The following is a 57,671-nucleotide window of genomic DNA, read 5'->3' as shown; positions in this document are numbered from 1 at the left end:
AATGCAAACATCAAATGTTGCGATATAACTTGGGATTTCTTCGTAATGTTTAACGCCAAGAAAATAAATGTTGTTAAGTTTCTTTAACCTTTTCATCCATCTTCCAACTTTCCCGTATCTCTCGCCGATAAAAATAAAATTATACTCCTTTCTTTCGCTTGCAATATATTCAACAAGTTCAAAATCAATTCTTTCAGAAATTACCCCAACATAGCCAATTCGTGGACTTTTAATTTTTAAAACATCTTCTGCTGGATAAATTCTTGAATTCAAATTTCTTTCAACTCCATTCGGAAGTATGTTAAGTTTCTGGCAAGAAATTGGATAATTTGTCTTAAAAAATTTCTTCACATTTTCATTCACACAAAAAATTAAATCCGCATTCACCGAAATCCATTCAAAAGATTTACACATAAAACTTTTTAAACTTTTAAACTCGGGATGAAAACAAAAATTATCCATCGCATCAAATACAAAAAACTTTGGCTTCACAGATTTGATAAAGTCATTTGCAAACGGATTAAATGAAACGACAATCGCATCTTCAATTCCAATTGTTTCAGTCACTTCAAAAAAATTATCAATGAATTTATCGCTTCCATAAACATCCGCATACCAAAGATATTTTGAAATCGCCTGTTTTAACCCGAACTCAAAAAATTCAAAGAGAAAAATTTTATCATTAATCTTTCGCAAACCCCGTCCAATTTTTTCTACTTGTTCTCCGTGAAATGTTAATTGAGAAAACTTCAAAAGAGTCCAGATAGACCTTGGTCTTTCAACGATGACAATTTTTTCGATTCTATCATCCCTCATAATGTGACGCATCAAGTGTTGATCTCTGCTTCTAAAACCAAATTTTTCGGCTTTTAAAAAATCATTGTATGGAATTATGACAAGGTCAATTTTTTTCATTTTCTGCGAAATTCAGTTTATAAACCATAACCTGATTCGTGGTAAGGCAATATAGATAAGGATTTTTATATGCGATGTCAAAAATGGTTTCTTCAAAAGAGAGCGAATAAATTAACAGACCGTCATAATTAAAAGCAAGGACATTATTTCCACTTGCGACAAAGATCAGGGAATCGGCGTATAAACCAGTTGCTTCTTTTGAGCCAGGGAGATCAAATTTTTTTAAGAAATTTCCGTAGTAATCAAAAATTAAAATTCTTCCTTCGTCAAGAACAACGATTTGATTTTGCGGGGATATTGAAATTTGAGCTGGATTTATCAATCTACCGCTTCCAGCTTCAATACCACCAAAAACTTTTTCAACGCGATTAAATTTGTTAATTTTTACACATCTAAAATTCTCGCCATCTAAAATAAACAACTCGCCAAATTTTGAAACAGCGACACTTCTTGGGAAACCGAAAATCTTTTCACCCGCAATTTCATTCCCAAGCGAAGCAACAAAATTTAAATTTTTATCAAATCGCTGTATTCTGTGATTGTTATAATCCGCAACATAAATTGCGATTCCACTTTCAGCGTCTACATCATATGGCTGGTCAAATTCAAGTTCACCCCAGCCATAACCCGTTACATCAAAAATTAACTTCCCATCAACTGTAAATTTTTTCACTGAATTATTACCCGTATCTGCAACATAAATCTCGCCAGCTGGACTTATTGAAATCCCACGAGGTCTATTAAGTTCCCCAAACCTTAAAACAAGTATCTTTTGCACTTGCGCCTGTGCAAAAAGTGTTAAGAGAAAAAAGTTAATCGCAAAAAATTTTTTCATCTCAAAACTTAATTTCAAATTTTATTTCCATTGGTAAAAGTTTAACCGAAAGATTTTCTCCAACATCAAAATTATACAAATGTGCATCAACATAAGCATCGGCTATATTGGCAAGATAAAGAACAAAAAGATAAATCCCGAACAAATCACGCTGATCCCTGTAAAAATCCCTTAATCTTTTATACCTGTAATCGCCACCTGAAATTTGAAGGCTTTGAACGAAAAGGTCGCGATAATATCTGTAATTTTTGTCATTTTGTTTAAACTCATAGATAAAATAACCAGCGAGCCCGTAAATAACTGGAATTTTCCAATATGACTCATTATAAAATTGTCCAAGCCCCGGAAGGAGTGCGCTTAAAACCATTGCTTTTGTCGGTGATTTTGACTTTTGGCTCTTTACACTTTTTAATGTATCAGCTTGAGAAAAAGCTGTTAATTTTATGACAAAAATGAGAATTAAAATTTTTGCCTTCATTTTTTCTCTTTTTTCACAGCAATTAAATCAATTTCTATCTTAACATCTCTCGGAAGCCGTGAAACCTCAACAGTTGTTCGCGCAGGTGGTGAATTTTTAAAATACTCTGAATAAACTTCGTTCATTGCTGAAAACTCGTTTAAATCTCTCATATAAACGGTCACCTTAACAACATCATCAAAAGTTGCTCCGGCAGATTCAAGAACTGCTTTTAAATTTTCAAGAACCTGCTTTGTTTGCTCTTTTATATCACCTTGAACGACTTGATTGGTTTTTGGATCAATTGGAATTTGACCAGCGGTAAAGATAAAATCGCCAGCAATGATCGCTTGACTATAAGGTCCAACTGGTTTTGGAGCTTTTTCAGTGTAAACAACTTTCCTTTCCATTTTTCCTCCCGATGTTATTGTGAAAAATAGTGCAGTTATTGAAATCAAAATTGGAATTAAAAATCTCATAAAACTTCACCTTGCGTGTTTTTCAATTATTTCAAAAAGTTCAATTAACCTTTCAAAATCATCATTTGAATAAAACTCAATAACTATCTCACCTTTGCTATTTCCCGTTTGACGAATTCTTACCTGCGTCCCGAAAATTCTTTTTAATTTTGATTCAATGTCTCTAACCCCGGGCGATGAATGAGTTTTTTTCTTTGGCTTTTCCTCCCCATCTTTACTTCTTAACAGATCTCGCACCGCCTTTTCAACCTTCCTTACAGACCAACCTTGTTTAACAATCTTATTCCAAATTTCAATTTGAAGTTTTCTGCTTGGAATGTTAATTAATGCACGAGCATGTCCCATTGTAATTTCTCCACGCTTTAAACTCTCTTGAATTTGCTCCGGGAGTTTCAGCAATCTTATAAAATTAGCAACCGTTGTCCTATCTTTGCCTATCTTTTTCGCAATTTCCTCCTGCGTATAGCCAAGTTCTTCAATCAATCTTTGATACGCCTTTGCAATTTCAATTGGATTTAATTTCTCACGCTGGATATTTTCAATCAGTGCAAGTTCAAGAAGTTCTTTCTCTGACTCAACTTCAATGATATATGCTGGGATATGAGTAAGCCCTGCTTCGGAAGAAGCTCTTACTCTTCTTTCTCCAGTTATAAGTTCATACATTCCGCCTGGCAATCTTCTGACGGTTATTGGTTGAATTACGCCTTTTTCAATTATTGATTGCTTTAACTCTTCAAGCGATGCTCTATCAAAATTTTCACGCGGTTGATATGGATTTGGTTTTATTTTTGATATTTCAATTTTTGCAATCACACCCACGGATTGACCATCATCAAATCTCAAATCTTTTGAGTCAATGCTTATCTCCTTCGTTGCAGATTTTGGTATAAGCGCATCAAGCCCTCTGCCCAATCTCTGCTTGCTCATGTTTGCCTCATTGTTTCTTGTTTTTTAACCTCTTCTAATTTATTTTGCCTTTCATTTCTCTTTATTATCTCCTCAGCAACCATCGCATAAGCAACCGCGCCAGATGATTTTGCGTCATAGAGCAGGATAGGTTTTCCGTGGCTTGGAGCTTCGCTTAATTTTATATTTCTCGGAATTTTTGCCTCAAAAACTCTATCCTCAAAATATCTTTTTATCTCATCCGCAACCTCATTTGACAATCTCAATCTAGCGTCATACATTGTCAATAAAACACCCTCAATATCAAGTTTTGGATTTAACCTTTCTTTGACTATTTTTATCGTGTTTAAAAGTTGTCCGAGCCCCTCAAGCGGAAGATACTCGCATTGAACAGGAATTAACACAGAATCAGCTGCAGTTAGAGCATTTAAAGTTAAAAGCCCAAGCGAAGGTGGACAATCAATAAGGATGTAATCATACTTATTTCGCACCCTTTCAATCGCCCTTAAAAGAATTTTCTCTCTACCGTGAAACTCAATCAATTCATATTCACTTCCGACAAGTTCAATTTTTGAAGGGACAAGTTCAAGAAATTTCAACTGTGGATCGGAAAAAGTTACGATCGCATCTTCAATTCTTATTTTGCCGAGCAAAACTTCATAAATTGTTTTATCATAATCTGGTTCAACCCCAAGTGAGCTTGTTGCGTTTGATTGAGGGTCAATGTCAATTAAAAGTGTTAACTTCTCAAAAGCAGCAAGATATGCTGAAACATTAACAGCAGTCGTCGTCTTTCCTACGCCTCCTTTTTGATTCGCGATCGCTATAACCTTTCCCATTGTAAAATGACCTTTACTTTTTCAACATTAGACATATCTAATCTAAAAATTTACAATCAAAGTTTCAACTTTTAAATTGCATCTTCACCTGTTTCTTCGGTTCTGACCCTTATAACTTCTTCAATTGGATAAATAAAAATTTTTCCATCGCCAACCTGTCCCGTCTTTGCGGATTTAATTATCGCATTCACAATTTTATCAACCATATTATCAGGGGCAACTATCTCTATTTTTATTTTCGGCAGGAAATCAACTTTATACTCCGCCCCACGATAAAGCTCGGTATGTCCCTTTTGTCTGCCGTAACCTTTAACCTCAGTTATGGTCATCCCGCGAACGCCAATTTCAGTTAATGCCTCACGAACTTCATCAAGTTTAAACGGTCTTATTATCGCTTCAATTTTTTTCATCTTACTTTGAATTTTTATCTTCTTAAAACATTTATTATCGCTGCAATTCCACCAGCTGCAAGACCTATATCTCTTAAAATTGCAAGTATATCTTTTATCACATCAATTGAACCACCTGGGACGACAACTGTATCACCCGGGAGAAGAATTGGACTTGGTTCACCATCTTCAATTATCTTTTCAACATTTACCTTTATCACCTTCTCAACTATCGTTGAATCTTCTCTTACATTGCGAATGATTTTAACATCTTTTAACTTTGCTTCTTTTAATGGACCTCCGCCATAGGAAATTAATTGAACAAGATCGGTTGAACTTGGGACTTCATATCTTCCGGGATTTCTGACAAATCCCCAAAGGTTAACAGTTATTGTAAGCTCACCTGTTTTTCCAACGAAATAATATGCGCTTGAGCCCCCACCTGTTATAATTCTCGTTCCGCCTTCAAAAAGTTGAGCAAATGCGGACGAAACAAACAAAAGCAAAATTAAAATTAATTTTCTCAACATAATTTTAGCTCACCTCCGTTATTTTATTTAACATAAAACACTCCCCAGTTTGATTTTGAACCAGCATTTTGACCGAATTGAACCCTATCAACTCTCCATTTATATTGACCGCCAGAAACAAGATTTTCTCTCGCTTTTGAATCAACATTAAAATTAACAGAAAATTCCCCAAAACTTCTATAACTGTAAATCCATATCAAACTATCTGTTTGAGAATTTTTAACTCTTATAACAAAATCTCCACCACCATTTGGATCATCCCATCTGAAAATAAGTGTATCTGCTCTTACCTGTGAATTATTTCCCGGGGAAATCAATCTTGGTTTCAAATAAAGCTCAAATGAAATCGTATCCGATGGCGCACCTTCAACATTATCACGATTGTACGCTCTGACAAAATAGAAATATCTTTTTCTAAATTCAACAGCCCTATCAATGAAAAATGTATCCGCAATTCCTGCTTTAGCCGAAACATCGTAATAAAATTGAAATTCAACTTTATCCGTCTTCATTTCACCACGATAAATTTTATAACCATTTGCATTTTGAACTTTTCCCCAGACGATTTTAATTCCATCAACCTCTGGAACTGCTCCACTTCCGAGATCAACTTCTGACAACGGATCAGGAACTGGATAAATTTTCACTTTTTCAGGCGCTGGCAAACTTTCACGATTTGGACTGCAAGAGAAAAGCAAAAGTAAAACTATGTAGAAAAATTTTTTCATATCCTCTTCAAAATTTTGTCAATTAACAAAGAAGCGCTTACTCTATGAACAGAGCCAAGTTGATGTGATAAAAACGCATAATCAACTATCACGAAATCAACATTTAACCCTGCACCAATTGTTAAATTTTCCGCATTTTTCCCGAAACGAACAAAGATCAAATTTTTATATCCGTATTCAATCCCATACATTCTATCTGTAAGATAAGAATTTTGACTTCCATATGCAAAAGTTATCTTCCCAGCAAGAAAATTAACAGGCAACGAATAAGCAAGTCCAAACATAAGTGTTGGTTCAATCAAATGTTCTCTTCTTGTGCTCCACGAAATTCTCGTTTTGCCTATGTCTTTCAATGCAAGCGAAATTGAAACATCGCCCATATCTTCTCTTTGAAGAAAATCGTCCATACTGAATCTGAACATGAATCCAGCATCAAAACCAAAACCAGTTGCTTTTTCAGTGCCAATTTTTTGATTTATCAACTTAAAATTCAACCCGACGGGAAAAGAAACGGGGACTTTATACCTTGACCAACCGAAATTTATATCAAACTTAAATTCTTTTGAAAAAGAAAAATAAAACGCATCTTCAACATCGCTAAAGAAATTTTCAACTGAATAGTTCTTAACAAGGTTTTCTCTATCAATTGGAGTTTCAATTTCTGTATAATCTGGCGTGATTGGGATGTTATCAACGCTTAACCTTACCCAGTTTAAAGCAAGCCCAACACCTTGAAAATTCTGTATATATCCGAGATGGAAAAAAGACGCAAGTGGATTTGTGATCCCACCAAATTGAGATGAATACATAAACGAGAGAATTCCACTTCCAGAGATAGCAACTCCTGCGGGATTGTAATAAAAAGATGAGCCATCGTTTGCAATAGCAATAAATGCCCCGCCCATTCCGAGCGATCTCGCACCGACAGGAATTCTCAAAAATTCACCAGCATATTTTGAATTATCAGAGTAAGCAAGCGAAAAAATTAACAGTGTAAAAATTATCTTTTTCATCTCAAATCCATTTTTATCTTATCCTTGCAATTTTTCCAGTGTAATTTTGTGTCTTTCCTTCTCTTTTCACGGAAAATTTATAAAAATAAACGCCATTTGCAACCTCATTTCCGTCTCTATCAGTTCCGTCCCACCAGATTTCGTGATAACCAATTGCAGTTGGAACACCCGTCCCGCCAAATTGAAAACCATAAATTTCTCTCGCTTCAGAAGATGGAAATTTAAAGTTTTGAATTAATCTACCCGAAACAGTATAAATTCTGAACTCAACTTCTTCAACTGGCGAACCAAGAATTTCATACGCAAAAAATGTCTTATCCGAAAATGGATTCGGGAAATTACCGTATATTTTAACCTCAAAGTTTGATTGAACTCTGAACGAAACCCCGACCTCATTAGACCAGTTTCCATTCACATCTCTTGCGGTAAAACTTGCCCAGTGTTCGCCATCAGATAATTTTGGCGTTAACTTAACAAATAAACTTCTTGGATTAGAAATTGTATCTGGCACAACGATCTCCGAATAAGCAACATCTTTCCCATCAATTTTAAATTTTAGCGAATTGCTGGAAACATCAACGCCCTCATCATCCTCAATCAAAACGCTGAAAGTTGGATTTGATGGAACGGATGCTCCGTCTCTGAAACTTTGACCTTCAACAGCGACCTCAATTCTTGGACTTCTACTATCATTTGAATAGCCAATGATATAAATCCCAGATTCATCAAGTTTCCCATAAAACCATTCGCCATTTACAGAGCCATTTTTAACTCTAAAAGTTCTCAACTTATCATCATAGATGTAAAGTTTTACTCTGTCCTTATTCAAACTTTGCTCCGAAAGATCAACTTTGACATAAATTTCAACTTCACCTGCATTTCCAAAAGCGTCATATTTTGCGACGAAAAATTTTGAATCGCCCACTACTTTTAATGGGCTTAAACTATTTTGAGACAGAGACAATTGCAAAGAAGCAGGATATTCAAAGCCAATTATTGAAGTTAATGGATTAACACGCTTCAACGATATATTTTCATTTATCAAGACGGAGTCAGAATTGAACTTAACAAAATTATAGACAAGTTCATTGTAAACAAGATTGTTTGAATAGTCAAAATCATCCCCAGATGATGCGTCGCTTTCTATAACTGCGTAAATTCTATGCAAGCCGATGTTTAGGTTCTTTTGAAGCGGAACTTCAACATTTGAGACGGAATTGGCACTTACAGAAAACCTTGACTCGCCGATTAAATTATCATCGCTTCTTAAATTATCGTAAATTTTCAAAATAAAATTGTTCGCATCAACATCACTTAAATTGTAAGCACGGATAGACACCTTTACGACGGAATCAGCAACGAATTTTAAATCTTGATTTTTGAGATAGATTGAACTTTGCAATTTGTTTAACTCTGGCGGAATAAGTGAAGGATCAGGCAATCCACCAATGATTAATTCTTTAAAATCGCCCAGATAAACTTTCCCACTGAAATAAGCAAGCATTTGAATTACATATCTTACACCAGCGACCGCAGGGATTTTCCTTGACGAAGCAAAAACATTTGATGAAACTGAAAAGCACTGCAAAGTATCACGACCGAGCAAGAAATCAAATCTCCCAAACTTGCTTTTATATCTTGAAATGACGAAAACTGCTGAATCGGGTCTGATAGCATTTGCAATTTCAACTCTACCATAAAATGTCAAACTATCACCAGATTTTGGATTTTCTGGTTGGACGAAATAATCTCCAATATAAGAACCCGCTGTTTTAAAAACGCTATAACCTGCTTCTGTTTTTTGACCATCATTGATAAAGATTTTAACAAATCCAGATGAAACGGATGGTCTAATTGAAAAACTTGCTCTTCCTGATTGAATGTTAAGTGTGAATTCCTGCTTTAAAACATGTGCGCTGTCGGTAATTGAAACGATTGCATTTGCAGATTGAATGCTTGATTGGATTTGAATTTTTAATGTATCCGATGATGAAATTAATTTTCTTTCGCTTTGAACTATGGTTTTTCCATCTGGAAATGGGAGTTTAACGGCGGGATCGCCGATGTAATTGTATTGAAAGACCATTGTCTTCGCCTGTGGCCAGAAGAAATAGTTTGAGTAATATCTTGCTTTGCCAAGCGTGATTATTTCTCCTATCGTTTTTGTTGGGTCAAACATATAAGGGAAAATGCTCAAAACCATAAAGTAATCATTTAAAATCCATCCAAGCCCGCTTGAAGCCAAAACTCCAATTGCACCTTTATCTTTTTCAATCAATAGATTAACACCAAGCGCTGTTTTCTGCGGATAATCAAAAGCGCCAGAAAAGCAAGTCATACTTGTAATGAACGGATACTTATCCTTGTTTGAAAATTTTGGTATGTCTTCATTTTTAAGCAAGCCATTGTCAGCCCAGATCGCTCCACCACCATGCCCAACGAAATTAATTAAAACTTGTCCATCATTTACAAAGTTTATAAGTTTTGATGTCCCACCCGAAAAAATTGAACCTGCGATGACATAAAGACGATTTATGTTAAGATATTTCGGCAAAACATTTAAAACAAGATAATCAGTTTGCGTCTCAAAATCTTTTCCTTCGCCAGCGATCATCAAAACATTTCTATTCCAGTTTTGTGGTTTTTGATTCCAGAACGAAATTATTTTATCAACCACATTTTTCAATTCTTCCCTATCTCTTACGGGCAATCTTCCAAGAAGGACATCGCCAAGATAATCTTCTCCATCAATGAATGTAAACCATGCATCAGCAGAAGTCGCACCATACCAGTAAGATTGATAAAACATCGTTGGGATTAAATCAAGATTTGGATAGCGACGACCGTCATAGACAGCGCCACCAGCCAAAAGAACATAGGTTGGGGACTTTGTCCAGTTGAAATATGCGTATCTCAAAAACTCTTTTACCGCATAAGGGCTTTTCACACCGAAATTAAATTCATCGTAAATATCGTCAACGCTTATGATCTTAACACTCAAACCTTTTGACTCGTAAAAATTTTTTAACTGATTCAATGGATGATTTTGATCGTTTGCGTCTTTTTGTTTATCGTAAAGCAATGGATGTGTGATTATGAGATAATCAAATGAATTTGATGGATTTTTCAAATTTGTTTTCAAATCTTTCGCAATGCTGTCGGGCTTTAACTTTGCGTTTTCACTTACTGCGATGAATTCAACATCTGGCGATAAAACATTTGCATAAAAAATTGCGTGATAATTTTCACCTATCTTTTCATCTTTTGATTTGACAACTTCAACATTTGAAATTTTTGATGTGCCGATTCTGTAAATGCTTATATTTGGATTTTTGAAGCCAAAAAGTTCAAATCTGAAATAACCGCTTGTGTATTCTGGCGGAATTTTAAATTTTATTTGATCTTTATCTGCTTGATAAAGTCGCCTGTATGTTATCTCAAACCAATTAACAGCGAAAATTGTATTTGCAACTTTCCCTTCGCTTGCGTTGAAGACACTTACTTTGTTAAGTCCATCTTTTAAAGTGCTATTTAAAACTGGATAACCCGAATCATCAGTTGAAGCAATGTTTATATTTTGACCGTTCCATTGTGTCGTTAAAATTCTTTGATTATTTACAAAAACATTTGCTATATGCTCGGGGTTTAAAGATGGAGTTGATGTTATCCCGTGAAATGCAATTTTCAATTTAACATTGTCCAAACTTAATTGATCGGGAGCGGGGATATAAACATCAAAATCAGTTTGCTGATTAGAACTTAACTCTGTCCAGAACCAATGATCCCGCACATCATAGATCAAATTCAAGTCAACATCTTTTAATCTTTCAAAAATTAAATCATTTTCAAAATGGATTTCAGAGTAAAATGAAGCGCCACGCAGGTCAATGTAATTTTCAAAAAATCTTGCTCCCGTCTCCTCCGCAAGACGCAACCCAGCGCCATCCCCAACTTCAAGAAAATAAACATTCACATCGGTAAATAAGTCATTATATAAATCAACTTTTCCACCTGCAAATTTATTTTTTCTTCTCTCTGCGTAAAACTCAATGTAATCGCCTTCGTTGAACACACCATCGCCACCTGCATAAACATAAACTGGAATTTCAACGCCGTTATTTTTAATTCTCAATCTTGACGCTTGAACCCCTTTGAGATCAATGCCTGCGTTTTTCAGGTCTTCATAAGTGATTTTATAAACGCCATCTTTTCGGACGAAGATTTTGTATTCAAACTCTTGCTGTGTTTGTTGAAAGTTAAAGTTTAAATTTATCTTGTTTATTTTCGGGGATGTGAAAATTTCATGCGAGTTAATTTTCGCAAATGAATTTGCAACGACATTTAATTTGATTTTTTTGACAATTCTCAACTTCTGTCCATCAACTTGAAACGGGAAAAAAAGCAAACTGAAAAGATCAATACCTCGCATCTTCCCGAGATAAACGAAATCAAAAATTTTCCCATCAGAAGTAAATTCTGGAACAAATTCAACTCCATCTGGAAGCGCTCTTTCTTTAATCTCAAAAAGTGGATAAGGTAAATCAACCTCATCAAAGTCATATTGAATAAGGTCAACTTTTGCATCAGCGGTTGACGAAATCAGAAAATTATAAAAAGGCAAAAAATTTGGAAGGAGCGAGATATTTTCAGCGTTGTTTAAAATGATAAGTGAATATTTTCGTCCGTTAAATTCAATTTCAGAAATTTTTGGTTCTTCAGCGACGATTTCAATTTCTTTTGTAAAGCCGTGATCAACTAAATTGAAGTAATCTTGTGCGTGCGAAATAGATAGAACGAGAAAGAAAAGGAGAAAAATTTTCAGTTTTATCATTCCTTTCCATTGCTATATTTTGCCGTGACAATGTTTATACTTTTTCCCGCTTCCACACGGGCATGGATCATTTCTGCCAACTTTTTGATCAATTCGCACAGGTTTTAACTTAACATCTGATTTAACCGCCGTTGCCACATCCGCTTCTGACGCAGAAACTCTCAAACCCATTCCGATTGATTCCTGATGAATAAGATTGAGTTGTTCTCTTCTCGGTCTTCGTGGTCTTCTTTCAACAACTTCTTCTGGCATAACTGGAAACATTCTGAACACTATGCTTAAAACTCCGCTTCTAATTCTTCTCATCATTTCCATAAACATTTCAAACGCTTCCGTCTTATATTCAACAAGTGGGTCTTTCTGTGCATATGCACGAAGATGAATCCCCTCTCTTAAATCATCCATCTCACGCAAATGTTCCTGCCATCTTTGATCTATGACCTGAAGCATCGCCATCTTTACAAGGGATAACATCAACTCTTCTCCAAGTTGTGCTTTCTTCTGATTGTAGAACTCAACCGCATCATTATAGATTTTTTCTTTCAATCCTTCTTTACCAAGTTTTTCAAATTCATCGGGCGTTAGCTTCAAATCAATCAAAAGAGTTCTCATCAATTCATCTTTTAATCCTTGATAATCAAGATTTGGATAAAACTTTTCAACGACATCTTCAACATAATCAGTTAACATATCAAGCAAATCATCTTCAAGTCGTTCGCCAAGAAGCGCATGCCTACGCAGACTATAAACAACTTCTCTTTGTTTATTCAAGACATCGTCATATTCAAGCAATCTTTTTCTTATTGCGAAGTTATTTTGTTCAACTTTTTTCTGGGCTCTTTCAACGCTTTTCGTTATCATCGGATGCTGGATTGGTTCACCTTCTTTATATCCAAGTCGCTGCATTATGTTTGCGATTCTCTCACTTCCAAATAATCTCAAAAGATCATCTTCAAGCGAAAGGAAAAATCTTGACGAACCAGGATCGCCCTGTCTTCCCGCACGACCTCTCAATTGAAGATCAATTCTTCTTGCTTCGTGTCTTTCAGTTCCGATAACATGAAGACCACCAAGTTCAGCCACACCTGGACCAAGTTTTATATCAGTTCCACGCCCTGCCATATTTGTTGCGATTGTGACCATCCCACGAAGTCCAGCATTTGCTACGATTTCAGCTTCTCTTTGATGATGCTTCGCATTCAAAACATTGTGTGGAATTCCACGACGCTTCAACATCCTGCTCAACAACTCTGAAACTTCAACGCTTGTAGTTCCAACAAGAACAGGTCTCCCAATTTTGTGCATTCTTTCAATTTCCTCAATAACTGCGTTATATTTTTCACGCTTGGTTCTGTAAATAACATCATCATAATCAATTCTTATACAAGGTTTATTCGTTGGAATTACAACAACATCAAGTTTATAAATTTCCCAGAACTCCTGCGCTTCGGTTGCAGCCGTTCCAGTCATCCCAGCAAGTTTTTTATACATCCTGAAATAATTTTGAATAGTTATCGTCGCAAGTGTTTGGGTATCCTGCTCCACCTTAACACCTTCCTTTGCCTCAATTGCCTGATGCAAACCCTCGGAATATCTTCTTCCAGGCAAAACTCTTCCTGTAAATTCATCAACAATCAAAACTTTTCCATCTTGAACAATATAATCAACATCTTTTTCAAACATTATGTAAGCCCTAAGAAGTTGCTGAATTGCGTGGACTTTATCACTTCGTTCGGAATAAAGTCGGTATAGTTCTTCTTTTTTCCGTTGTTTTTGAGCTGGCGTAAGGTATGGATCGTTTTCAATTATGCTTATCTCTGTTCCAAGATCGGGAAGAACGAAAAATTCTCTATCCTCTGGAGAAAGATTTGCAAGAAATTCGCGCCCTTTTTCAGTCAGATCAATTATATGATTTTTCTCATCAACGACGAAATATAAATCTTCATCAAGTTGGCGCATCTTAACACCTTGGTCTTTCAGGAACTCAAGCTCCGTATCAAGGACGAGTTTTTGATATTCAGGTTCGGCAAGGATTTTTCTTAATTTTTTATGTTTTGGTGCGCCTCTGCTTGCTTTGAGAAGTAAAACTCCTGCTTCTTCAAGTTTGCCCTCATTTAAAAGTTTTTCCGCTTCATCAACAATTTTGCTCACAAGATTAATTTGAGCAGTGACAAGTCGTTCAACTTTCGGCTTCATCCAGTCAAATTTATGCTCCGTCTCAGGAACAGGACCACTTATAATGAGAGGAGTTCTCGCTTCATCAATTAACACAGAGTCAACCTCATCAACAATTGCATAGTAATGCCCACGCTGAACTATATCGTTCGGGTCAATAGCCATATTATCGCGAAGATAATCAAAACCAAACTCATTATTTGTTCCGTAAGTTATATCGCAATTATACTGCGCTTTTCTTTGTTCCGTGTTCATCCAGTTTTGAATGCATCCAACCGTTAAGCCAAGAAATTCATAAATTTTCCCCATCCATTGACTATCTCTCAAAGCAAGATAATCGTTAACAGTGACGATATGAACACCTCTTCCTGTTAGAGCGTTAAGATACGCTGGCATTGTCGCAACAAGAGTTTTACCTTCGCCCGTTGCCATCTCAGCTATTTTCCCCTGATGAAGCACAATTGCACCCATCAACTGAACATCAAAAGGAATCATATCCCAAACGATTTTATGCCCCGTCACTTCCCAGCTTTTACCAACTAATCTTCTGCACGTCTCCTTGACGACAGCATACGCTTCTGGCAAAATTTCATCAAGAACTTTCTGCTCTTCCTTAAAGAGTTCTTTCTCAAGTTTTTCAATCTCATCATAAATTTCAAGGCGTTGCTCTCGTGTTAATTCCTTGTCTTCACGAACTCTTGTTTTTAACTCCTCTATCTTTTCTTCTATGCCTCTTGTTCTTTCTTTTATCCTTGCTTTGAACTCATCTGTTTTAGCCCTAAGCTCAGCGTCTGTGAGAGTGTTAAGCGTTGCGTAAATTTGATTTATATGATTAACAATAGGAATAAGGGCTTTCAAGTCCTTTTCGTTTTTCGTCGGAAAAAGTTTACGCAAAAGTTTTATAAGCATAATTTCATCGCGATAAAATTGTTTTAAAGATTTTTCAGGTAAAAATATAAAGATAATTGGGGTTATAATCAAGAAAAGAGGGAGCGGAGAGGGTGGGATTCGAACCCACGATCCCGGTTTTTGCCGGGATACACGCTCTCCAGGCGTGCGCCTTCAACCACTCGGCCACCTCTCCGATTTTAAATATAAAATTAACACCAGAAAAAATCAAAATTCTTAACTCTCACTCCTCAAACTTTCTCACCCTCGCAAAGTTTTTTATGCTTAGATTAAAATACACCTGATACATAAGACCTGTTAAATTTACATCGCCAAATTTTATTTTCTTCCTTTCTTCTTTATCTCCAACCTTTCGCAAATATGACCACTCATCTGTTCTTTGGCTAAATTGATAGAAAACCCTCGCCCCAATGTTTATGTCCGGGTTTATGACAAATTCAAACCCAGCTCCGGCAAATCCACCCCAGAACCAGTTTCTCGGGCTTAAAGCATATTTTACTGTATCTTGATTATTCTTCTTTTCAATTGAAAATTCAAAGTTTGAAAGGCTAACTCCCGTCTCAAAGTTAACCGCAAATCTTCTGAAATAAAATTTCTTCATCAATCCCCAGTTGAAAGATGCAAAAGTTGCAATTTTAACATCTTCTCCGAAAAATTTTGCATTAAGAGGTATCGCACCTATTCCCCCTCCAAGAGTCATCCAGAATTGTGGAATTGTAAGATCAAGCGTTGTGCTAAGGTTTACATTGATGTTAAATCTTCCAGTGATAGCAAATTTTCCAGAAGATTTTATGTAAAGAGTATCATTTGAAACACGTGGCTCATTTAGCTTGAAGACGCCACTTTGAATTTTAACACTTGTAAGCATTGCTCCTAAAAATATATCGCCAGGAAGTCGTGGTCTTTCTTCAACAAACATCCCTCTCTCAATTCTGTTTGAAAATATACCTCCAATTATAATTTGTGCACTACTTAACTCGTTCTTATTTCTGTTATCCCCAACTTTATTTACGCGAACAAACCCAACCCTTCTTGGCTTGACCTCACCACTTACATCTTCAACAAGTTCAAACACATCAAAACCTTCATCAATCCTAACTCCTTCACCTTTCCCAAGAGGAAAACTTATGCTGTTGAAACCAGCTTCAGCAACAGGTGCAGATAACTTAAAAAGATTTCTCACCGTCAACCCAAAATTATTGACAAGTCCTAACGAACAAACTTTAAATGCGGAATCCTCAGCTGCCGTGACATCATTGTCTTTTATCTCAACAAATGAAGATATATCTTCTTTTTGAACAACCGCATAAGCTGGTTTAACCGAATAAACATTGTTCTTAAAATTAACCTTGAAAAATGTCATACCGCCTTGCATTTGAACTTTTATCACGGGAATTTTAACTTGACGCTCCCCGTCTTTTGTTTTAAACTTTTTAATGAGCGTATCTTTTAACGCAATATATTTTTCAATGAAAGGCACAACAACATAACCTGAGTTCATAATCCTTTCAACTTTATCTGCTGAGACACCAAGCGACTTTGCTTTCGTTGCTATAAAACTATTTCTCTCCGCTTCGGTTAAAAGCGAAAGTGCTCTCATTTCTTTACTTATGTCAAGTATCTTAATGAGTTCGGGCGCAAGATAATTTTCAACATCATAATTAATTTCTTCAAGCGAGTTATAAATCTTTGAAGATACTTCATCAAATTTTGAAACCGTTTGTTCAGGTAAACTTTCCCAATAAAATCTTGGAAGATTGATTTGTCGTGAAATTAGATTTGCAAGATACTTTCTATTTTTATCCGATGGCTTTTTAACAACATTGCCAGAAACAAGGACAGTATTATCATAGTATGCAATGGCTTTTTTGAAATACTTATTATTTTCACCATCTGAACTTGAATTGTTAAAATAATTCGCATCTTCTGGTTTTTGTGCTACTTCTTCCGTTCCTATCCAAGCAAAACTTTTTTCAATTGCCAAAGTTTCAATCTTCTGAGCATGTGAGAAATTTAACATCAAAAGGGAAAGGAAGGTTAAAAATAAAATTGGAGTAAATCTTGATGTGTTAATTTTTCCGTCTTTCATTGCTCTTGGATGATATTAGTTTTTGGCTTACAAAAATATACCGAATTTCTGGATAAATAAGCAATAAATCCCCCCGAACTTAAAATAACTTCCACGAGATTAATTTTCTTTTCGTGTTCTGTGAAGAAGATTGCAGGTTATGGCTTGGGAGTTGCTTCTCCGACATTTTGAAGCTAATTAAATTTCTTTTTTAACCAATTTTTCTCCACAAACTGGGCAAAATTTTGCTGTCGGATAAATTATCAACTCCTCACACCTTGGACACCTGTCTATCATCTTTGCACCACAAACTATGCAATAAACTTGTCCAAGTGAAATGTGAGCGAAATTACCACATTCAGGACAAAGCATATATCTGTCTTTTAAAACTTTCGTCTTAACCGCAGATTTTATTTTTTGATTTCGCATTTGTCAAATTTTTAATTTTAAATCCCCCTGGGGCAAATCCCCCCAGGGAAAAAGAACAAAGAAAAAATCTGATAATTTTTCTTTGCAAAACCTGTGCCAGAGGGAAAACCTGCGAAATTTTGAAAATTTTAAAGGGTGAAAAACTAAAAGAGGGAACAGTCGTTCCCTGCAGTTAACAAAAAATTAACACTTTTTAAAGAAATTTGATTGTAAATCAAAAAGATTTTGAAAGGGAACAGTTGTTCCCTCAAAAAATGTGAAATTAACACTTTTTTGAAAAAATTGATTGAAAATTAAACAAATCCAAAAGGGAACAGTTGTTCCCTCAACCCTAAATCAATCCCATTGACTTCAAAACTTTCCTCAAACCCTTGACCGTAAGACCAGAAATCTCCGATGCAACCTTTAAATTCCCTCCAGAAATTTTAACCAACTTTGAAAAATAATCACGCTTGAAATTTTCTTCCGCCTCTCTATATGTCAAAAATCTCTCAACATCACCCCCTCCCTGAATCAATGTCTTAAACAAAGGCATATGTTCAAGCTTTATCTCATCAATATATGCAAAGTCAATGTCAACAGAGGCACGAATGAGATTTTCAAGCTCACGCACATTCCCTGGCCAATGATATGAAAGAAGGGCATTTTTAAGCTCATCAGAAATTTTTATATCCTTTATCACACCAAGCTCAAAAAGATACCTTTTGAAGAAATACTCAGCAAGCGGAATTATATCCTCACGCCTCTCACGAAGCGAAGGTATGTGAATGTGATGAACTTTTATGCGATAGAAAAAATCATCCCTCAACTTCCCCTCGCTTCTTAATTTATCCACATCTGCATTCGTTGCAAATATCAACCTAACATCAAGTTTTATCCTCTCATTGCTACCAAGTTTTGAAATTGTCTTGAACTGTAAAAAGTCAAGTATTTTTAATTGAACACGATGATCTATCTCCGCTATCTCGCTTATATAAAGAGTCCCTCCATCTGCAATTTGAAACTTTCCTATCTTATCAACCGCTCCAGTGAATGCACCCCTTGAAGTTCCAAAAAGTTCCGACTCAACAAGCTGTGGCTCAATCCCCGCAATGTTAACCTGAACAAAATTTTTATCACGCCTCTCACTTCTTCTGTGTATCTCATAAGCTATAAGGTCTTTGCCAGTGCCTGTCTCACCAGTTAAAAGAACATCAGCATTATTCCTAAGTGCCCTCTCTATCTCCATATTAACCAACTTCATCTTTTCACTTGCATAAATAAACGGATTCCTCCCCTTCTCAACCGACTCCCTCAAAACTTCAAGATTTATCTCAAGGTCTCTTACTTCAAGAAGTTTCTCAATCTTTGTCTTCAAAATCTCAAAATTGAAATCCTTCTGAACAAAATCATTTGCTCCAAGCTTCATAGCTTTAACCGCAAGCTCAACATTTGCATATTCTGTCACAATTATAACAGGCGTAAATCTGTTAATTTGTTTAATCTCATTCAAAACAGAAAGACCATCTAAATCTGGAAGTTTTATATCAAGAAGAACAACATGGATATTTTTCTCTCTGAAAATCTTTATCCCCTCTCGCCCACTCTTTGCTTTAAAAACATTGAAACTTTTTGATAAAATTTTCCCAGCATCCTCAAGGAAACCAATGTCGTCATCAATTATGAGAAGGTTTAAATCTTCAAGCATAAAGTTCAATTTTTAATTTTTACAACCGCTTTTCTTAATTTTAAAACGATATAAAATCCTCTCTCAACAGGCAAAATTTTCATCTCTCCCCCGTATTTTCTGACACACATCTTAACATATGAAAGACCGAAACCATGACCATATGGCTTTGTGCTAAAACCTCCTGAAATTATCCTATCAATTGAACCTGAATTAACTCCCAAACCATTGTCAACTATATGTATCTCAACATATCCATCAAAATTTAAAACCTCCACCTTAATCTCTGGACTCTCAACTCCTGAAACCGAATCAATTGAATTTTTTAAAATTATTGAAATAACCTCTGTAAAATCATCTCTCCCAAATATGACGGCATTCTCCCCATTTGACTTAAACTTTATAAAATCACACTTCAAAACCTTTAAAACATCCGAAATTGAACTTTCAACCTGTGTAATAAAGTTTGAAAAGACAATCTCACGAAGTTTGTTTATCTGTTCGTATAACCTTAAGATAAGTGAAGGGATTAAAATTTTCTCCCTGCTTAAATTATTCCCTAATCCCTTTTTCAAAAGGTTTGAAATTTCACTGTTAAGTTTTTCAACGACACCACGATCAAAATCAAGGGATAAAATCTCTGAAATATCGCTTATACTTTCAAGTTCTGGTTGAACAATTTCCTTGTATTCATTAAGAAGTTCAATCAACCTTCTTTCAAATTCAAGATCTGCGGAATCAAAATTTTTGATAAGAAGTGAAATTCTCGTCAAAATGCTTGACTTCTGAGCGCTGTGACCAAATTCTTCTATCCTTGCTATAAGCTCGCTGTATAAACCACCACGCAAAGATGCAATTTTTAACCTCCTTTTAAAATTAAAATGCAAAATAAATAAAACAAGAACCGAAAATGCAAAAGGTATGACATCGTTAAAAAGATAAATCCTCTCACCCGAAATCCAGTAATATGGCTGAAACGATATCTCAAAAGAAATTGAAATCAAAATTCGCAAAATAACATATGAATAAACAGGAAGAAAAATCAATCGCAAAATCCTTCCTCTATTTGTAATTTTCATCACAGATTCAAAGGCTCTATTCAGATAAAGATAAAAGTAAAGCAAAACAAGAATGATAAGAAAAGCGATTTTAAAAATCTCAATTTTAAATTCAAAACCATTTATCTCACGCTTAAAAAACTTAACAATATCAAATGCGATCGCCTTTAAACCATCAAACTCGTAAACTTGAACAAATTGCCCTGGCTTAACTTTAACTCTTTTGATAACCCTTTCACCATCTACAAGCGGAAATTCAACCTCAATTTCAAATTCATCACCCCCTAAAACATCACCAAGCCCGAAGTGAATTACCTTTGATTCACTACTTGCGTATCCGCTCCCTGAAACAACATATCTTGTCCCAATTAATTCACCATTTCTAAACAAACTAATTTTTGAATCTATACCATCTGAATTTGACCTTACACCTTTAACCCCAACCTTTATAAAATTTTTAATTTTTGAAACATCACAAGTTAAATTTTCAAGATAAAATGAAGTTCCGTTATTTTGTGAAACGAATATATCAAGATCACCATCCCCGTCAAAATCTGAACTAACACAACATGTGTTGTATCCATCTATCATCCCTCTTTCTAAAATGCGAATGTAATCTTCTGTCACATCTTCAAAAATTGGAATTCCATTCCTCAAACCAATGTTTCTGTAAAGTTTTATACCGCCAAGATAAACAATGAAAATGTCAATCCAACCATCGTTATCAAAATCCCCCGCCGTGCATCCATAAGTAAAAATTTGAGGTTCAAAAAGTCCCGACTCAACTGTGATATCCTTAAACCTTCCACTTCCATCATTTAGAAAAAGTTTATTTCCTTTACCACGATTTCCAAGAAACAAATCAAGGTCTCCATCATTGTCAAAGTCAGTAAAAATTGCCGAATTCGTCTTCATAAGTAAATCTCCACCAGTGCCACTTTCAAGTGTGAAATCAACAAAAGTTCCATCTCCCCTGTTTAAATACATCTTGTTTCCACCTGTCCAATTCCCAATGTAAAGATCAGGATAACCATCGCCGTTTATATCACCAAAAACAGCACATACAGTCCTACCATCAGATAAAAGAGCAGATTCAAGTGTCCTATCATAAAACATGTTGCCAGCATCACTTATAAAAAGACGATTGCTACCCTCAAATGATGTCATAAAAATATCTACCCAACCATCGCAATTTACATCTGAAATTGAAACATGTTCACTTCTTCTCATATCAACATCAAGCCCCAATTCCTTCGTTACATCTCTAAAATACCCACGCCTGTTAAAATAAACACAATTTGAACCCTGAATATAAGAAACGACGAAATCCTCATATCCATCGTTATTTATATCCCCAGTGCAAACACTAACATTTATCCCAATCTTATTTTTCTCCCAACTTCTACCCGAAATCCCAGATTCTATGGATATATTCTTTCGCTCTGGACTCTTTATATAACGACCATCGTAAAGATAATCAGGTGCATCTAAATCAACTATAAAAATATCCTCAACCCCATCTCCATTCACATCGCTTGCACCTATGCCATAAGATGAACCAAAATGTAAATGATTTATATTGAAAATAAAATTACCCCCAAACTTATTCTCGGACGAAATTGAAAATTTATCAATCTCGCTCAATGGAACTGATAAAATCTCATTAACCCCAATGACAAAAAGATTCTTATCTGAACATAAAATGTGAAATGCTTTAACATTTAAATTCAAAATTTTCGCCACAATATCACCGCCTGATATCTCAATCTTTAAAATTTCTCCCGTTTTCAAAACAGCATAAAAAACATCTCCACCAGCAGAAACAACCTCGGTTATGTATTCATTCTTAACATCAACAAATGAAATCCCTGAAACAGCACGAATAAACTCAAAAACAAAGGGTTGATTTTCACGAACAAATCCCAAACCACCACGCTCAAAATTTAAAATATATCCACGACTGTAAGGAATAACCGTTTTAAAATTACCAAACTTTGAAACAATTGAATCAAGATCAAGCAACTTTGAAATTTCTGGCTTTACAGCACCAGAAATAACATCGTCAAAAAATTTAACAAAATATGAATCTCTCCGATTTAAATCTGAAAAATGAGGAAGTTTTAAACTATAAATTGAATAAAGACCATTAAAAACAAGAGCAGGGTAAGGATAATTTGTTGTGTAATGACTGAGAATAAATACCCTCTCTGAAAAAGGAAAAATTTTATATCTTATGCTATCTCCAAGCGAAATAAAACAGTATTCAAAAAGCCCACCAATAATGCATCTACCCCGTGAAACAAATTTTATACTGTTTGAACTGTGAGTCATCGGTATTTCCAATTTCACCTCATCAATTATAACCTCACCATTGAACCTCATCAAAATAAAATTTGGCTTAACAAAATCTTTGTCCAATCTTTTAACATCAACAATTATATATTCTCCGTCTGTGTCAGCATTCTTTATTTCACCGATGCCACTTTTTAAAACCCTCCATCTCACACCATTGAAGTGAACTATTGAAAAATTCGTGAATATGAAAACACTTTTATCAGATACCGCCCTTACTGAAATAATTTTATGTGTGATACTAAATTTAAATTCCCGATACCCCTCCTTAGCGTTGAGACCGCAATGGAAAGTTAAAAATAAAAATGCAACCCAAAGAAAATACCAGTTTAACATATGCGAACCCTTTTATGTGAAAACCTGATTTAAAGATAAAAAAGTGAAAATTAAATTTCAAGTTATTGCGGACAAATATCGCCCGTCAAAAAGATTTAAAGTTTTTCTGCGAATAAAAAATTGTCGTGAAAGATGGTTTCTTGTTAAATTTAATTGAAAAATTCAAAATTAAATTTACTTGTAGAAATGAGAAATGCTGTGATTGGAGTTGACGCCGGCGGAACGAAGACAACCACCGCATTAGCAACGGAAGATGGATATATAATCAAAATGTTAAGAGAACAAACACCAACGACTGAAGGTGCTCAAGCTGGGTATGAAGTGATTTGTGTAATGATACAAAATTTGATCAATGAAGCAGTTAAATTTGATTTTAAGGTTACACATATCGGGGTTGGATTTGGTGGTCCTGTTGATTTTAAACACGGCATAGTTTATCTTTCGCATCATGTTGAAGGATGGGAAAATTTTCCTTTGAAAGAAAAACTTGAAACAAAATTCGGTATCCCTACAATTATTGATAACGACGCAAACGCAGGCACAATTGCTGAATGGATGTTCGGAGCTGGTAAAGGAATGGACAATCTAATATATGTCAACATAGGAACAGGAATCGGAGGCGGAATTATAAGCGATGGGAAATTGCTCCGTGGATGGAAAAATTTAGCTGGCGAGATCGGACATATCACCGTTAAACCAGACGGCCCAAATTGCACATGTGGCAGGAAAGGTTGCCTTGAAGCATTTTCCTCTGGAAGTGCAATTTCTTATAAAGGGACTCTTTACTTTGGAAAACCTTTAAAAAGCGAAGAAGTTTTCCAGCTTGCTCAACAGGGTAATCAAGTTGCAAATAAAATCATTCAAGAAGCGGTTGATATGCTTGCGTTTGCACTTGGAGCTGTAATCAATTTAATTAATCCACAATTGATTATCATTGGTGGTGGAGTAGCTGATGCACCGGAAAATTTACTCCTTGAACCGCTACGAAAGAAATTGCCAGAATATACACTGCCAGAAAGCATTGATGGACTTAAAATAATCAAAGCTAAACTTGGATATGATGCTGGTGTAATTGGAGCAATTGCGCTCGCTCTGCTTGAAAAAAATAAATAAATCTATTTTCTCAATTTTTCTCTTGCAACCTTGAAAATTTCCGCATAAACCTTGTCACGCGGAACGCAACCGGCTGGGAATTGCCCAAGTTCATTGTGTTTTGATCGCATAAGGTTTGTGCAATGACTTATCGTTATGCAAACTTTTGACGAATTTAATCTCCCATACCTCTTTAAATCATACACGAAATCAGGATACGCAAGTGCACCTCTACCGACACCGACGATTGAAACTTTATTTTCTTTCAAATTCGCTTCACCAGCATAAACAAAAAATTCCCGAAGATAACTATATCCCGTCCCAACAACCAAAACCTTATCTGTTAAGTTATTTAATGAATCAACTGCTTTCTTTATTTCAGCTGTTAGTTTAAAATGCCTTGCAACTCCAATCAACGGATGTTCGGGTTGAATATAACCATCAATTGGTGGAGTTTCAAAAGGTCTCCCTATGTGCGGATTATAATACGGACTCCCCATAGAAATGTTAATTATCTTAACACCAAGTGAGCACAGTATTTCAACAAGTTTTATCGGTTCTGTCAAATCTGGTTCAAGTGGATTATTTTCTTTCACACCGAAACCAAATAAATATGGCAATGGATATTCAACCGATTTCCCAACCCCATCATCATCTTTAACAAAAGGAACGCAATCAAAAACATTTATTCTTGATGCAATAAAAATTTTTTCTCCAAGTTCAGATTTTATCTTGGTTACCACATTTCTTATAAATTTTGTCCTGTTTTGAAAATCGCCACCGTATTTCCCCTCCCTTGTTTTTCCAGCGAGCAACTCGTTCAAAAGATAAGTATGACATTGCTTTATATCAATAAATTGAAAACCCACCTCATAAGCAAGTTTTGCACATTTAACAAATTCATCTTCAAGCTTTTCAAGATAATCGTCGCTCACAACTGGATAACTTTCATCAATGCTTATCTTCTTGTCTTTATCAATAAATGTTAACTTATCAACTACTGGATTATGAAATGCAATTATCGGTTTTTTATAACTCCATCTTCCCGAATGTGTTAGTTGTATTCCGATAACCAGATCAGAGTCATCACCCCAGATTTTCTTATGTGCCTGCCTTGTTTTTTCAACAAGCTCTGCAAACAATTTAAGATTTTTCTCATTTAACCAAAGTTGTCTTGGGTTTGCTCTTCCTTCTTCAACAACAGCGGTAGCTTCGCCCCAGATTAATTTTGCACCACCTGCGCCAAATTTTTCCCATCTTCTAAATGTAAGTTCATCGGGTTTGCCATCAAGCGTTCCATCACAACCTTCCATCGGATGTATAGCAAATCTATTTCCAATTTTTAACCTGCCAATCTCAATTGGCTGAAAAATAAGTTCAAGGTTCTCATCAAACTTTAAAACTTCACCAAGACCCAATTTTTCAACTTCTGCAATTAATTCTTCAAGTGTTTTAAACTTAAAAAATCTCATTTAACAAAAAATTTTATTTTGACTTTCTTACCCGAATAAGGCAAAATCAATTTCCCATTTTTCAAAGCGAATTCCCGTCCATCAACCAAAGCAAACATTTTGTCGCTTCTTTCTATATCAAGATCAACAAGTATGTTCCTAACTTTTATGCTTGATGAAATTAAATTAACACCAGATAACAAGTTTGGTTTTATTGTCAAATTTTCCAGCTCGGGTCTAAACCCAAGGATATGATAAACAAAAAGCGAGATCATTTCAGCCCAAGTCCATCCTATGATTCCAACAGGTGGAAGTGGCGGTGTTAACTGTTCAACGGAGTAATACTCAAACCATCCCCCAGATTTTCCACCGTTTATGTTATAAAGCCAATTGAGAATACGCCAGACCCTTTCATAATTTTTCGCTTCCAGATTTGCCCTTGCCACAAAAAGCGACGCAAAAGGCCAAGGTCCAGGTGGCTCTGGTTCGCTTGAACTATCATATCTCTCATAACCTCCATAGCTCCATCTCTGATTCCAGAGTTTCTCAATCCATTCAAGTGTCTTGATTGAAACTTCACTTCCTGCATCAACAAATCCGTAAATGATCGGCAAAACCTCGGAAGTATCTGGCTCAGCAGAAGGTTTATCCTCAATTGCTATCGCTGAATTTTGTGGCATCCTTTTTCTGTCTGGTGGAATAAAATACCTCTGCCATTGCCCATTTAAATTTTTCCTCTTTATAAAATGACCATCTTCAATTAGTTTGAAAACTGGATCGTTTAACATTGAATTTTTAATTTCGCCTGATGCAGAAAGCCATCTCTGTGCTAACTTATTTTCGCCAAGTTTTTTAACAAGTTCAGAAACTTTTTCAAGCCCTAATGAAACCCAGAATTGATATGCAAGCTCGTATCCATTTTCAACGCCGAAAGCATCCGTCCTTTCCCAAAACTCTCTTTTATTTTTCAAAAGTTTGCTATTTTTATCCCAGAAAACATCTTTCAAAGGAAATTCCGCAACTAATTTTATCTTATCCCAAAATTTTTTCACAAACTCAAAATCTCCGCTCCAGCAAACATACGACCAAACCGCATATAAAAGTTGCCCATTTTGATCAAGCTCTGTAAGCTCGTATCCGAACCATCTGCTTGACTCAATCGTTTGACCTTCCCGACCGACAAACTTATCAAGCAATTTAGTTAACATAATTTTTGCCTCATCAAAAAATCCACACATTAAAAGTCCAAGAACAAACATTGAATCATCACGCACCCACTCCATATTATACTGCCATATTCCAGAATCCCTTTTTCCACTTTTTGAAACCGTTGATTTCAAACCATTCTTTGAAACATTGAAAAGATGGTTCAAAACCTCGCTATCACTTCTAAATTTGTTTTTCTCATCCCAAAACTTTGAGGTTTCATCAAAAATTTGTGTAAAGTTTTTTACCTTCAAAATTTTATCATCATCTTCAAGCGAATAAACATAAACTACCTCAGCGTTTTTATCAACAGTGCCGATATCAACCCAAAGGTCATACCTTCCTGCTGTTCTTGCACCTTTATGAAAAGTTTGAAGTTTCATAATCGTCCATCCCTTCGCATAAACAGTTTTCTCACGCTCACTTGTGAAAATCTCGTCAAATAATCCAAAGTTTGGATAAAGTTGAAGACGAAGCGAAATACTCATTGGACTTTTCAATTTATTGCTAACTTCAACAACCCTGAATAAAATTTTCCCATCTTTCGGAACGAAAAATTTTTCCAGCACACTAAATTTTTCATTGCCCCATTTTAACTTAACAATTGGAATTCCAGATGAAAAATCCCACAAAATCTCTTGAAAATTTTCTCTATTAAGTTGATAAAATTCTTCACCAAATTGAAGCGTTAACTTCGTATTTTCAAATCCACGTTCGGGATGATAAAGAAATGTGCTCCATTTTCTGACAAATCTTTCCGCATCCCAGAGTGTTAACCCAAAAAGCGATGCACCTGAATTCCCATCTTTACAAAACTGAATTCCGACAGTTATTTCACCATTCCCAATGAGAAAATACTCAACCCCTGGCAAAGTTGTAATGTAATCTATGTGAATCCTTTGAGTATCAAATCGTTGAAAAGGGATTTCATCTGTGGTCTGGTAAAAATAATCTATGCAACCGTAAACTTTGCTCTCAAATAAATTTCCAGAGAAATTTGCATCTTTAAATTTTACGAACTCGTTGCTTACATACTTAGAAAGAAACAACCCACCAAAGAGTGTTAAGAACTTTCTTCGTCTCATCTTAAACTTGCTCTTACTTTTCAATTATTTTCATATTTTTGAAGTCAATTATTCTCTTTTCCCTTTTTGGATTTGCAATAAGAGAAGCAAGAAGTGCAAGTGCTTTTTCTACCTCTTTTTCAAAATTTATCTTCGCATTTTTTGCCGTATCAATTTTAAGCGAATCAACATAATAAGATATTATCTTGCTTTTTCTGACTTCAAAATCAGCCCTGTAATCGTCCATCCCAAATGATTGTTTGTTCAAAAGAAACATCGCAAACATTATAAAAACAAGCGTCATAGTTTGATGATTGTTTTATTTAAATACGACTCTATCATCGCATTTATAACTTCAAGATTTTTTAATCCAGCGATTGCGTCAACTTCGGGCTTCTTTCGGTTTAAAACGCAATCCGCAAATTCGCAAAGTTCCTCAACATAACTTTCAATATCTTCATCCAAAGTTAACACAAGTTTTTCTCCATTTCTCCGTTCAACTTCAACTTTGTTTAATGAGCATTTCAAAATTGCATCCGTTCCACTTATCCTTATCTCGTAAATATCTGGACAGACATATGATGAAGTTAAAACGCCAATTAAACCATTTGAAAACTTAAAAATTGCAACAGCACTATCTTCAACATCAAGATGGACATCTCTTGCAAAACATGCGATTTCTTTAATTTCACCAAAGAAATAAATCAAGGTATCAACAAAATGTATTCCAAGCTGTGTCATCGGCAAAAGCGGGCATTTTTCTCTGTCCCTCTTCCATTCGGGAAATCGTCCTAAACCAGTTGGCATTGATATATTCGCTTCAACAGAGATAATTTTACCAAAAATTCCATCGCTTATAAATTCCTTCGCTTTTCTGAAAACTTTTCGTTTTCTGGTATTATGACCGACCTGAATGATTAATTTTTTCTCTTCAGCAACCTTCGCAAGCTCTTTCGCTTCTTCAACTTTAACAGCAATTGGCTTCTCAACAAAGACATCTTTACCCAGGTTGAGCGCTTTTAACGCCTGCTCAAAGTGTAAAAAATTTGGCGTTGAAATCACAACCGCTTCAAAATTTGATTTATTTAACATCTCATCATAATTATCAAATCCACGACACATAAATTCACTTGCAGTTTCCTCAACTAATTTTTTATCAATATCAAAACATGCAACAACATTAAATTTACCACACATCTTAACAGCCCTTCTTAATGTCACGCCATGACCACCAAGTCCAACAAGCGCTATATTGACTTTTCTGTCATCCTTCATACTCGCTTTCTTCAATTGCTTTTAAAATTGCTCTTAATCTTTTTAAATCTTCAATCGTTGATTCAACAAGGGGTAAATGATGCGTTTCAAGTGTAATGCTTTGAATTATTTTATCTTTAATTATCGCCATAAGCTGTCCATACCAGTTTACTGCACCTTCACCAATCAAAGTGCATTTAAATTTAGGGAAATTGACCGAATCCTTGACATGCAGATTCTTTATAAAATTTTTCACTTTCTCATAGCCGTTTGGGAAAGCAAACTCACCTGCTCCAACTGCATTTGCTGGATCCCAATTAGCCCACAAATTATCTATTTCAGATGAAGCTCTGACAAAATCAATAATCTTTGCGGTATTTTCGCCCGTATCACAATAAAAACCAGGCTCATTTTCAATGAGAAGATTAAACTTTTCCTGTTTCGCATACATTGAAGCGTTTTTTAAAATTTCAACAATTTCATCTCCTGATGTTCCATCTCTTACAAATCCAAAAATTATAATTTTATCAACGCCAAGTTCCGTCGCAAGTTTAAATGTGTCGGGGAGAACTTGTTCAAGTTCAAATTTTAACTTCTCCTTTTCGCTCGCTCTTATTTTAAAAATCCCCGGCGATAACGCTGTGATTTTAATTTTTCCATCATCAAGATTTCTTTTTATAAAGTCAATATCTTTACGCTCAATATAAGGCACTCTTTTCTCATAGCTTCCGACACAACGAAGCTCATAACTTTTTATGCCAAGTTTCAACCCAATTTTTATCGCTTCCTCAACATCAAGAGAAATTTCATCACTTACAATTCCAATTTCAATCATAAAATTTTGTGGTTTTATTTTCAATGTTCAAGTATAGTTGCAGATCTTTTCCACATATAATCTGGATCAATGTATGGTTCATCATCAATGTGTTTTTTCATAAGTTCAATCTTCTTTTTCAAAAGCTCAGGGAAATTTTCACCGTGTATAAGCGGTGTTTCACCCATATCAGTTACAGCCATAAATTCAACCCCGTTGCTATTTTCCCAAAGTTTAACAAGTTCGTTTGCGTTCTCAATTTCATCTTCAATCATCTCTCTTATCATAACTTTGTATCTTCGCTTCTCTTCATCACTTTGACTTTCAAGATAACCGTGAACCCCTGCAATCCACGCTGAAACATTTCGCATAGTTTTAAACCAGCATTTTAAAGCTTTCAATCTAACAAACTGATCAAATAAAACTTTTCTCGCAGGCGAATCATCTCTCAAATTTTCAAGTTCATCGCTTAAAATTTTTATCGCTGATTCAAGCGGTGGAAATAGAAATTTATCCATTCTTTCAACTGCAACTTCACATCTTTTTCTATCTGTTAACTCAAAAAGCACATCTTTCATCAAATCAACATTGTTTGGATTATGCGGTGTTGAACACATAAACTCTTCATAATATCTTCTCTCTTTCTCGGGAATTGCCTCAATGTTAGGCACAAGCGGTCTAACCCATATCCTAAGCCATGTAAATCCAAAAGTTGAATAAAGATGAACAGGTATCGGATATGAGAGGATTGACTCTTCAGCAAGTTTCCAAACTTTGATTAAAACACCCGCTTTATCTCCTGCCCAGGATTTTGCAATTCTCTCAATTTCATCATCAATGTTTAAATTTGGATTAAACTGGAATATGCGAATTATCTCTTGATTTATGTTAAAAGGAACCAAGTTAGGTGGATTAATTCCACCCATATTTGCTGTAAATTCAACGCCTTTTTCCTTCATTGATTTTAATTTTTCATAAGTAAGCCAAGGATACGGAACCCCAAGCAAAGGATCAAAAAATGTAAATGGACCACAAACAAAGTAAAAATGTGCATTTGAACCTTTTGATTTAAGCTCAGAAATAAAATCTTTCTCCTTTTCATCAAGTTTAATTTGATATGGCGTTCCACCTACCTCTTTTAATTCTGGATATTTTGGATGTGAATAAGGCACAGACCAACCACGACCAAGAAGTGTGTTCGTTTCTACTTCAATTCCTTTTTCAAGACCCGACCAAACGATTTCATGTTCTCCGTAAAATGGCTCCATTCTCGTTATCACTTTAAAATCTGGATTAATTTCCATCGCTGAGTCTCTCAATGTTTTAAAAAATCGTAAAACATTCTGCCCTGCAACTTTTGCTATTTCTTCATCGCTTTTCCACTCACGAATAAGATAAGCTCCACCATTTCTTCCAACATAAAGAGATTTTGTATGCTCAAATCCAGCTCCGCTGTCGTTCGTCCATATAACGAGATATTCAAGCTCTGGAACTTCAATCATCAACTTTCTTAACATTTCCGCATAATGTTCAAGAACTTTCGGATGAGCAATCGTCATATTAAATCTTGGCTTAAAACTTCTAAATGGATGGTCCACACGTGCACCTCTTAACATCGGATATCTTGCAAAAAATTCCTCCGGGACAGAGCGTGGCTCAAAGCACAACAACCCCGGCGATAGTCCATATTTAATCGCAAGTCGTGCGTTCTTTTTTAAGAATGCAAGATTTATGCTTAAATAATAAAACGGATAAATTCCTCTGTTCAACTCGCTGTAAACAAATTGATCAAGCGCAGGAAGATAAGTATAAAACATTGGATAAACCTCTCCCTTGGGACCGGTTTCAATGCCCATTGGAAAACCAAGACCGTTAACCTCAATATGTGTAAATCCAAATTTCGCAAGCCCACGGATATACGCTTCTCTATCAAAATTCCTCTGTATCCTACCCTGTTGAGTTAAGAAAAAATCATTAACACTTCTTATCCACTTAAAACTCACAGGAACAAATTTCCCTTCTCTCCATTGCTCAAAATCATCATTTACAGCGTCTTCGGTTAGATAAGCGAAAAACGAAAAAAGATAATACGGCTTTGATGAGGTTAAAATCCCTGAACCATCATCGTTTATTTTAAAGTATGAAAATGCCCCATCAAATTGTGAAATCGCCTTTTCATATCCATCGTAAATGAACTCATCTCCAGCGGAAATATACATAACCCCATCTCCAAATTTAACATCAAAACTTTCAACTTCTTCAATCTCAACAATGCGAGAACTTTTCTCAAGCACAAACTTCTTCAACTCCGTTGCAACTGTTCTTACAACGGGGACACAATTTTTGCGAATGTGGATTTTTTTAATTTTTCCAAAAACATCAAGAAGTTTCATAATCATTTCCTTTATTTTATTTTGGAATTCCAGAGTTTCTCACCGCTTCAAGATACTCATTAAATTTTTTCTCGGCTTTCCTTCCGTGGTAAATCATCAAGATTCCAAAGACAATATAAACGACACTAATAGCCACAAAAATATAAATATCTCTCTCCGAATGTGCGACAACTGACAAAAAAGGTATAAGCACACCAATTATAATCAAAATAGAACCAATGAACGGAAAAGTTGACACCTCTTTTTCTCCCTTTCCATAAACCTCATTTATCACATCAACTGGCTTTTCAATTCGCTTGAAGAAATTTTCAACGAGTTCTTTATCTTCCTCGTTTTCCTTGATGAATTTGTTAAAATAAATCAAGCTAAAACCGAGAAGAAAAGAGCTAGTGACAATGAGAAAAATTTTAACAAAATTTAATTCACCAAAGACATTGAAGATAAAAATTCCAGAATAAAAAATTGACACAACAAGTGAAATAAAAGCCAGAAGGTTTCTTTTGTTGAGATAAAGTTGACGAATTTTTTCACTAAAAAGAAGTACAAGAAGTGTTGATATTCCAGCGATATAAACCTGAAGTCCCATAGACCAGCCAGCGACAAATCTTGCGATTGCTCCGACGACAAGACCCCAGATTATGCTGAGAAAAGCTCCCCACCTTGGTATTCCCTTTAAGATCAAGCCGAGAGCAAGTGGAATGTTAACGGGGATATTGAAAAGCGTGAAAAATGTCGTCATAATGTTGAATATGCCAAATTCGCTGTGTATATAAATTAACGCTTCGGCTATGACTATAACCCCAAGAACAAGCGAGATAATTCTACCAAACTTAAATTGTTTTGTTTCGTCAGCTTTCGGATTAAACAAACTGACATAAATATCACGAGTTATAATTGAGCCAACATAATTATAAACGCTTGATAGAGTGCTCATCGTTGCAGCAAGCATTGCGGACATAAGAAGACCGACAAGTCCGATTGGCAAAATTTTCACAGCAACCCCAAGATAAACAAGATCGTTAGGCTGGAAAAATTTTTTAAACAATTCAACCTGCATTAAATCTGGCCATATAATTCTTGCAACAAGCGGAGGGACAGCAAATAACAAGGGTTGAGCAAGTGAAAGAGTTGATGCGAGAATTCCAACTTTTAATGCTGATTTTTCATCAACAACGCTATAAAACCTTTGCGACGCCCCAGCAGCAATTCCAAATATGCCAATCAAATAAATCGCTATTAAAAAATGAACATCATAATGAACGTTGTTATAAATGTGATTGAAAACAAGCGGAGGTGCTTTTTCAATTAAGCCAGTTATACCACCGACAAGCTTTAAACTCAATGGCGAAATAATTAGTGTCATGCTTATCAAAATAACAAACTGAACAAAATCCGTTATCATCACTCCCCATAAACCTCCTAGAAAAGTATAAAGCAAAATGACAAAACCCGTTATAACTATCAAAAGATCAATGTCAATTCCAAATAAAGGGGCAAGAAATTTACACGTTGCAGACAATTGAGCTCCCGCCGAAAGGATGAAATTCGCTGATATAACCCATCCAAGAAGTTGTTGCGTTTGGATGTTGAATCTTGTTTGAGTGTATTCAATTGGTGAAACGACACGCGATCTACGCCATCTTTTCGCAGTTAACAATGCTCCAACTGCATAGGTGACTATTCCACTACTTATGTAAATTACCCCATACCAAGAAGAATGATATATAAAGCCAGCAGCTGCTGTAAATGTCCAAGCGCTGAAATTTGTCATATACAAAGAAATTCCACTAACCCACCACGGCACTCTATTCCCACCCGCAAAGTAATCACGGACATTTTTGCTAAATTTTGAAAAATAAATTCCAATAGCGAGCATCAAGATGAAATAAATTATAAGAACTATATAATCAACATCCTGAGCAAGTCGCATTGTTTACTCTTTTTAATTTTTGAAGTTATTTCAGAAAAATTTGCGCCTTCCCGTAATTTTTCACATTGACTGAGAAAGACGCATAATTGCTCTTTTCAACTTTTGAATTTTTAAAATCAATTTCCTTTCCATTCCACAAAACTTTCCTCGCTTTTGCTCCCTCGGGTAGTAAAACATTTACATCAACGGTTGAATTTTGAGACGAAATTTCAAACACAATTTTTTCTCCATCATAATTGAAGTCATAAAAAATTCCACACCCAGAAACTTTGTAAAATGCATTTACCTGTGCTTTATCAACACCTGCAGAAATCCATCTTGGAGAAAGTTTGACTTTTCTAAAAAGTTTAAATTTATCTTCAACCCCAGCAAGCCCTTCTATCATAGCATAAAACATAGCGCTTGAACCCCAAATGTCTGTTGAGGATTCCATTGGACTTGTCATTTTATCTTGGCTAAGTGGTGTTCCATCAGGAAAATACCATAAATAAGTTTTTCTTGTTTTTATCGCAAGGTCGTAATATCGTTTCAATATATCAACTCCATACCATTCAAAGCCATGATCAAAAGCTGCTTTTGCAAGCTCACCCCCAACAAGTGGCATAATCCCACCGTTGCAATAAGCACCACGAATAATTCTTTCATCTCCAAAAATTCCATCCGGAAATGGTGGATCAATGGAAAACCATTCCGCAAATGCGCTCGTCTTTGCTTTTCTATCAAGATACTCTTTGATAATTGACACTGCCATTTTATGTGTTGTAACACCACGATTTATATCCATCGGATTGCTTAAACTTAACTGTTGAGATTCATCAACCCCTTCAATTACAACGGGAGTTATCTTCACAAAATGAGTGTAAAATTTACCGTTCCAACAAATTTTATTCATTCTCCTTTTCAAATCAAGAGCTCTTCTTTTCCATTCTTCTGATTTTCGCTTGTTTTTAAAAAGTTCATAAAAAAATGACATAATCATAAACGCCTCATAATACCCGCTGTTATCTCCATGCATTATACCCCAGAAGGTATTTTCATCAATTTGAAACTGCAACCAGCTATGTTTCCCCGCCGTATAAGCAAAATCCCAAGTATCAATTGTATATGCTCTCTTAACAAGTTTCAACTTTTTATCCCATCTCCAAGGATTTGTGAGAATATAGTTTAACGCTTTTTCCATTTTCGGCATTAACTTCTTAACCCAGTCGTCATCTCCACACGCCTGCCACATCAGATAAATTGCCTTTATAAATCTAAATTCAACATCTGCCTCAACAGGCACTCGCACATATTTTGTCCAGTTCTCTTTTTCGCAAGGCAACTTTTCTGGAAAAACTGTAAAGTAATCAAAGATGCGCCCGTTATCTGCTTGCGTCTCAGCAAAATGCTCAATTGCACTTCTCATATCTGCGAAATACTTTGACGCTCTGAGATGATCCGCAATTGTTCTTATCCAAAAAGATGGAGCATCTGGGTCAATAAATGCACTTATCTTCTTCGCATCAATATAAACTTCAACAGCATTAGCATCAAAAAACGATTTAATCACAGGTAAAAATTCATCAAATTCAGGTTTTCCAGTTTTGATGTAAGTTTCGCTCATTTCTCTTGAACTTTTATTTTTTCAAAAATTAAATTTTTAAACTCTGATTCCAAACAGGACAAATAAGCATAAATCACCATACCAAGACACCAAGCATGTGAAAGTGTTAAGATTGTTCCCTCGGGTCTGAGCCAATCAACATAATAAAATTGCTCCGGCATCATTCCTTTAAAAGCATTGAAATCGCCATCAAATCTCCCGATAAATTGAAGAGAAAAAAGTATATTGTCAATTGCTCTGTCAAGGTAATATCCATCGCCAGTGTATTTGTAAAGTTTTAAAATTTCCGGAAGACAGATGAGCCCGTAATTGTGAAGATGTTGATTGACAGGTGAAGCAATATCCCCGCCCAGCGTTCTGAAATCGTATAAATTTAAAATTGTTCCCTCTTTAAATTTGAGATTATGCGAAAATCTGAAAGTCATCATAAGGTCTGCACTTCTTTTTGCAAGTTCAAGCCAAAAATTATTTTTGTCAATTTCATAGAGTTTAACATATGCGATCAAAGCATTGTAAGTATCTTCTGATGTTGGAATCATATACGCATCTTCGGGTGCCCCGTATAAAAACTCATCATAAACAAATTGAGAATAATACTCACCCGCTTTTATAGCCGAATCTTTATATTTTCTATCTCCAAAAATTTCAAACGCTTCAATAAGCGCTGGAATCCAGATCAAACCCGCACATCCATCCCATATTTTAACTTCGCCTGTTTTTGAATCGTAATAAGAGCCGAAATTACCATCTGAATTTTGAACTTTTAGAGCGAAATTTAAATTCTGAACGATGCAATTCTTCCATTTTTCAACCTCAATTGAGTTCAAATTTTGATTTGAAATTTTTGAAACAAATTTATAAGCGCGACATAAAAACAAAATTGCCTCACCAAGCGTTCGTGCCTGTGTTAAGTTTTTTTCTGGATTCCATCCATCAGTCCATCCATCCTCAATCGTCCACTGAGACCACAAAATCCCAATTGGTGATACTCCCTCACTCACAATTTTATTTATAACATTTTTTCCCGCAATAAAATAATCCCACTTGTCAAAAAGATGCCCGTATTTCATAAGCGCAAATGCGTATGGAATTCCGCTTACCCAGCTTATATGCATATGTTTTCTCGTGTCTGCATCATTCACATTTAAACTCAAAACATTATCAAATCCTCTTGTTTCATAAATTACATTGTTTTTCTGGTCATAGTGCCATTTGAAAAGTCCATATGCAGAAAGCTTCGCCCCACGCTCAAGGGGAAACCATGGCTTCGGGAAATTTGAATTTTTCAAAGAGTAATAATATAAACGCACAACTTCATCATAAGAATGAAGATCGGAAGAACAGATGAAAAGTTTAAATTTAAATTCAATTTTCTCACCTCTGCGAATTTCAAAATTTTTATAAACTGGCTCATTACCTCTAAATGGAGCGTATGAGATAGGTTCTTCACAATATGGGAAAATACTACCAAGTTTAGTTTCGCTTCCATTACCAAATAAATAAAGTCCACTTTCACCAGCTGAAAATTCAACATCAACAACAATTGAACACATGAATTCATCAGCCCAGCAAAAAACAGCAGGCATTGAACATCTTCGCGATGAAAAAGCCCAGTAATTTGAGATGAAGTTTTCCATATCCACATCTATGCTAAACTTTGGAAATTTCCTTAACGCTTTTCCGGGATTGTTGTGTTTGTATAATATGCCGGGGACAAGCCATCTTGGATTTGAGCAGTTTATAACTTTAAAGATTACATTTATTCTGCCCGACAAATAATCGCGTGCATAACTTGACACGACATATTTAAATTCCCAAAAAACATCTCTGTTTAAAATTTCAACTTCACACGATAAAGTTTCAGATTCTCCTTTAACGCTTATGCAATTTTCATTTCGTGCAAAATTTGAAACTTTGATTTTATCAATGTAGCCATCTTTACAAATCAAATCACCAAGCCCATCGGTTTCAAGCAAAATTTTATCTTTATGAAAAATTTGAATTTTGCCATTTCTCGCTGACTCAGAGGTTGGTTGAATTTTCAAATCTGTTTTAATAAAGTTCCCGGGCATATTTATGCTCTCGGACAAATTTTTTCAAATTTCAATTCTCAAAGTCAAAATTTTGAATGGTGATAAATTAACAGTGAAAGTCCCATTTACATCCGGGGTCAAGGTTGATATTTTGCTCTCATTCAATTTAGCTAGTGCGACTTCTTTAAATTTAAAATTTAATTTTACTCTTGCCTCTGCAAATTTTTCAAGAGGATTGTAAAACCTTAAAATCACCGCCTTTTTATCCTCGGAAACTTTAAAAGCACTTAAAACTGCTACATCTGATTCAATTTCAAAAAGCGAAGCAAGTTTCAACGATTCAACATCCTGTTTTCTCTTAAAATAAAATGTTGGATTATGATACAATTCTGCTTGCAAATTTACATCTTTTAAATCACCCGGTTTGAAAAGATAAATGCTGTAATCAAACTCATGAAGCCCAAGACATTGTGCATCTGGCGTTTCATTCTTCCATCCCGCATCTCCACCCGGTCTTGTTTTCAGATTTGATTTTGATAATTGACCAACCCCTCTTAAAAGTGTAATCGCAATTCGTCCAGGTTTATCAAGTGAAAGCTCATATTCTGGCAAACCCTTTGCGAAAACTGCAAATCCACGGGACTTATCCTGTAAGCAAACAAACCTTTGAAAAACTTCAAGATTCAACGGCTTTTCATAAGGATATTCATCCCAGTTATATTTTCTGTGCGTCCTCTTAACAACGCAGAATTGAGAATCAGCATAACTTATATTTGTATCTATCCCCGTATCAAATATGACTCTTAACCTATGGTCTCTGGCTGTGTTATTAACTTTGGTTTTAAAATCAACTCTTTTTGAATTCTCTTCAAGATAAACCGTTGAGACGATTTCCATCTCAACTTTCTCATCTGATCTTTTATGTATATCTGTGCTTTGCGGAACGAGCATTTTATATTTGATTTGGAGAGCAAATCGCAGGGGTCCAGTTTCAACGAATTCTATCTTCTCCGGCTTTATATCTGTTGAATAATAAATTTCATCTTTTTCGGGGAAACAATAGTTATATTCATCGCCTGCATCTCCGGATTCCTCAAAAATGTTAAGTTTATCAAATTCAATTTTTTTCTCTTTATCAAAAACTCTCAAACTTCCATCTTTACTTGCTTCAACTCTTAAAAATTTATTCTCCATAAAAAACTCCCCATCGCCAGATTCACCGTATGAGATGCCCGACCCATATTCTGGAAATTCATCAACTCTGACAATGTTAAATTTTTTAAAACCAAATGATGGAAAATTTTTAACATCAAGAAGAATTTTAAAACTTTCAACAAGCGTTTGATGTGGATATTCGTAATAACCCCAGACGAGAGAGTATCTCTCGGAACGATCAAGAATTTGATATTTTATCTCATTTCCATCTTGATCAAAAATTTTAAAACCTGAAACAAGAGTGCCTTTCTCCGGTGATTTAACATCAGGATTTAAGCCGACGATGATATCTTGAAGATGAAATTCAACTTCGCATTCAATCACTTTATCCAGAGCAAATGGCAGAAAATTGAAGATAAATAAATTAACATCGTCCTTGTAAAATTTACTGTCGTAAGGCATTAAATCGTTTGCAATTTGAAATGTCAAGGCATTGAAAATTTCTTCAATTTTAAGATACCTTGTCATCGCTTCGTGATAAACTCTATCAACGCAGGTACCGTTAATTGTATCGTGATCTTGATTTTGAAGGCAATAAAGCCACGCCTGTTTTATAATCTCGCTTCTATCTTTGCACCCGAACACAAAAGCAAAAGCGTTTAAAGGTTCAAGTATTTTTTCAAGTTTTATCTGTGCTGAATAATTTTTTTGTTTTACATAAATCCTTGATGATGCCGTTCCACCTATGACTGCAAAAGCATGCTTTAAACCAAACCTAGTTTCACCAAGCAATTCAGGAAGTTTTTCAAGTTTGACTTCTGATTTAACTTTGTCAGCGTAATCTTCAAGCGTTGAATGAATAAAATCAAATTCTGGATATTTTTCTTCCAAAATTTTAATAGCGTAAGGAAGTTTAAAATCAGGCCAATGATGATCGCCACCGTTTAAAATTAATCTATGAGAAGTTTGAGCTCTTGTGTCAATTTCTTTTCTCAAACGCTCAAATCTTTGAACTATCATCTCGTCATCATCCATAGCAAAATAACCAAAACTATAACCATCCTTTGGAAGATGAAACATTAAAACTTTACTTTCATCTGGCGACTTCCAAATATACTCGGATGACTCTTGACCTGGTTCCCCGCCAAAACCACGATAGATAACAGCAGTATCAATATCAAAACCATTCAAAATTTGTGGCATCTGCGCTATATGACCGAATTGATCAGGTATATAACCAACCTTCATCGGCTCACCAAATCTTCTTGCCATTTCAAATCCCAAAAGAAGGTTTCTTATGTGCGATTCACCGCTTGGGAGGAATTGATCAATTTGAATATACCACGGTCCAATTGAAAGTTTTTTATCTTCAACAAGTTTTTTTATACGATTGAAATTTTGCGGTTTAATTTCAAGATAATCAATGATCATTTGCATTTGTCCATCCGTCATAAAATGCTTGAAACCAGAGTTAGATTCAAGGAGTTCAAAAAGAGCATCCCACATATCAACTAAAAGAACTCTGTATTCTTCAAATGAGAGAACCCATTCCCTGTCCCAGTGAGATTGTGAGACAAAGTGATAGGTTACTTTTTTATCTTTCATCTTTCAAAAATTTTAATTTTAAAGTTCAGCACGAACAATTTTCGCACCCTCAACCATTGCCTTTAACTTAGCAAAAGCCCTATTTCTTGGCATAAACTTCATTCCACAATCTGGCGAAAGCCAAACTTTTTCAGGTGGAATAACATCAAAAACTTTTTTAATTCTATTTGCGACAATTTCAGGAGTTTCAACATTTGGGTCTTTCACATCAATTACACCTACAACAATTTCTTTATCTCTTGTTCCATATTTTTTGAAAAGTTCAAGCGGTTCAGCGTTATTTACAGCAAATTCTAAACTTAACTGCTTAGCATTTACATCAAGTAAAGCAGGAAAAAGATCCGAATACTGACCTTTAAAAAGCCGTTTTAATTGATAATTTCCGTAACAAACATGCAGGCAAAATTTAGCATTAATTCCTTCAATCATTTTGTTAAAAATTTCAACAAGCCACGGTAAATCCTCAGGATACCCAACCCACACTGGCTCATCAATTTGAACAAGTTTACAACCAGCGTTGACAACTTCAATTATCTCTTCTCTTAAAATTTCAGCCAAATCCTGAATAAGCTCTCTTTCATCTTTATAATACTCATTCGTTGCTCTCTTTGCAAGCATCTGTGGACCTGTGATTGTCACTTTTGTTTCTTTCGTTGTGTGTTCTTTCAAAAATTGCCAATGTCTTGCAACACCTATGCTTCCTATTCTTTTTACTTTATCAAAAATTATTGGATCTGGCATTTGAATTGACGGGTCAAGATTTCCAATTGGTTTCATTTTTCCATCAGTTTTAAATCCATAAATTCTCTTTGTAAAGAAATAAACCATCGTCTCTCGTCTTAATTCCCCATCTGTTATAACATCAACTCCGGCAAGTTCCTGATCTTTGATGCATGATTTGACAGCGTTATCGTGAGCTTCTTCAAGTTCTTCATCAGTAATGCTCCCATTTTTGTGCAAATCTCTTATGATTTCAAGCCATTTGGGGAGCGAATAGCTTCCAACAACTGTGGTCGGTAAAATTGGAAGATTCATAATGGTGAGTTTATTTTTGGTTTGGAAATTTTATAAAAGGGCGGGTCTTTAAAACCCGCCCCGCAGTTTTAAACTATTTTAAACCAAATCCAACCGTTATCCTGTGAACATTGTCAAGAAGTTTCATCTGTGTAAATGCATAATCAAAACTGACAGAATAATCACTAATGCCAAGTTTTGCACCAACTCCTACAGAAAATCCTTCAATCGTCGTTTCAACAGGACCACGCCAAGATGTTCCCTTATCTTTTGTTCCAGAGTAATTGAACTTATAACCCGCTCTAACAAAAAACATATTCCAAGCATCAAGCTCAACACCTGTGAAAAACAATTGCGGTAAATCCTGCGGTTGAACAAAATCAACAAATAATTTCCCAGTAAAACTTCCTTGATATGTGTAATGAAAAGAAGTTCCGATTGAGAACGAAAGCGGAATTGGAGATGCTATGTCATAATATCTTATATCCGAACCAAGGTTTGAAAGACGTGCTCCAATGTCCCAAAAATCTGTTACCTTATAACTTGCACCAAGGTCAACAGCAAAAGCGCTGGCACTTAAATCGTCAATTTGTTCGCGAAGATATTTTAAGTTAACGCCGATAGATAAAACATCGGTTACATTCCTTGCATAAGAAATGATAATTGCTATATCGCGGAAATTATAAGTTGAAGAAGTTTGCTGATCAATTTGTAGATATGCAAGATCAGGTGGTAATAAATCTCTATCAGCAGGTATATTACTCAAACCAAAACTTATAAGCCCAAATCCAACAGTTCCAATTTTTCCAAAGTTATATGTTGCTCCAAGAGCGACTTGAGCTATATCGGCAATCCAGCGGTTATAAGTGAATTCAATTGCGAGTTTTTTATCAGATAAAACAATTCCAGCGGGATTCCAGAAAATCATATTCGGTTCGCCTTTTAAAGTAGTCGCTGCAGAGCCGATGGCAACTTGCCTTGCACCAACCCCAACTTTTAAAAACGCAAGTGAATTGATTCCTGATTTTCTCACCTGTGAATGTGAATTTGATAACAAAAGTAAAAAGCTGAAAAAAATCGCAATTGTTTTCCTCATTTTTAAACTCCTTTTTGGTTTTTTATCTTAAAATTGCAAAATATCCAACTTGTTTGCCACCCTCATATTCAACAACATAAATGTATAAACCATTTGCAACTTCAATTCCATCCTTTGAAAACATATCCCAGGTGTAAGTCCCATCATTTGGATTTGGTGCAGTGAAATCAATTTTATCAATTATTTGACCCGAGACATCAAGAATCGTTATCGTGCATTTTTGAGGAAGATTGTAGAACAAAAGCTTATGCTGCGTTCCAATGTCGTGAAGTGCTGCTTTTTTATACGGATTTGGTCTGACACCTACCTTTTTAACTCCAGATGAAAGTTCAGCTGGCGTTGATGTCCTTGACTTAACAACGACAGTTGCACCGATTTTCTTTTGACCCTCTGCACTTGTTGGATAAAACGAATTTTGAGTCGCCCACGGATAAGTTCCCTCCCATAGACCGCTTGCGCCATTGACATTTACTCTCCCGGATTCAAGAACATTTGTGCTTCTTCCATTTATAGTCAATGGCGATGGTAAATTTTTGTATGCTGAAACATAGTACCAGTATGAGAAACCAAGCAAAACATCAAGCGCATCATCTTTAAAGGCATAATCATAACCACCGGATGAATTTGCATATTGTGAGAGCTGATTCTTCGGGATTATTTTTCTCACTTTGTAAGGACCCCAATAACCTGCTTGCATATCTTTCAAAGCACCAAAGGCATCAAACTTCGGATTTATCGGATCTTTGTATGTATCCTTTATATCCCCTTCTTCCATCTGCTCTGTATATCTTTGCAAAACTCTGAAACCAACATCAGTTGATTTAAACTTTGGAAATGCGCTTGCACGATAAATTTTATATCCACCAAAATTTGGATCATTTTCATCAGATGATTTTTTCCATCGGATTAGAACTTTATTATCATCGGTTATCTCAACTTTTATATCAGGAGAAGCTGGACCAGCTGGAACTTGGAAATAATTTTCATAAGCCCAACGAGCAGCTTGCAATGATCTTAACAATCCTGGCAATCTAAATCCTGCATATTCAGCGAAAACAACCGTAATTGCTTCACCAACCTCAAGTGAAAATGGACCACAACCTATGAAAGCATCACCATCAAAATTATGCTGTGCTGAATATCCTTTCGTCCATCCATCTTCCCAAACATTTTCAAAAACGTTTGTTGATTTTTTATCTCCGTCCGGTTTGCCTCTTTGTCCAGCTGGTTTTGGGACAAAAGAAAGTGGATCACCTACTGTTCCAGATTGGAAATAATTCGGGTTTGGATTCAAATCAAGAAGAGTTGTGCTATTGCTTTTACCACCATCTTTATACCATGTCCCCATCAAAATTGTGTGAATTAATCTTGCATCATTACGATTATCAAGTCCACCACGACCTGTGCCAGCTGAAAGATACCATCCTCTTTCAGGACCAACTCCAACAGGATGACTATCAAAAATTGTCTTTTTATCCAGAGCACCCGGAAGCCCAACTGAATCATTTTTAACCGCAAGGACAGTTCTACCAAACCAGACATCTGTGTACCAACCAAGTGGATATGCATTTAAGCCCATATCTCTTTTGCCCTGCGGTACGGAGTTTGGATCAGGATAAGCAGTGTAATTTGCTGGATTAACACCCGCATAACTTACGAGCGTAGCCCACGGTGCACCAGTTTCATCAGCATCTGCAATATAACCGCTGTTTCTCCCTGAACCAAACCTATTTGCGGTTCTTCTCCCGGTTACGCCAACCTCAGCACTATGCATTACCTCCGAAAACCATCCGACAACAAGAGCATTTATCCTATTATTTGTTCTTTCAGGTGTCCCATCGGCATTAACATCAAGAATTCCCACATTCTTAAATGTTAATCCAACGATTATAAAATCGTTGAAGTTATTCCAATTTTGAGTAAACTGCAAAATTCTAACCGTCACCCAGACACCAAGATTAGTTGGGAAACCAGATTCGTAATATAACGCATATCTATAACTTCCATCAGCATCAACTGTGAAATCAGGTTTAAGCCAAACAGGTCCTATGAAATAAGGTCCTCTCCCGAACAAAGCATCAAGTTTATTGGTATAAATCATAAACGCATAATTTTCGCTTGAACTTCTAATTTTTTGCGGATTGATATTCGGGCTATATTCAACAGCAATTATATCTTGTGCCCAGAAATAACTTATCGGGTAACCCCCAGGCCATTGTGCAGTTGGAGTTGACCATTGACGATCAAAGTTCCCCACTCTGACAAGATCCCAAAGTTGCGCAGGGTTATTTGCAGTTTCACTGTAATAAACACCTTGTCCTATTGGCAAGAACGAATCCCAAAGATCGCCGGCAATCATAACTGCTGAACCTGGGAATATATCATTTGGAACAGCTGGAGACATACCTTTGTAAAGTTCGGCATCATGAATTTTAACCTGTGAAAGTGAAATTGAGAAAAAAATCAGAGTTAAAATTGCAAACTTTTTCATTTTTAACCTCCTGTTAATTTTTGATTAAAAGTTTATGCTTATTCCAAAGTAAACTTCTCTTGCGATATCAAATGCGCTTGTCCCATCTCTGAAAACAGTAAGCCCAAGCGGTCCAGTTGGTATTTTCTTTTGCTCCCACAAAAGCTGACCTTCATCCGTTGTTCTATCATAGCCAATTATATTTTCACGGTCAAATAAATTCTTAATTTCAAGATACGGAGCAATTCTTACTTTCCCGAGCGAATAACCCGCTTCCAATCTCATATCTGTTCTTATATTCCAAGGACCCTCGCCAAGTTTCCTTGATCTTGGGTCAGCAAGTATAAGTGGATAAAGAAATCCGCTCGCTGCTGTTGTAAATGTGCTCAGACGAAAATCAACTGGAACACCTTTGAACGGCGCTGGAAAATCAAAGAAAAGTGAAAGTGAAATTCTATGCGGTCTATCATATCCCGTAAAACTTGAGGAAAGATTTGAAACAACATTCATCTCATATCCTGCAAAATACTTTGCATTTTCAAATGGCAATTTACCACCATATTTCGCACTATCACCACCAAGCGTTGAAAACGATGTAACATTTTGACCTCTCAACGCATCCGGCGAAACAACAAGATTCTTAATGTAGCTGTATGCATATGTCAATTTACCAGATAATTTAAAAAGATTAGCAACAGGCAAAGCTCTACTGTTAAGTGTTAACTCAATTCCTCTTGAATCAGCATATCCGCCGTTAAATCTTATAAAGTAAGTTATGGCAACGCCTGGTCTTGGAGTTACACCATAAGCAAGCGGAACATAATTTTCAATCGTTTTATAATAAGCGCTCAAATCAATACCAAAATAATTTGAAATCACATATTGTATTCCCATTTCATAAATTGTTGATTTTAACGGCTCTTGATCAACAAGCCAAACATTTGGCAATGTACCGTGCATTTCAGAATATGCATCAGCATAAAGTGATGCAAATGGTGGAACTTGCATTGACCTTGAAAATGAATAATACATTGATGCTTTATCTGATATTGGGTGCGATATTCCCAAACGAGGACCAATTAACCATTTCGTCTTAACATTTGTGTTTCTGCGGAGTATGTATCTATTAACTGTCAAGACCTCATTCGTCCCGCCAAGTTGAACTTGCTCAGTTTTAACATCATAAGGCGCAAAATAATTGTCAATTTCCTTCGCACCAGCATTGAAAGCATCCGCCCTCAAACCAACATTTACGATTATACCAGAATACTCAATTTTATCCTGCAAATAAAAACCTAACTCATACGGCTTAACGATATAATCTTCAACATCAAACCTTCCAACAACGGTGTATCTTCTCAAATGTGTGAACTTGTAAAATTTCAAATCAAATCCAGCGGAGACAAAATGATGGTTTGTGACCTGACTTTTGATATCACCCTTGACATTGAATTGACTCAATCTCTGGTATTCATAATATGCCCCAGGTCTTGCAAGTGGATACGGACCTGATGATGGAAAAGATGCCTCAGATTCAGATTCATTTCTCGGTGTTGTTGTGAAAAATTTAGTTTTATCTGTTTTGCTTATGTATTTTCTTATCTCTTCCGGCGTTGCAAATTTTATAAAGTCGCCGTCATCTTCATTGACTTCAACTTTTCCATCTCCATTGCTGTCAACAAAACCTGCCTCCGTTGGACTTGTCAAAAAAGAAACTTGCAATTCATAAAATGTCCTTGAAGACAACGCATGCGTCAACTTACCACTTAAAGCAAATGAACCTTTTGTATATTTCGGCACACCTTCAAGGAAAAATTTATAATTTTCGTTGAAAACCCTGTTTTTCCATCCAAAATAAAAACCTTGATCATTTACCAATCCAATCGCTGTCAATTTTATTGAAGGTGTTAAGTTATAAGTTAACTTGCCCGTGATGTCAAGCCGACGATTAAACTCATTTGGAAATCTACCGTAAGTTTCGTAAAACCTCACATCGGCGAAAAATCCCATATCTTTAAACAAACCCCCACCAAGCGACGCCTCAAATTCCGCCGTTGGCTTATTTCCATACCAGTATTTCCCCGGTGTCCAAGTGTAAAGTCTAGCTTTTGCTAAACTTGCGGGGTCACCTTTTGCTTCAAGAGCCCGTTTTTCACCGAAGTATTTATCCGCAGCTGTTGAGCCATCGGGAAGAAGCCCAAAGTAAAGATCAGGACCTTTGTGTGGAAGTTTTGAAGCATATCTAACATATGCTTTGCCTGAAATTCTACCTCTACCTTCTTTCAAAGTTATATTTACAACACCGCCGGTTGCCTGTGAAAGCTCGGCACTTGAAGCACCTGAATTAACACTTATCTCTTCAATTGCCCCAACCCCAACTTCCGCCACATTTGAATTTTCTCTAAATGTCAAACTTAATCCGTGATAAGTCGTGTAAAGATTCCCACCGTAATTTGCAGAAAAAGCTTCATAATACTTATCGCTAACATCTACACCTTCAATTAAAAATTTTGTCTCATATCTTCTTCCACCTCTGATATATCCAGAATAATTGCTCGGTGATATTCTCAAAGCCTCTTGAAAATTTGCAACAGGAAGCGCAGATATATCATCCGAGGTTATCATCGCCCTTGAACTTGTTTGAGAAATATCAATAAGCGGTCGCTCCGCTTGAACCACTACTTCTGGCAAACCTATAACTTCTTCCTTCAAAGCAACATCAAGAAAAGTTGTTTTATCCGCATTTACGATAACATTTTTAATCGTCGTCTTAACATATCCAACTGCTGAAACAACAACATCATATTTCCCTGGTGGGATGTTCAAGATGATATAATTCCCATTTACATCAGCTGCGGAACCCAAACGAGTGCCTTCAAGGATAACATTTGCTCCAGGGATTGGCTCTTTTGTCGCTTCATTATAAACTTTGCCTGATATTTTACCAGTTTGAGAAATTAACATCGCTGGAAGGAGAAACAAAAGAGGGATTAAAAATTTTAATCTCATAACAACCTCCTGTGTGTTTTGTAAATTAAACTTGAATTCACATAAAAAATAAAACACGAAAACGAATTTGTCAATAGTTTTTTCACAAATGTTAAATCGTTTCGCGAATGAAAAACAAAACCTATGAAACGGCACAGAAATTGTTAATCACCAAATTCAACGCTTCCCCCGCCATATCTTTGTATATATGGACCATTTTGCCAAGTTTCATCTTTAACCCACACAATTGCATCAACAGGGCAAGATTCAAAACAAAGTCCACACCCAGTGCAATTATCCTTATTTATAAAAGCAACTTTATCAATCATTTTGATTGAATCAAAAAAACAAATCTTAACACATCTTTCACATCCAATGCACCTTTCAACAACTACCTCAGCAACGGGTGGATATTTATCATAAAAATCAGGTGGCAGAGGTTTCAAACCAATGTATTTGCCCATAATTTAAAATTCTTTTCTTACCATTCTTCAAAAGTATTTCTCGGTCCGCTTTTCTTCTCCCCCGTCCATCTTACAATTAAATCTGGCTCAATAAGATTGCGTGATGCTATGCCCCGCACTTCTTCAAGATTTTCTATTTGTCTTTCAAGCATAAACGAAAGCAAACCTTCATTAATTCGTCTGATTGATCCCCATCCATTTACGATTATAACCGAGAGAATTTGAACGGTTTTCGCACCCAGCATTATGTATTTCAATGCGTCAACCCAGTTTAAAACTCCACCGGTGGCGCTTATGGTTATGTTAACTTCTTTATAAACTTCTGAAACATGCTTGAACACATAATACTTTGCCCACGGACCTCCAACACCAGCATAATAACCGTGAAGTATTGGTTTACCTGTTTCAATGTCAATTTCAAGACCTCTCAAACGATTGCATAATGTCACAGCATCAGCCCCAAGCTCAGAACATATTTTTGCCTGGGTTAAAACATCCGGACCAGGAGCTAATTTAACAAGAACAGGTATCTTAACATTTTCAACTACGGACTTTATCGCTTGAACAAAGTGAGTTTCAAATTGCAAGGTTCCAGGTTTATGTGGTGAAGATATATCAAGCTCAATAGCATCTGCGCCTGCTTCTTCAATCCCTTTCGCAAGATATATCCAATCACTAGGCTCATCTGCAAACGCACTACCGATGATCATTATGTCTGAAATTGATTTTGAAATTTTCACAAAGTTGAAGTAATCATCAACCGAACCACTATACGCTTGCTCATAAGAATAAAGCGTGAAATATTGTGATTTGCCATTCATCTTCTTATCCCAATCAATCAACTTATATCGTGGTCTTGGCCAGTATCTCATATAATCAAATTTATCTGGAACAACAGTTTTTAAGACAACACCACCTGCCCCCATCTCCTGCGCAATTGGAATTTGCTTAACATCATGGCTTGCTGGACCAGAAGCAACAAAAATTGGGCTCTTAACACGATAACCTAAAAATTCAACTTCAAGTGTTGGCATTCAACAATGTATCTTAATTTTTTTGACCGTGTATCTATCAATCTTTTTTTGATTTATCTCAAACGCAAAATCTTCTGAAACCTCAACAAATCCATTTTTCACCATAATTAACGGCTCAATTACATCATCCAAATACCATCGCAATGATGCTTCAACATCCGTCGGAAATTTGCAATTATCAAGCGCACACAAATTAAGAGAGTGCAAACTTCCAATGCCAAGTTCAGGCATTGTCCCAATCCACACCGGAATACCGTTGATTTTACAGAAATCGTGCATTCTCTTTGCGTTTAAAATTCCACCTACTCTCTGAATCTTAATGTTTACCACTTTACACGCACCAAGTTCAAATGCAATTTTCAAATTCTCAATTGTATCTGCACTTTCATCAAAACAAATTGGAGTTGAAATTTGCCTCTGCAAAATTGCAGAAACTTTAATATCACTCTTGCCAAACGGTTGTTCAATCATAATTAAACCAAACTCATCAAACTTTTTAAGATGCTCAATGTCATCGCTCGTATAAGCACAGTTTGCATCAACCATAAGCGGAATATCTCCGAAATTTTTTCTTATTTCTTTCAATGGCTCAATATCCCAACCTTTCTGAACTTTTATTTTTACCCTTTTATATCCGCCATCACTGAGATATTTTTCAATTTTGCTCAAAAGTTCACTCACATTATCACAAATTCCAACCGCAAGCCCCGATTCTATCTTCTTGAATTCAGCTGAAATCAATTTATATATCGGCTGTCCCCTGATTTTTGAAAAAGCATCCCATAATGCCGTCTCAATCCCAGCCCTTGCGAAAGAACTTAATCCATAAGATGAAAATTTTGAGTTTAATTTATCAACCTCCGTTTCAAAATTTTCAAAATCAAAATCATTCCCGATCAAGTTAACACAATCTATAAGTTCATCCCATACGCTTTCTGGAGTTTCACTTGAATAAAACGAACCCGCCATCGGAGAAGCTTCGCCATAACCTGTAAAACCATCGCTGAACTTAACTTCAACAATTATTGAATCCTTAACAGAAACCTCACCGCTACTTATCTTGAACTTTTCAACCATAGGAATTCTCAAATGTCTTAAAAATATCTCCTCAATTTTAAACTTCATTTCTCGCTATAACCAAGCATATTTGATATTTTTTTAGCATAAAGTTTCAAATCCTCCGCAAGTTCATAAGCTCTTGCGATCGTTTTATTTCCTCTGTATTGAAGGGTTATCAAAAGAGCAGCTATTATCTTTCCCCACGCATTTCTAATAGGTGCAGCAACCGCCACAAGGTCTGGATTATATTCTCTATCTACAACAGAGAATCCCTGCTCTCTTACCTTCTTTAACCTCGCTTTTAACTCAGAAAGCGATGTTATCGTCTTATCAGTGTATTTTTTCAATCCAACCTTTCTGACAAGTTCCGAAAGTTCTTTATCGCTCATTTCAGAAATTAACACTTGCCCGCTCGCTGTGCAGTGCACAGGCGAACGCAAACCAAGCTTTGTAACAAGAGACCACATGCTTGGAGAATCAACACGCTGAATCAAGACAACTTTATAATTATTCAAAACCGCAAGATAAACACTTTCACCGGTTTTACTCGCAAGTTCCTCAAGATACCTGTATGAATCATAACCAAGATTCATTTTGTTAAGCTTTGCTATGCCAAGTTGAGATAATCTCAAACCAAGTGTGAATGTGTTATCACTTGTGTTTCTCTCCACGAAACCATATTTTTCAAGCGTCACAAGTATTCTAAAAATTGAACTTTTTGGGTAGTTCACATATTTAGAAATTTCACTCAACCCCATCGGTTTATCCGACTTTTCAAGCAAATTTAAAATTTCAATCGCCCTTTTAACAGCTGGAACAGTATATTTCCCAGCATCGGTAAATTGCTCCAACTTCATTTTAAATCCTCTGTTAGTTTTTTAACTTATATCCAAGATTTTTCAACGCTTTTTTAATTTTTTCCTTATCTCTGTTTGAGACAGGAAGAAGTGGCGGACGAACAAAACTTGTCTTCAAAACCCCAATCATTCTTAACGCTTCTTTTACCCTTGCCCGGTAATCTCTAACAGGCGGTGAAAATATCACCTCTTCAAGTGGTTTTATCTTTGAGTATATTTCAAAAGCCCTATCATAGTTTCTCTCCTTCACTGCTTTAAACATTTCAATTTGTTCTGCAACTGCAATTGTCCCAAACCCTATCAAAGCCCCATCCGCCCCAAGTATAAACGATTCAAGTATAAAATCATCATTCCCAGTTAAAATTGATATTTTCCTCCCGGAATTTCTCAAAACGCTCATCGTCTGAACAAATTTCAAGGCATCAGCCGATGCTTCTTTTATTCCAATCACATTTTTTATAGAAACCAATCTCAAAAGAGTTTCATCATCATAAAAAACACCCGAAAGAGATGGCTGAAGTTGAAACAAAACCAAAGGTAAATCAACAGCATCACTTATAGATTTGTGATACCTGTAAGGAATTTCGGAAGGCAAAGGATTACCGGCATATGCAGGTATAGGAAAAACAACGATTGCATCAGCACCTATTTTTTCAATCAATTTTGCTTCATCCACCGCTTCTTTTGTATATCTTGTGGTTAAACCACAAAGAATTGGGAACTTACCATTTACATTTTCAACCCAGGTTTCAAGTATTTTCATTTTCTCGTCCCTACTCAAGTGTATTCCTTCGCCTGTGTCCATATTTACCGCAACTCCCCCAAGCCCATCAAAATTTTTAATCCAATTGATATAGTTTTTCAACTGAACGAAATCAATGGAGAAATCACTTTTCATAGGCGTTACAACCGCCGGGATAATTCCTTCAAGTTTAATTTTTCTCATTCCTGTTTCTTTCATTTTCTTTTCAAATCAAACAATTTTCAAGTGAATTTGCCATCTTATAAGATCCCAGAACCTACATCCTCTTGCTCTTTCAACAAAAAACGGCATCACTCCAGCATAATCGCAAATTGCTCACTTCGCATTCGCCTGAAGCAAAAGTTAAGATTTTGTCATTTTTTATCCACAAATTTTATTTCATCCTCCCAGAATCTTAACTTTGTATATCCAATTCTATCTCCAGAACCATCAAGTTGAAGCGTAAAAGTAGTTGGCTTTGCTTCAAGTATGGTTTGATTGCGGAAAATTAATTTGATGAAATTTGAAACAGCATAAGAAATTTTATCTTTCCTTTCTCGCAGATACACAAAGTAAGCATCGGTTTCAACATCTCCATATTTAATTTTTCCCGAATTGAAATTATATCTCGGTCGGATATTCTCACGCAAAATTTCGGAATCAAGATCAAGTTTCAAACACAGATAAATTTTTTCATCATTTTGATTTTCTATCTCAAAACCAACACCATTTGGAAATTTATCAACATCAATTTGCTTTATCCTTCTTATTAAACTTTCAACATTTTCGTTTAAATCGTGCGGAATTAGAAAAGTTATGAAAAATTCAACATCGCCCATTTTATAGTGTGATGAAGTTGTTTGATAAATGCAGAGATCGTTCTGAAAATGCCTTATCTCTTGCTCAAAACTATCCTCTTTGGCGTATGTTTCTGGGAAATAAATTAACAGATTTTGACTTCCCCCAACTTTGTATCTTCCAATTGAATCAATTCTGGTATCGTAAAAATTTTTCCCCGACTTCAAAATTTGTTGAGTATGCCACAAGACAGCAAGCGTATAATAATCCGCCACCGTGAATTTAACCGCATCCACAACAACAAACCAGTTGAGTTTTTTCAAATATACAATTATCCTATCCCAAAAGTATCCAATTTTATCATCAACCAACCTTGTGCGTGAATATTCTACTTCTTTGAATGTTAAGAAATCAACTTTGAAAGTTCTAACAGGTCTATAATTTCCAGAATTTCTGACAAACTCAAGCAATGTTTGTTTTTTATATCTTTGCCCCGGGACAGGCGATAAAACTACCAAACTATCCCTTAACTCTCTCTTATTTTTCCTCACAACAAGCCGGTTGTGATAATAATCCGCTCTATAAGCTCCGAACATACCGCTTGGCAGGGCATCTCTATATCCAGCGTGATGTAATAAAATTGAGCCATTTGTCATAAGAAATATGATTGCATTTTCATCCGAACTGCCGTGGTGCATTTTTTCCTCTTCAACTGGTATGGTATTTCTCAAATACTCTCTCGTCATATAATTTCCATCTCCTTCATCCCGATAATTCAAAAGCAAGTATGTAGAAAGAGAATCCCAGCCAGTTCTGAAAACAATTTTTTTCCCAACTATGTCATCAAGAACTTCGCAACTTTGGATTTCTGGAATCGCAATTTTAACTTTATCGTCACACCATCTATATGCATCAGAAATTATAGATGCAAGACCAGCCGATTGCTTCCCATCTTTAAGCATTCTATTAAAAATTTTCTCAGCAGCATATTTATATCTGCCATCATTGTAAAGTGAAGCAGCTTTTTCAAAACAAGGAATGAACCATTCAAAAGCATTATTAAAATTAGCATCGCCAATATCAACCATCGTCCCATATGGGGTTATCAAATTTAAGTAATAATCAAAATAATACCTGAAAATTGGTTGTGTTAAAATTTTGTCATTGTTTAAGTTTTCCATATAAAGCAACATAACATACATCCAAACGCCGTTATATAAAGTCGCATCCTCAGCTTCCCATTTACCAAGATTATCGTAAATCAAAACTTCCGCTTGTTTCCTCCAAATATGAGCGGATGGATGATCTGGAAACGCCTTTGCGCCCAAAAGATAAGCAAGGGCTCGCAAAACAGCTCTGTTATGTGCACCCCACTCCGGAAAATGCGAAATGAAATCAACACTATTAGCTATTTCATCAGCTATTTTTTTCTTAAGTTCCCCACTTAACAAACCTGAATCTTTAACTCTCAAATAAGCACGAACATATGGAAAAAGGAAAAAGAAGTTTGGAAGTGCCGGGACACCATCAGAGTATTCAACTCTGTTTTTCGCAAGTTCTTCTGGATAAAAATTTTTAAGGTTTGAATACTCATCAAGAATTTTTATCGCTCTTCTTGCATAATTTTTGTCCTTCGTGACCTCAAATAAAAATCCAAGCGCATCAGCAAGATAAACTGGTTCCCCGGGCGGATTGAAGCCCCAGCTAACATAATGAATACTGCTTTTTTTCCAATCTTCAATTAACTCTGGATATTTGTTCCAAGAACTTTCAACTGCACGCTTGACATAATCAAGATAATCTTTCTTGCTTGCGGATAACAAAGTTAAATTTGATGCAACCAAGCAAAGGGAAATGAAGCCGAATAGCTTGATTTTTTTCATTATTTGTTTCATATGCAAAAATTTTTTTATTTACTAAAAAAACCAAAAGAATAATAAACAAATAAAATTTAAAAGTCAAGTGTCAGCGAATCCTTTTAAAAAGTTATAAAACCAAGAAAAACTAATAAGCTACCCCTGGCGAACTTGACTTATTTCAAAAGCGTTTATAAATTTGAGATAGGTTTCAAATAAACTTTTTTGCAAGCTATGAGAATTAAAATAAAACTTGTTCTCGCCTTTCTTTTGATTTATTCAACTTGCTTCGCACAGTGGTATTACTTCGGGAGAAACAAAGTTCAATATACGGAGTTTCAATGGAATGTTTTAAAAACCGAACACTTTGACATTTACTATCATCCTGAGATGAAAGACCTTGCGGAGCGAGGTGCTTACTTTGCTGAGGAAGCCTATGCTGAACTTCAAGAGAAGTTTAACATCAACATTTTAAACAAAATTCCACTTGTCTTTTATAGCTCACATCTTTACTTTCAGCAGACAAATACAACACCTGGATTAATACCCGAAGGCGTAGGTGGATTTTTTGAATTTATAAAGGGAAGGGTTGTAATTCCATTTGATGGTTCAATTTATCAATTTAAACATGTCATCAAACACGAGCTTGTTCATGTCTTTACACTTCACAAAGTTCAAAGAGTTTTAAAAGACCATCGCCAGCCGACCGAAAAGATGCCACCGCTGTGGTTTACCGAAGGTCTTGCTGAATTTTGGTCAACCAAATGGGACAATATGGGTGAGATGCTTTTAAGAGATGCAGTTTTAAATGATTACATCGTTCCACTTTCTGAGATGGACAGAATCTTTGGCACTTTTCTTATGTATAAAGAGGGGCAAAACATACTTGAATACATCGCCGAAAAATACGGCGAAGAGAAAATAATTCTCTTCTTTGAAAACATCTGGAAAGCAAATTCGTTTGAAAAGGTTTTTGAATTGACAATTGGAAAAAATTACAAACAATTTGATGAAGAATGGCTATATCATTTAAAGAAAAAATATTATCCACTCCTAAAATACAACGATCCACCAAGCGCAGTGACAAAACCTTTGGTTGCAGAGGGCTTTAATATGAAACCTGTGTTTTATAAAAATGGAGATAGAAAAGAAATTTACTTCGTCGGAAATATAACTGGCTATACAAACATCTACAAAGTTGATCTTGATACAAAACAAAAACCAAAAGTTGTAATTGAAGGAGAAAGAAGCGATCAATTTGAAGCATTTCATCTTTTCAAAACGAAAATTGATGTCAAAAATGGGAAACTTGCCTTTATAACAAAAGCAGGTGACCACGACGCAATTCACATTTATGATTTAAACACAGATAAAATAATCGGAATGTTTCAATTTAATTCTCTCGTTATGATAACATCTCTTTCATTCTCACCCGACGCAAGGGAACTCGCCTTGACCGCAGTTGATAAGTCGGGCTACAGCGATATTTACCTATTTAATCTTGAAACAAAAAGTTTAAAGAAATTAACATCTGACCTCTACGATGATAAAGAAGTCGCATGGTCCCCAAAAGGAGATAAAATTGCCTTTATTTCAGACAGAACAATCTACGGGAGCGAAGGAAAATATAACATTTTCATCTACGATGTTGAAAAAGATAGAATTGAATATCTCATCTATGGAAATTTCACCTGTTCAGCACCCTCGTGGTCTCCTGATGGTAAATACCTTGCTTTTGTTTCAGATATAGATGGAACTCAAAACATCTGGGTTCTTGATTTAACACAGAAAAAATTTCTCGCCGAACTTGACGGTCTTTCAAACATTAATGGTTTTAGCCAGTTTGAAATAAAACAAATTACTAACTTAACAACAGCAGCATTTGACCCAGTTTGGACTGATGACGGAAGAATTGTTTTCGTTGCGCTTGAAAACTTAAAATTTCAAATAAGAATCATTGAAGATGCTTACTCAAAAATTGAAAAGCCAAACTTTACACACAAAATAAATCTCAACGAAATTGAAAAAACTCACTGGGATACGCCCAAAATTCAGGGAGTTCAAAGTGTTAATGTGATTACATATCGGGGCAAATACGATCTTGACATTGCGCAGAGCCAGATATCAACCGACCCAATTTTTGGCACAGTTGGAGGTGCAGCAATTGCAATAAGTGATTTGCTTGGGAATGAAAGATATTATTTTTTGATTTACAATACCGCTCAAACAAAAGATGAAATCCTAAAGAGTTTTAACATAGCGATTTCCCGTGTTTCATTGAGCAAAAGGACAAATTTTGCTTACGGAATTTTTCATTTCGCAGGGAGAAGATACGACTTAACAGACCCCGACCTTTTCTATTACGAAAAAGCATACGGTGGCTATTTCGCCATGAGTTATCCGATATCCGTTTTTAGAAGAATAGAATCAAGCATAATGCTTAACAGATCCGACAAGGAGATAATTTTCGGGGTTGGAGAAAGAAAAGCAATGCTTCTTTCAAATTCAATTTCATATATTTTTGATAACTCATTGTGGTCACCAACTGGACCAATTGACGGGAAAAGATTTAACATCACGCTTGCATATACGACGGACATACAATTTTCAAATGTTAATTACTACACTTTAATTTTTGATTACAGGCAATACTTCAGATTATCAACGAGATCAGCGTATGCAGTGAGATTAACACTTTTCTATAACGAAGGAAAAGAAGCAAGGAGATGGTTTATGGGAGGAAGTTGGGATTTGCGTGGATATGAGAGATGGTCAATA

The 57,671-nt window shown here is 35.8% G+C and carries 38 protein-coding genes and 1 tRNA gene (2 of these 39 running past the window's edge); 2 read left to right on the top strand and 37 right to left on the bottom strand.

The window, feature by feature from the left end; translation table 11 throughout:
• From AWW83_RS00690 to AWW83_RS00610, 17 genes are all read right to left on the bottom strand, one after another.
• A protein-coding gene (locus AWW83_RS00690; protein ID WP_092346893.1) for a glycosyltransferase crosses the window boundary here: on the bottom strand, positions 1-915 show its 5' portion. 303 nt of this gene lie to the left of the window's left edge; 915 of the gene's 1,218 nt are visible here — the first part of the coding sequence; it begins with the start codon at positions 913-915; its stop codon lies beyond the left edge, outside the window.
• Complete coding sequence (locus AWW83_RS00685; RefSeq protein WP_092346890.1) at positions 902-1,750, bottom strand: NHL repeat-containing protein; 849 nt, start codon at positions 1,748-1,750, stop codon at positions 902-904. The genes AWW83_RS00690 and AWW83_RS00685 overlap by 14 nt, the downstream gene beginning before the upstream one ends.
• 1 nt (position 1,751) lies before the next feature.
• Complete coding sequence (locus tag AWW83_RS00680; protein WP_092346887.1) at positions 1,752-2,228, bottom strand: DUF5683 domain-containing protein; 477 nt, start codon at positions 2,226-2,228, stop codon at positions 1,752-1,754.
• Positions 2,225-2,617 carry a RidA family protein gene (locus tag AWW83_RS00675; protein WP_092346927.1) on the bottom strand — a complete coding sequence of 131 codons (393 nt, stop codon included), beginning with the start codon at positions 2,615-2,617 and terminating at the stop codon, positions 2,225-2,227. Before AWW83_RS00675 ends, AWW83_RS00680 begins: the two co-directional genes overlap by 4 nt.
• Positions 2,618-2,692: 75 nt before the next feature.
• The gene (locus AWW83_RS00670; protein ID WP_092346884.1) at positions 2,693-3,613 is read right to left on the bottom strand and encodes a ParB/RepB/Spo0J family partition protein; all 921 of its coding nucleotides are present in this window, start codon (positions 3,611-3,613) and stop codon (positions 2,693-2,695) included.
• Complete coding sequence (locus tag AWW83_RS00665; protein WP_092346881.1) at positions 3,610-4,431, bottom strand: ParA family protein; 822 nt, start codon at positions 4,429-4,431, stop codon at positions 3,610-3,612. Before AWW83_RS00665 ends, AWW83_RS00670 begins: the two co-directional genes overlap by 4 nt.
• Positions 4,432-4,502: 71 nt before the next feature.
• Positions 4,503-4,841 (bottom strand): P-II family nitrogen regulator, encoded by a 339-nt coding sequence (locus tag AWW83_RS00660; protein ID WP_092346878.1) that lies wholly within the window; start codon positions 4,839-4,841, stop codon positions 4,503-4,505.
• Positions 4,842-4,855: 14 nt separating this feature from the next.
• Positions 4,856-5,350 carry a polysaccharide biosynthesis/export family protein gene (locus AWW83_RS00655; protein WP_092346875.1) on the bottom strand — a complete coding sequence of 165 codons (495 nt, stop codon included), beginning with the start codon at positions 5,348-5,350 and terminating at the stop codon, positions 4,856-4,858.
• A gap of 23 nt (positions 5,351-5,373) precedes the next feature.
• Positions 5,374-6,078 (bottom strand): hypothetical protein, encoded by a 705-nt coding sequence (locus AWW83_RS00650; RefSeq protein ID WP_092346872.1) that lies wholly within the window; start codon positions 6,076-6,078, stop codon positions 5,374-5,376.
• On the bottom strand, positions 6,075-7,091 hold the full coding sequence (locus AWW83_RS00645; RefSeq protein ID WP_092346869.1) for a PorV/PorQ family protein: 1,017 nt from the start codon (positions 7,089-7,091) through the stop codon (positions 6,075-6,077). The genes AWW83_RS00650 and AWW83_RS00645 overlap by 4 nt, the downstream gene beginning before the upstream one ends.
• A 13-nt stretch (positions 7,092-7,104) precedes the next feature.
• Positions 7,105-11,922: a C25 family cysteine peptidase gene (locus AWW83_RS00640; protein WP_092346866.1), complete on the bottom strand. Its 4,818-nt coding sequence runs from the start codon at positions 11,920-11,922 to the stop codon at positions 7,105-7,107.
• A gap of 12 nt (positions 11,923-11,934) precedes the next feature.
• On the bottom strand, positions 11,935-15,006 hold the full coding sequence (secA, locus tag AWW83_RS00635; RefSeq protein WP_092346863.1) for a preprotein translocase subunit SecA: 3,072 nt from the start codon (positions 15,004-15,006) through the stop codon (positions 11,935-11,937).
• Between the two features lie 84 nt (positions 15,007-15,090).
• A tRNA-Ser gene (locus AWW83_RS00630) sits at positions 15,091-15,181 on the bottom strand.
• A gap of 48 nt (positions 15,182-15,229) precedes the next feature.
• Positions 15,230-17,095, bottom strand: a complete 1,866-nt coding sequence (locus AWW83_RS00625; protein ID WP_092346860.1) for a hypothetical protein — start codon at positions 17,093-17,095, stop codon at positions 15,230-15,232.
• A gap of 177 nt (positions 17,096-17,272) precedes the next feature.
• Positions 17,273-17,503, bottom strand: coding sequence for a zinc ribbon domain-containing protein (locus AWW83_RS00620; RefSeq protein ID WP_092346857.1), 231 nt, complete (start codon positions 17,501-17,503; stop codon positions 17,273-17,275).
• Positions 17,504-17,834: 331 nt separating this feature from the next.
• Positions 17,835-19,190: a sigma-54-dependent transcriptional regulator gene (locus tag AWW83_RS00615; RefSeq protein ID WP_092346854.1), complete on the bottom strand. Its 1,356-nt coding sequence runs from the start codon at positions 19,188-19,190 to the stop codon at positions 17,835-17,837.
• Positions 19,191-19,195: 5 nt separating this feature from the next.
• Positions 19,196-22,732: an FG-GAP-like repeat-containing protein gene (locus AWW83_RS00610; RefSeq protein WP_159421058.1), complete on the bottom strand. Its 3,537-nt coding sequence runs from the start codon at positions 22,730-22,732 to the stop codon at positions 19,196-19,198.
• A 369-nt stretch (positions 22,733-23,101) separates the two neighbouring features.
• On the opposite strand from AWW83_RS00610, the gene AWW83_RS00605 reads away from it, so the two are divergent.
• Positions 23,102-24,028, top strand: a complete 927-nt coding sequence (locus tag AWW83_RS00605; protein ID WP_092346848.1) for an ROK family protein — start codon at positions 23,102-23,104, stop codon at positions 24,026-24,028.
• A gap of 2 nt (positions 24,029-24,030) precedes the next feature.
• Here AWW83_RS00605 and AWW83_RS00600 read toward each other — a convergent pair whose 3' ends face one another.
• The 20 genes from AWW83_RS00600 to AWW83_RS00505 all read right to left on the bottom strand — a co-directional run bounded on the left by AWW83_RS00600 (position 24,031) and on the right by AWW83_RS00505 (position 54,920).
• Entirely contained in the window at positions 24,031-25,479 is a 1,449-nt protein-coding gene (locus tag AWW83_RS00600) for an oxidoreductase (RefSeq protein ID WP_092346845.1), read from the bottom strand.
• Complete coding sequence (locus AWW83_RS00595) at positions 25,476-27,749, bottom strand: glucosidase family protein (RefSeq protein WP_092346842.1); 2,274 nt, start codon at positions 27,747-27,749, stop codon at positions 25,476-25,478. Before AWW83_RS00595 ends, AWW83_RS00600 begins: the two co-directional genes overlap by 4 nt.
• 13 nt (positions 27,750-27,762) lie before the next feature.
• Positions 27,763-28,032: a hypothetical protein gene (locus AWW83_RS00590; RefSeq protein WP_092346840.1), complete on the bottom strand. Its 270-nt coding sequence runs from the start codon at positions 28,030-28,032 to the stop codon at positions 27,763-27,765.
• On the bottom strand, positions 28,029-29,003 hold the full coding sequence (locus AWW83_RS00585; protein WP_092346837.1) for a Gfo/Idh/MocA family protein: 975 nt from the start codon (positions 29,001-29,003) through the stop codon (positions 28,029-28,031). The genes AWW83_RS00590 and AWW83_RS00585 overlap by 4 nt, the downstream gene beginning before the upstream one ends.
• Entirely contained in the window at positions 28,993-29,817 is an 825-nt protein-coding gene (locus tag AWW83_RS00580) for a sugar phosphate isomerase/epimerase family protein (protein WP_143713851.1), read from the bottom strand. The genes AWW83_RS00585 and AWW83_RS00580 overlap by 11 nt, the downstream gene beginning before the upstream one ends.
• A gap of 20 nt (positions 29,818-29,837) precedes the next feature.
• Complete coding sequence (locus AWW83_RS00575) at positions 29,838-32,189, bottom strand: hypothetical protein (RefSeq protein WP_092346831.1); 2,352 nt, start codon at positions 32,187-32,189, stop codon at positions 29,838-29,840.
• 16 nt (positions 32,190-32,205) lie between these two features.
• Positions 32,206-34,119 carry a sodium:solute symporter family transporter gene (locus tag AWW83_RS00570; RefSeq protein ID WP_092346828.1) on the bottom strand — a complete coding sequence of 638 codons (1,914 nt, stop codon included), beginning with the start codon at positions 34,117-34,119 and terminating at the stop codon, positions 32,206-32,208.
• A gap of 25 nt (positions 34,120-34,144) precedes the next feature.
• Positions 34,145-35,722 (bottom strand): glucosidase family protein, encoded by a 1,578-nt coding sequence (locus tag AWW83_RS00565; RefSeq protein ID WP_092346825.1) that lies wholly within the window; start codon positions 35,720-35,722, stop codon positions 34,145-34,147.
• Positions 35,719-37,794: a hypothetical protein gene (locus AWW83_RS00560; RefSeq protein WP_092346822.1), complete on the bottom strand. Its 2,076-nt coding sequence runs from the start codon at positions 37,792-37,794 to the stop codon at positions 35,719-35,721. The genes AWW83_RS00565 and AWW83_RS00560 overlap by 4 nt, the downstream gene beginning before the upstream one ends.
• Positions 37,795-37,818: 24 nt before the next feature.
• Positions 37,819-40,515 carry a glycoside hydrolase family 38 N-terminal domain-containing protein gene (locus tag AWW83_RS00555; RefSeq protein ID WP_092346818.1) on the bottom strand — a complete coding sequence of 899 codons (2,697 nt, stop codon included), beginning with the start codon at positions 40,513-40,515 and terminating at the stop codon, positions 37,819-37,821.
• Positions 40,516-40,533: 18 nt separating this feature from the next.
• Entirely contained in the window at positions 40,534-41,550 is a 1,017-nt protein-coding gene (locus tag AWW83_RS00550) for a uroporphyrinogen decarboxylase/cobalamine-independent methonine synthase family protein (protein WP_092346815.1), read from the bottom strand.
• 73 nt (positions 41,551-41,623) lie between these two features.
• Positions 41,624-42,625 carry a PorV/PorQ family protein gene (locus AWW83_RS00545; RefSeq protein WP_092346812.1) on the bottom strand — a complete coding sequence of 334 codons (1,002 nt, stop codon included), beginning with the start codon at positions 42,623-42,625 and terminating at the stop codon, positions 41,624-41,626.
• A gap of 22 nt (positions 42,626-42,647) precedes the next feature.
• Entirely contained in the window at positions 42,648-45,116 is a 2,469-nt protein-coding gene (locus AWW83_RS00540; protein WP_092346809.1) for a T9SS type B sorting domain-containing protein, read from the bottom strand.
• 24 nt (positions 45,117-45,140) lie between these two features.
• On the bottom strand, positions 45,141-48,104 hold the full coding sequence (locus AWW83_RS00535; RefSeq protein WP_092346806.1) for a TonB-dependent receptor: 2,964 nt from the start codon (positions 48,102-48,104) through the stop codon (positions 45,141-45,143).
• 143 nt (positions 48,105-48,247) lie between these two features.
• A complete protein-coding gene (locus AWW83_RS00530) occupies positions 48,248-48,547 on the bottom strand; it encodes a DUF362 domain-containing protein (RefSeq protein ID WP_092346803.1) in 300 nt (99 codons plus the stop codon).
• 17 nt (positions 48,548-48,564) lie between these two features.
• Positions 48,565-49,581, bottom strand: a complete 1,017-nt coding sequence (locus AWW83_RS00525; RefSeq protein WP_092346800.1) for a dihydroorotate dehydrogenase — start codon at positions 49,579-49,581, stop codon at positions 48,565-48,567.
• Positions 49,582-50,706, bottom strand: a complete 1,125-nt coding sequence (menC, locus tag AWW83_RS00520; RefSeq protein ID WP_092346797.1) for an o-succinylbenzoate synthase — start codon at positions 50,704-50,706, stop codon at positions 49,582-49,584. It lies immediately after the preceding gene.
• Positions 50,703-51,497 carry an IclR family transcriptional regulator gene (locus AWW83_RS00515; RefSeq protein WP_092346794.1) on the bottom strand — a complete coding sequence of 265 codons (795 nt, stop codon included), beginning with the start codon at positions 51,495-51,497 and terminating at the stop codon, positions 50,703-50,705. Before AWW83_RS00515 ends, menC begins: the two co-directional genes overlap by 4 nt.
• A 13-nt stretch (positions 51,498-51,510) precedes the next feature.
• Positions 51,511-52,458, bottom strand: coding sequence for a dihydrodipicolinate synthase family protein (locus tag AWW83_RS00510; RefSeq protein ID WP_092346791.1), 948 nt, complete (start codon positions 52,456-52,458; stop codon positions 51,511-51,513).
• Positions 52,459-52,613: 155 nt separating this feature from the next.
• A complete protein-coding gene (locus tag AWW83_RS00505) occupies positions 52,614-54,920 on the bottom strand; it encodes a hypothetical protein (protein WP_143713850.1) in 2,307 nt (768 codons plus the stop codon).
• A gap of 207 nt (positions 54,921-55,127) precedes the next feature.
• Here AWW83_RS00505 and AWW83_RS00500 point away from each other — a divergent pair, with 207 nt between their 5' ends.
• Positions 55,128-57,671 carry the 5' portion of a BamA/TamA family outer membrane protein gene (locus AWW83_RS00500; protein WP_092346786.1) on the top strand. The gene runs 303 nt beyond the window's last position, so 2,544 of the gene's 2,847 nt are visible here — the first part of the coding sequence; the start codon lies at positions 55,128-55,130; the stop codon falls past the right edge of the window.

It is taken from the genome of Candidatus Chryseopegocella kryptomonas, from assembly GCF_001536065.1.
GTDB classification, from domain to species: domain Bacteria; phylum Bacteroidota; class Ignavibacteria; order Kryptoniales; family Kryptoniaceae; genus Kryptonium; species Kryptonium kryptomonas.
The sequence above is the reverse complement of the archived record's forward strand: the minus strand, read 5'-3'. Positions and strand labels throughout refer to the sequence as shown.

Coding starts and splice junctions, on each gene's coding strand:
- AWW83_RS00685 (WP_092346890.1), bottom strand. CDS start 1,750: ATGAAAAAATTTTTTGCGATTAACTTTTTTCTCTTAACACTTTTTGCA.
- AWW83_RS00680 (WP_092346887.1), bottom strand. CDS start 2,228: ATGAAGGCAAAAATTTTAATTCTCATTTTTGTCATAAAATTAACAGCT.
- AWW83_RS00675 (WP_092346927.1), bottom strand. CDS start 2,617: ATGGAAAGGAAAGTTGTTTACACTGAAAAAGCTCCAAAACCAGTTGGA.
- AWW83_RS00670 (WP_092346884.1), bottom strand. CDS start 3,613: ATGAGCAAGCAGAGATTGGGCAGAGGGCTTGATGCGCTTATACCAAAA.
- AWW83_RS00665 (WP_092346881.1), bottom strand. CDS start 4,431: ATGGGAAAGGTTATAGCGATCGCGAATCAAAAAGGAGGCGTAGGAAAG.
- AWW83_RS00660 (WP_092346878.1), bottom strand. CDS start 4,841: ATGAAAAAAATTGAAGCGATAATAAGACCGTTTAAACTTGATGAAGTT.
- AWW83_RS00655 (WP_092346875.1), bottom strand. CDS start 5,350: ATGTTGAGAAAATTAATTTTAATTTTGCTTTTGTTTGTTTCGTCCGCA.
- AWW83_RS00650 (WP_092346872.1), bottom strand. CDS start 6,078: ATGAAAAAATTTTTCTACATAGTTTTACTTTTGCTTTTCTCTTGCAGT.
- AWW83_RS00645 (WP_092346869.1), bottom strand. CDS start 7,091: ATGAAAAAGATAATTTTTACACTGTTAATTTTTTCGCTTGCTTACTCT.
- AWW83_RS00640 (WP_092346866.1), bottom strand. CDS start 11,922: ATGATAAAACTGAAAATTTTTCTCCTTTTCTTTCTCGTTCTATCTATT.
- secA (WP_092346863.1), bottom strand. CDS start 15,006: ATGCTTATAAAACTTTTGCGTAAACTTTTTCCGACGAAAAACGAAAAG.
- AWW83_RS00625 (WP_092346860.1), bottom strand. CDS start 17,095: ATGAAAGACGGAAAAATTAACACATCAAGATTTACTCCAATTTTATTT.
- AWW83_RS00620 (WP_092346857.1), bottom strand. CDS start 17,503: ATGCGAAATCAAAAAATAAAATCTGCGGTTAAGACGAAAGTTTTAAAA.
- AWW83_RS00615 (WP_092346854.1), bottom strand. CDS start 19,190: ATGCTTGAAGATTTAAACCTTCTCATAATTGATGACGACATTGGTTTC.
- AWW83_RS00605 (WP_092346848.1), top strand. CDS start 23,102: ATGAGAAATGCTGTGATTGGAGTTGACGCCGGCGGAACGAAGACAACC.
- AWW83_RS00600 (WP_092346845.1), bottom strand. CDS start 25,479: ATGAGATTTTTTAAGTTTAAAACACTTGAAGAATTAATTGCAGAAGTT.
- AWW83_RS00595 (WP_092346842.1), bottom strand. CDS start 27,749: ATGAGACGAAGAAAGTTCTTAACACTCTTTGGTGGGTTGTTTCTTTCT.
- AWW83_RS00590 (WP_092346840.1), bottom strand. CDS start 28,032: ATGACGCTTGTTTTTATAATGTTTGCGATGTTTCTTTTGAACAAACAA.
- AWW83_RS00585 (WP_092346837.1), bottom strand. CDS start 29,003: ATGAAGGATGACAGAAAAGTCAATATAGCGCTTGTTGGACTTGGTGGT.
- AWW83_RS00580 (WP_143713851.1), bottom strand. CDS start 29,817: ATGATTGAAATTGGAATTGTAAGTGATGAAATTTCTCTTGATGTTGAG.
- AWW83_RS00575 (WP_092346831.1), bottom strand. CDS start 32,189: ATGAAACTTCTTGATGTTTTTGGAAAAATTAAAAAAATCCACATTCGC.
- AWW83_RS00570 (WP_092346828.1), bottom strand. CDS start 34,119: ATGCGACTTGCTCAGGATGTTGATTATATAGTTCTTATAATTTATTTC.
- AWW83_RS00565 (WP_092346825.1), bottom strand. CDS start 35,722: ATGAGCGAAACTTACATCAAAACTGGAAAACCTGAATTTGATGAATTT.
- AWW83_RS00560 (WP_092346822.1), bottom strand. CDS start 37,794: ATGCCCGGGAACTTTATTAAAACAGATTTGAAAATTCAACCAACCTCT.
- AWW83_RS00555 (WP_092346818.1), bottom strand. CDS start 40,515: ATGAAAGATAAAAAAGTAACCTATCACTTTGTCTCACAATCTCACTGG.
- AWW83_RS00550 (WP_092346815.1), bottom strand. CDS start 41,550: ATGAATCTTCCAATTTTACCGACCACAGTTGTTGGAAGCTATTCGCTC.
- AWW83_RS00545 (WP_092346812.1), bottom strand. CDS start 42,625: ATGAGGAAAACAATTGCGATTTTTTTCAGCTTTTTACTTTTGTTATCA.
- AWW83_RS00540 (WP_092346809.1), bottom strand. CDS start 45,116: ATGAAAAAGTTTGCAATTTTAACTCTGATTTTTTTCTCAATTTCACTT.
- AWW83_RS00535 (WP_092346806.1), bottom strand. CDS start 48,104: ATGAGATTAAAATTTTTAATCCCTCTTTTGTTTCTCCTTCCAGCGATG.
- AWW83_RS00530 (WP_092346803.1), bottom strand. CDS start 48,547: ATGGGCAAATACATTGGTTTGAAACCTCTGCCACCTGATTTTTATGAT.
- AWW83_RS00525 (WP_092346800.1), bottom strand. CDS start 49,581: ATGCCAACACTTGAAGTTGAATTTTTAGGTTATCGTGTTAAGAGCCCA.
- menC (WP_092346797.1), bottom strand. CDS start 50,706: ATGAAGTTTAAAATTGAGGAGATATTTTTAAGACATTTGAGAATTCCT.
- AWW83_RS00515 (WP_092346794.1), bottom strand. CDS start 51,497: ATGAAGTTGGAGCAATTTACCGATGCTGGGAAATATACTGTTCCAGCT.
- AWW83_RS00510 (WP_092346791.1), bottom strand. CDS start 52,458: ATGAAAGAAACAGGAATGAGAAAAATTAAACTTGAAGGAATTATCCCG.
- AWW83_RS00505 (WP_143713850.1), bottom strand. CDS start 54,920: ATGAAAAAAATCAAGCTATTCGGCTTCATTTCCCTTTGCTTGGTTGCA.